This window comes from Idiomarina sp. Sol25 (assembly GCF_033052775.1).
Taxonomy (GTDB): Bacteria; Pseudomonadota; Gammaproteobacteria; order Enterobacterales; family Alteromonadaceae; genus Idiomarina.
The window spans coordinates 346,030-390,521 of record NZ_JAUPEW010000002.1; the positions used below are offsets into that span (position 1 = coordinate 346,030).

Consider the following 44,492-nt stretch of genomic DNA (forward strand, 5'->3'; position numbering starts at 1 on the left):
TTATTACTCCTGCTCTGGAACAACTTAAACAGCAGGGCATGAACTTGCACGGCCCGTACCCCGCAGATACCATTTTTCAGCCAAAGTACCTTGAAGATGCCAGTGCGGTGGTTGCTATGTATCACGATCAGGGCCTTCCGGTATTAAAATATAAAGGTTTCGGTCAGGCGGTAAACATTACACTCGGGTTACCTTATATCCGAACCTCTGTTGATCATGGTACAGCGCTTGAGTTGGCCGGATCTGGCAAGATTAACGACGGTAGTTGCCGCCTGGCAATGCAAACCGCTATAGATATGGCAAGAGCAGCGTATTATGAATAAAAACCAAGGTGGGAGTAAGCACCAAAGCGGAAGTAAAACCCACTTGGGTCACCGGGCGCGTAAACGGTTTGGCCAAAACTTCCTGAATGACGAATACATTATTGAGCAAATTGTTGATGCTATTAACCCTCAACCGGGTGAAAACCTGATTGAAATTGGCCCGGGGTTAGCGGCATTAACTGAACCGACAGTAGATCGCAGTGGACATTTAAAAGTTATCGAAATAGACCGTGACCTGGTTGAACGACTGCAGCATCACCCTTTTTTAAGTCCAAAACTGGAAGTGATTCAAGCTGACGCGTTAAGCATCGACTTTAGCCAGTTTGCCGAAGAGAGTCCGGCAAGGGTGTTCGGCAACCTGCCCTATAACATTTCCACGCCACTCATTTTTCATCTGTTAAAGTTTGCCGCCGATATAAAAGACATGCACTTTATGCTGCAAAAAGAAGTGGTTGATCGCTTGGCAGCAGAGCCCGGTTCAAAGAGTTACGGCCGAATCAGCGTTGGCGTGCAACAAGCCTGCAAGGTCACTCCCGTGGTTGCTGTTCCGCCTTCGGCGTTTACGCCGCCGCCGAAAGTAGAGTCGTCGGTAGTTCGGTTAGAACCCTACGCCGAAAGCCCTCATCCAGTTAAAGATAAAGCGCAACTGCACAGTTTATGTTTGACAGCCTTTAATCAACGCCGTAAAACAATAAGAAACAACCTTAAACAGTTGGTTCCTGCAGAGCAGCTCGAAGCCCTTGGCATTGACCCGGGCGCAAGACCGGAGACACTCTCTGTAGACGATTACTGCAGGATATCCGACTGGCTCACTGAACACTCGCTCACAAAACACGCGGAAAAGAATGACAGTCAGTAACATTACAGTAGAGGTTAAAACACAATATTTAGCGGCGCAGTCAAGCCCTGATGACGGACAATATGTGTTTTCTTACACCATCACCATAACCAATGAGTCCAGCCAGGTAGTGCAGCTACTTGCCCGCGAATGGCGCATTACCGATGCCGACAATAAGATTACCCGGGTGGCCGGTGATGGCGTTGTAGGACAACAGCCTAAGCTCGCTGCCGGTGAATCGTTCAGTTATACCAGCGGCACCGTTCTGGCTACGCCTATTGGCACTATGGAAGGCCATTACTTGATGATAGATGAACACGGCTCGCAGTTTAAAGCGCCGATTCCATCGTTCCGTCTGGCCATCCCTAATATTATTCATTAATTATGAGCAATTACGTTGTCGGTGATATTCAGGGCTGCTTCCGCGAACTTGAAGCTCTGCTTACCCAGGTTAGCTTTAACCCTGCAAACGACTCTTTATGGTGTGTCGGTGATATTGTCGCGCGTGGCCCCGACTCGCGCGATGCGTTACGCTTTTTCTACGAAAACAGTAACTCAGTACACACCGTATTAGGTAATCACGATTTAAACTTAATGGCAGTGTTGCTGGGTTACCGGCAGCCTAACCCAAAAGACAAACTCAATGCGCTATTAGAAGACAGTGACCGCTATGACTGGTTAGAGTGGCTTCGCCACCAACCCTTGATGCATCAATTAAGCGGGCTGAATACAGTAATAGCTCACGCCGGTATTTACCCATGGTGGACAATCGAGCAAGCCAGCCAATGCGCGCAGGAAGTCACAAAAACTCTTACTGGCAATGAGTTTGAAAACTTTATGCAGCAATTATTTGGCAACTCCCCGATAAAATGGGACTCAAGTCTGCAAGGTTTTGACCGATACCGTTTTATAGTGAACGCGTTTACCCGAATGCGTTACTGTAACGCGAAAGGTGAACTGGATTTGTCTCAAAAAGATAATCCATATGAACGCTCGTCGCAGGATTCGTATAAGCCATGGTTTAACTTTTGGCCAGAATCCGATAATCGAGTATTATTCGGGCATTGGGCTGCGCTAATGGGCGAGACCCGGCGCGAGGATGTGATAGCGCTGGATACTGGCTGTGTCTGGAGCCAGTACATGACGTTATATAGCGTTGAGAATAAAACCTTCTTTCACGAACCGGCTTTAACCGGAAAGTGATAACAAAAATTATGCAGTGCTGAGGAAAGTTACATGAAAATTACTGTTGCCATGCGAGTTATCGGTGGTTTTGCCATCATTACTTTGCTGTTACTCATCATTAGCTTAAGCTCGTTGTTTAATATCAACAGCATAGGTTCATCGGTTGATAAACTCAACGATGAAGCGGTACCGGCACTGAATCAAGTCTCGGCTATAAAAGTTGATATTCTCGAGCTGGGTACAGTTCAGTTAGAAACATTTTACGACGAAACTTTAGAGCAGGTTGAGGCTCACAAAAAAGAGTTCGACGAATCTAACGAGCTGCTTTTCTCCTCTCTTGAGAAACTCAAGGAGCTTATTCAGGGTAACGGTCAGAGCGGCCAGATTAACGAGCTGGAGAAAGACGCGCGCCAGTACATTAGTCTGATAGAGCGCCTCTTTAATCAGCACAGCGAATACTTGGAATTGCAAAATGTTACGGCTTCGCAGTTGGATGAAATTGCATTCAATATCGATGATGCTGCTATCATGCTGCTGGATACGATGGACGCCTCTAACAACGAAGTGATCTCCCGTGAAGCCAGTAATATCGAATCGTCACTGTCCAGTCTCATCACTTTAATGTATGACCTGAACAAAGCGAATAAATTAGACAGTGCTCAAATCATTCGCAGCGAAATCGATATTAACATTAACAGTATCCGCCCTCGCCTTAAAGCTTTAGACAACGAAGCAACAGGTGGCTCAGCAGCCATGGTCGATGATGCAATTGCAAAAGTTCGCGATGCGCTCGATAGCCTTCAGGGTTCAGGCTCCTATCCGGATAATGTCATTCGCCGCCAACAGCTTCGTGTGGACTCAAAAGACTCCCTGGATAAATCAGAAATTCAACTGAATAAACTGATGTCTGAGACTGATCGTCTGCAAGCTGCGGTTCGTGGAATAGCAGACAACACTCGTGTTTCAGTAACAGACTCTATTTCTACCAGTAGCTGGCTCAATAGCATCATCACCATTATTTCTATTGCTCTGGCTGTGCTTATTTCATGGTACACGGTACGTAGTATCAGCCGTCCATTGTCACGCGTTAACCACATGCTGAACATTATGGCGGATGGTAACTTAACCGAGCGAGTTGACTATAACGCTCAGGACGAATTTGGCGAGCTCGCCTCAAACACCAATAAATTGACCGGTAATTTACGTAAGCTGATTGAAGGTATTGCAAACCGAGCAACTCAGTTAGCTACAGCCGCTGAGCAGTCGTCCAACGTGTCCGACGAAACAACTAACTCCATTGACGAACAACGTCGTCAAATTGAGCAGGTTGCCACGGCAACCCAGGAGATGAACAGTACTGCCAGCGAAATGGCAGACGGTGCAGACCAAGCCTTAAGCGAAATTCAGCACTCAGATGATGAAGCAAAACGCGTTCGTCAAATTTCAGACAAGAACCGTGCGACTATCGAAAGCCTGGCAAAAGAAATTAAGGGCGCATCAGAAGTTATCGATCAGCTGTCAGAAAACAGTAAAAACATTGGTGGTATTCTGGATGTTATTCGCGGTATCGCCGACCAGACTAACTTGCTTGCACTAAACGCAGCCATTGAAGCGGCTCGCGCCGGTGAGCAAGGCCGAGGATTTGCGGTTGTCGCAGATGAGGTTCGTACTCTGGCCAGTCGCACTCAAGAGTCTACTGAAGAAATTCAGGACATGATTGAGAGCCTGCAGAATGACTCTCAGCGAGCAGTTACCGTAATGAATAAAGGCCGCGAGCAAGCTGAACTCAGTGTGCAGCAGTCCGATGAGGCAGCTCAGGCCCTTCAATCTATTACTGAGTCAGTGCATCAGGCATCTGACAGCAGTAATCATATTGCCAATGCGGCGAAAGAGCAAAGCAGTACAGCGCACGACATCAGTGAACGTCTCGAGTCTATTGTTTCCATTGCCGAACAAACAGCCTCTGGTTCCAAACAAACGGCTCAGGCCTCTAACGAAGTCGCGAAGCTGGCCGATGAACTTCAGGACTCAATTAAGAGCTTCAGAGTCTAAAATAAAACCTCTAAGATGTAGAGGCGAAAAAGGCGCCCTTGAAAGGCGCCTTTTATTATTTCACGGCTTTATTACCTCAACAGTTCCCGCTCTTATACCGTTAAACTAATTTTAGCAAAGCGACGTTTACCCACCTGATAAACTCCGGAATCCTTTTCTGTGCAAAGGTAACGCGAGTCACTGAATTTCTCGCCATCCACTTTAACGGCATTTTGTTTTATCATTCTTAACGCTTCCGAGGTGGATTCAACCAAGCCCGCTTCTTTTAGCACATTACTTATTGCCATTCCCTCCGTCCCAACTTGTACCGTCTTTTCCGGTATGTCGTCCGGTAAAGCGTTTTTCTGGAAGCGTCGAATAAAATCTTGTTCGGCTTTCTCTGCATCCTCTTCCGAGTGGAAACGAGAAATTATCTCTTTTGCCAGCAAAACTTTCACATCGCGCGGATTTTTTCCGTCGGTTACAGCGGCTTTTAATTCATCAATTTCGGTAATGGAACGGAAGCTGAGTAACTGGAAATAACGCCACATAAGCTCGTCTGACACCGACATGATTTTACCAAACATGTCATTCGCCGGTTCAGTAATTCCAATGTAGTTGTTTAATGACTTCGACATTTTCTGCACACCGTCCAGCCCTTCCAGCAACGGTGTCATAATGACAGTTTGTGGGCGCTGGCCTTCTTCTTTTTGCAGTTCACGGCCCATTAGCAGGTTAAAACGCTGGTCTGTTCCGCCCAGCTCAACGTCGGCTTTTAATTCAACCGAGTCCCAGCCCTGAACTAACGGGTACAAAAATTCATGAATGGCTATCGATTGATTGTTCTGATAGCGCTTTTTAAAGTCATCACGTTCTAACATACGGGCTACGGTCTGCCGTGCAGCCAGTTTAATCATGTCGGCCGCCCCCATTTTCGACATCCATTCAGAGTTAAAACGTATTTCGGTTTTTGCCGGGTCGAGAATTTTGAAAACCTGTTCTTTATAAGTTTCAGCGTTAGCAATAACCTGTTCGGTGGTCAGCGGCTTTCTGGTGACATTTTTGCCGGTAGGGTCACCTATCATGCCGGTGAAATCTCCTATCAGGAAAACCACTTTGTGGCCAAAATCCTGAAATACTCTCAGCTTATTAATTAAAACAGTGTGGCCCAAGTGTAAATCGGGTGCAGTTGGGTCAAAGCCAGCTTTCACTATCAGCGGCTTACCACTGGCTAACTTCTCAGCCAGTTCCTGCTCGAGCAAAACTTCTTCGGCACCGCGAGTAATCTCGGCAATAGCTTCCGCCACTTCGGTTTTCATCCTCATCTCCAACTGTAAAAACTTATAAACCAGCCATTTTACGCCATTATTACCACTGTTTTAAGCTCAATAATCTGGTATTCTTCTTTTTTTCGTATTATCCTCGAAACCATAAGGTTATTCCGTGGTCGTAAACAAGTGTGGTAACTCCCCTGTTTGCTGACAAATGTTGACTGGATAATCACAATAAAAAAGTGAAGTGCGCTAAAATATGACATTAAAACCTGTCACCAAAATTCAGCGGATGTTTATGGAACTTCCGCATTTTCATAAAATTCTGATCAGTGCGATCAGCGTTGCCCTCTTGCTGTTACTTATCATTCCGTCGGAACCTGCGACGGCATCTAAGAACAGTACTTCAGCAGAGCAGCTAATGCCGGGTAAACGTTATCAGCTCGATTTAGCTTTTGAGCAACCCAGCACAGATGAAAATACCGAAAACTCTGAGCTTACGTGGCAAACCTACCAGATTAAATCGGGTGACAGCTTAGCTAAAATATTTAGCAAAGTAGGCTTTAGTGCCCAGCAACTGTATCGCGTTACCGAGTCCGGCGATGAAGCCAAATACCTTCGTAAAGTTCATCCCGGCGACTTGCTTCGCTTTGCAACTGACAGCGACGGTAACCTGGTGCAGCTAGCGCACCAGATAAACGATACCGAAACGCTTATTATTACTCGCCAGAACGACAACTTTGTTGCTGAAATAGAAACTAAAAAAGTTGAAGTTCGTACTGAATTTACTCATGCTGTTATTGACTCTAGCTTCTGGAATGCCGGTATCGACTCGGGTCTGACTGACAACCAAATTATGCGCATTGCCAATATTTTTGGCTGGGATATCGACTTTGCTTTAGACCTGCGTAAAAACGACGAATTTAGCGTACTTTATGAAACGCACTATGTAGATGGCGAGTTTGTTGGCTACGGCAAAATTTTAGCGGCAGAGTTTGTAAACCGGGATGAGAACTTCCAGGCCATTCTTCATGACAATGGACAATATTATACGCCGAACGGTCGCGCCATGCGCAAAACCTTCCTGCGTTCACCGGTTAACTTTACTTACATAAGTTCAAGCTTTAATCCTCGTCGTCTGCACCCTGTTACGGGTCGGGTGCGCCCGCACAACGGTATAGATTATGCAGCGTCTACCGGCACGCCAGTAATGTCATCCGGTGACGGTAAAGTTGTTTCCGCAGGCTATAGCTCATTAAACGGCAACTTTATTTTTGTTCAGCACGGTGAGCGCTATGTGACTAAGTATTTGCACCTTAGCCGTAAACACGTGAAAAAAGGTGACCGTGTTAACCAGGGGCAAGTTATTGGCCGTGTCGGTGCTACAGGTCGGGTAACGGGGCCACACTTACACTATGAATTTCTCGTAGACGGTGTACATCGTAACCCTCGTACAGTGGAATTGCCGGAAGCTAAGTCGCTGGGCGAATCAGAGTTGCCTTCGTTCCGCCAACACGCGGATCAAGTCATGGCCATACTAAACGACAACAGACGCGTTTACCTGGCGATGCAGTAATGTTTCAGCGTTATATTGGACTGATGTCGGGCACCAGTATGGATGCGGTTGACGCGGCATTGGTCCAGATAGACGCGCAAGGCACACTTAAACTTGAAGCTCATCATTCACTGTCCTTTCCCCCGGAACTGCGCGCAGGCCTACTGGCTTTAAGCCATACTGATACCTGGCAGGCAGATGAGCTGGCCAGCTTAGATATCGCTTTTTCCGAGCTTTGCACCAAAGTGGTACGCCAACTTCTTGAACAGGCCGATATAACAGCAAAAAAAGTTACCGCTATTGCCAGTCACGGGCAAACCGTCCGACACAAACCCAATTCAATACCAGCCTACACCTGTCAAATTGGCGACCCTACACGGTTGGCTTTGGGTACGGGCATTGATGTTATTTACGATTTTCGTCGCAAAGACATTGCAGCAGGTGGCCAGGGTGCTCCATTAGTTCCTGCTTTTCATAAGCAAGTTTTTGCCCGCGAGAATCAAAGCATTGCAGTGATTAATTTAGGTGGTATTGCTAATGTCACCTGGCTTGGCCATAACGGCAACATACTGGGCTTTGATACAGGACCAGCCAACACCCTGCTCGACCAATGGGTTCAGTATAATAATTCAAATAAAAGCTTCGATGCGAACGCCCAGTTTGCGAGTGCAGGCAAGCTTCAGTCTGACCTGTTAAGGCGTTTATTGCAGCATCCGTTTTTTGCTAAGCCTGCTCCCAAAAGTACGGGTCGTGAGGAGTTCAACTTAAAATGGCTGCAACAACAATTGCCCGGGCAGGATATGTCCCCGGCTGATGTACAGCGCACTTTGACCGAACTTACCGCTATTAGCATCAAAGATGCACTGACAACCTTGCCACAACAGCCCGATACGGCTTATTTTTGTGGTGGAGGCATCAGAAATCCATTATTGATGGAGCGCTTAACTGAGCTCTTAGCGCCGATTCAATGCGAGACTACAGCAAGCTTAGGCGTTGACCCGCAATGGGTTGAGGCAATCGCTTTTGCCTGGTTAGGCTGGTGTTACGAGCATAAAAAACCGGGTAACCAGCCTGAAGTTACAGGAGCCAGTCACCCGGTGGTTTTAGGCGCTAAAGTCCTACATCAATAGCCGCGTTATTCAGCACCCAGCTCTTTGAAGGCGTCCCGGGTCAGGTTTTCGTTACCATCAGTTCCAACGACAATACTGTCTTCGATACGCACACCGCCGTATGGACGCAGCTCATCAACTTTCTCCCAGTTAATGTCTGCACTGTCTTTGTGCTCTTCCAGTAGCTGATCGACCACATATAAGCCCGGCTCAATAGTGAAGACGTGGCCAACTTCAATGTCTCGTAGTAAACGTAAAAACGGATGACGCGCACTGCGCTCGTAGCTGTTGCCTTTGTCATCTTTCAAGAAGCCGCCAACATCATGTACCTGCAAACCGATAAAGTGACCTAACCCGTGCGGCATAAAGGCACTGGTGTAACCTTTGTCGTAAATGCTTTGCGCATCACCTTTAATAAACTCAAAGTCAGTTAAAATTTGCGCGACTTTCAGATGCATAGATACATGCAGGTCGTAATAGCTCACACCGGGCTTAATCTCACTCAATAGCTCTTGCTGAGCTTTATTCATTGCTTCAACCAAGTCCGCATAGAAACCCTCTTCATAAGCGTATGAGCGGGTTATATCAGAGCAATAACCACGGTAGCGGGCGCCAGCATCAATTAAGAACGAACGAATTTGCTTAGGCGGAACGGTGTCGTATACGTCGTAATGCAAAATTGCCGAATGGCTGTTCAATGCAACAATGCTATTGTAAGGCACCTGTGACTCACGAAAATCGATAGCGCCCAGGTAAGCATGGTGTATTTCCAGCTCGCTTTTACCGGCAAAAAAAGCTTCTTTTGCTGCAACATGGGCTTTTGCCGCTAAGCGGTTGGCTTCGCGCAAATTGTCCACTTCCCATTGAGTTTTTATTGAGCGGTGGAAATGCAGATGATCAATCAATGCCTGCGGGTTACGTGCTTTTACTTTCCAGTCACTGACTGGCTGAGCGAAGTCTTCACCAATAAAAACGGACTGCTCTAAATCGCTGCCTAAGTCTTCAGTCAGCATACTTAAGTCGTCGATAATTTTTAAATCAACGTGCTGCTGCCATTCTTCTTCCGGCACGTTAACCGGGGCATGCCAGAAGTCCCGAGCCTGAAATAAGTAAACCGTAGGCCGTTGGCTGCCCTTGCGATAAAAAATGGCACTTTTAGGGCTTTCTGTGACCGGAACCCAATATTTAAATAGCGGATTAACCCGGTACGGCGGCGCGTTATCGTCGAGAAAATCAACTCGTGGCTGGCCCGAGTAAACCAGTACCGATTCAAAATTGTTGTCTTCTAACGCTTTATCAAAGCGGCTACAAACTGTCTTGATGTGTTCTGCGTACGCGCTCATAAAAAAACCTCACAAAAAATTGTGAGGTTATTCTAGCGGAAAAGCCGAAAAATTTCAGCTGTTCCCGAGGGAAGGAACTAAAGCCTAAACGGAAAAGCTGGAACCACAGCCACAGGTTGTTGTGGCATTAGGGTTGTCGACAAAAAAGCGTGAGCCCTGCAGCCCTTCCTCGTAGCTGACCACGCCACCCATTAAATATTGTAAACTCATTGGATCAACCAGCAGGGTGACGCCGTTTTTTTCTATTTCCATATCACCCGGGTTTTTCTTTTCATCAAAGGTAAAGCCATATTGGAAGCCCGAACAACCGCCTCCGGTTACGTAAACACGCAACTTCAAGTTTGGGTTTTCTTCTTCAGCAATCAGCTTACCCACTTTGCTTGCCGCTTGTTCAGTGAACTCAATCGGCATTGCCTGCTCTGCTGCACTGCTCATGATTTCTCTACCTTGGTTGAACTCTACTGCTATTTTCTCTTACCTGAGTATTTTGGTCAAGTATCGCCGTCACTTCGCACACCGGGGTTAGCATCCCCCCGACTAATTTCTTTCCAGAAAAAGGTTCGGTCAAGCGTGCCGTTGCCGCCTTTGGTAATTCTGACTTTCACCTCTACCCGTTCAGGAACCAATCCTTCCGGCATAAAGAAGTCGCCCTCGTACAAGGAAAAATAGCGCATAGAAAAACTGCGATCGTCTTGCGCTATATTAGCAAGTTTCAGTAAATCATAACGTTTTTTCTTGCCATCGATACGGCCGACCAGTTCAACTGTTACATTGCCCTGAACAAAGTTGCGACGCTGCTCAATTTGTAAAACTGCCAGAGAGAAATGGAAATGATTTTCCGAACGGTTTTGAGTAACGGTTAAGGAGTCTATAGTAACGCCGCTTTCCTGTAACTCCGGCGCCATTATCTTTTGATAAAACGCTAAGTCACGGCGCAAACCATAATTATCATTCTGTAACGCGCTCAACTCGTCCTGCAAACTTTGGTTTGCCGAACGCTCAATGTCGAGCTCAACTTGCAGCACATGGCGTTGATACTCCATCTGCTCAAGTCGCTGATAAAGCTCCTCCAACTGCTGCGACTGCTTCGAAACTTCTTCTTTTAATGCCTTTGCATGCCACACACCAGCTAAGTAGGCCAGGTAAACAACCAAAACAGCAACACAGATCAACAACACAAATACCGGGAAGGATCCCCAGCGCTGTTGCCAGTATTTCAGGTTAAAATAGGGCTTCATAACTTCCAGCTCATTTCCATCAAGCGTTTATGCTGATATGTTATTGATAAATATGCAAGCTCATCCCACGGTTTAAGGTAAGGATCTTATTTTAAATGGCCTCTAACTCGGTATTCCGACAGCAACTGCGCAAACAGCTGGCGACCCCGTCGACCACTATCGCCATTTGTTTAATGGGTCTGACCGGCGGTATTCTCGCGGCACTGATGATTGCGGGTTTCCGTTTAGCGATTGAGCAAGGGGCTTACCTTGTCGGTAATGGTAGCTATTGGCAACAGCCTTTACCAACTACTTACCGCTTTTTACTCCCCATTATTGCCGCCGCCATTGTTTATATTCTTTTTCGGCTGTCGGGTTCTAAACACGTCCGAATGGGTATTCCCTACGTTATCCATCGTATGAAACAGCATTACGGCATGCTGCCCTGGCGTAGTACTGTGAACCAGTTTTTTGGCGGAATAATTGCGCTGGTTGCCGGTTTCAGTGTTGGTCGCGAAGGCCCGGCAGTTCATTTAGGCGCGGCGGCAGCTACCTGGCTTGGTTTTCATTTCGACGCACCCAAAAACGCCATACGAACCCTTGCCGCCTGTGGTATCGCCGCGGCTATCGCTGCCTCTTTTAACACGCCGTTAGCCGCTATGGTTCTGGTAATGGAAGTGGTACTGCGGGAATACAAAGTTCACGTTTTTATACCCGTTATGCTGTCGGCGGTGGCCGGTTCGCTAATTACCGAAGAAATTTTTGGTGTCGCTTCTGAGCTGGCCGTACTCTCAGCCCAGGATATCCCGACCACACAATTGCCCTGGGTCATGCTATTGGGCGTTGTGCTGGGTTTTGTCGGAGTGCTGTTCAAAAAGCTCATGCTGGATGTCATGGAAACCGTACAAGACATGTCATTGCTCACCCGCTTGCTCTTTGCCGGACTTATAACGGCAATGCTGGCTGTCATCATTCCCAGCAGCTTAGGTCCGGGGCTTACAGCCATTGAGCAGGTATTGAATCATCAGGGTGAAATGTCGCTGCTGACCACCTTACTTATAGCTAAGCTGTTTGCCTCAGCTATTGCTTTGGGCATGGGTATACCCGGCGGTTTAATTGGTGCCGTGTTTGGTATCGGAGCCATTATCGCTGCGGTATTTGTCGGTGCAGTTAATGGGCTGGATATTCAACAGCCATTGTCTTTCGACAGCTTCATTTTATTGGGAATGGCCGGCATTTTAGCGGCGTGTATTCACGCACCAATGGCGGCTCTGCTCGCTATTGTCGAGTTGTCTCGCAGTGTGGAAATAATTATTCCCGCTATGCTAGTGATTGTGCCTGCTTACTTGATATCCAGTCAGTTACTGAAGTCAAAGTCCATTTTCATCGCCCAGCTAGATTTGCAGGGTTTGCCTTACCAGCTGGCTCCGGTACATGTCGCGTTACAAAAAACCGGTGTTGAAAACGTTATGGAAACGGACTTCAAATTGTTGCTTGAACCCACTCAGAACGAACTGGTTGACTCACTTGAATCTGCGCAGGCGAAAACCGTTATTGTCATGTCGGTCGATGAAGATAATCAGGCACTTTATCGCCTGGTGACTTATGATATCAACGCCGGTGACAGTCCCAGCCTGAGCTACACTCCTATTAAAGGCGTTCGGGTGACATCGACTCTGGCCGAAGTGTATGATGAAATTGGATCTAAGCGCCGGGGCGCCGTGTACATTTATGAGACCGATGATGGCCAGCCCTGTGGTATTGTTACATGGGAACTTGTTCGTAAAGCCCTACAGAGAGAACTCGCATGACATGGATACTTTGGGTTAAAGCCCTGCACATTGCCTTTATGGTGGCCTGGTTCGCGGGCATCTTTTACTTACCGCGTTTATTTGTTTATCACGCAATGAACGCCAAGCCAGCCGTGGATGAGCAACTCTGCATAATGGAAAGGCGTTTACTGTATTTTGTCACCCCCTTCGCCATTCTTACCCTCATTTTCGGTGTCGTGCTTATTTTTGCCTACGGTTCAGCGTGGTTTGCTGCCAGTGGCTGGATGCACACTAAACTGGTACTGGTGTTGCTACTTTTTTTGTATCACGGTTACTGTTTTAAACTATTGAAGGACTTTAAAACCGGTACCAATCGACGCAGCCATCGGTTTTACCGAGTCTTTAACGAGCTGCCGGTACTGGCACTTTTCGCTATTATCATTTTAGCGGTTGTTAAGCCTTATTAGATTCTCTTGTGCCGCATGATTTGCTATAGTGTGCGCCCAGTGACATTCTGCGGCAGAGGCGCACCCAAAGATGAATTTCACCGGCTCCAACATTCTTTCTGTAAACCAGTTCAATCGCGACAGCATTGACTACATATTCTCCGTTGCGGACAAGATGCAACCTTACGCCCGGCGTAAAACGCGCACTCGAGTTCTTGACGGCGCTATCCTTGGTAATCTTTTCTTCGAACCTTCCACTCGTACACGGGTAAGCTTCGGCACGGCATTCAACCTGTTAGGGGGTGAAGTCCGCGAGACTACCGGTATGGAAAGTTCGGCCATTGCAAAGGGCGAGTCGCTTTACGATACCGCTCGCGTATTAAGCAGCTACAGCGACGTTATTGCCATGCGACACCCTAAGTCGGGCTCAGTACGGGAGTTTTCTGAAGGTAGCCGGGTACCGGTCATTAACGGCGGCGACGGGGCAAACGAGCATCCAACTCAGGCATTGCTGGATCTTTACACTATCCAGAAAGAACTGGCATACCATCAGCAAAGCATTGATAACATGCACATTTGCATGATTGGCGACTTGAAATACGGGCGTACCGTACATTCGCTGTCCACGTTACTCTCTATGTACAAAAACATTAAATTCACTTTAATTTCGCCACGTGAACTTTCCATGCCAGATTCCGTATTAGATACGCTGGCAAATGCAGGCCATCGTGTAACGGTTACAGAAAAAGTCGACGGTATTGTCGATGCTGACATTGTTTATCAAACTCGCATACAGCAAGAACGCTTTGCAAGTCCGGAAGACGCTGATCAATATCGCGGTAAGTTTCGTTTAAACCAGGCTATTTACACTAAGCACTACAAGCCCAACACGGTCATCATGCATCCTTTGCCGCGGGATTCGCGCGCCGAAGCGAATGAACTGGATAACGACTTAAACCAAAACCCCAACCTGGCTATTTTCCGTCAGGCTGACAACGGAGTGCTAATTCGTATGGCTCTGTTTGCATTAACACTTGGAGTCGTTGACCAGGTTGATAAACACCAATGTGATGTCATCTGGTACAGCGAAAAAAGCCAACAGTAAAGAGGTAGTTACGACATGAGTCGCTCAGAAGAATTATATACTCAGGCACAAATCAGTATCCCCGGAGGCGTTAACTCGCCGGTTCGGGCGTTTAATGGAGTTGGCGGCAGCCCCATTTTCTTTGAGCGTGCTGAAGGCGCTTACATGGTGGATGCCGACGGCAAACGTTATATCGATTACGTCGGCTCATGGGGTCCCATGATTCTGGGACATAATCACCCGGCAGTGTTAGAGGCCACTCTGCAGGCAGCAAAGCGAGGCTTGAGCTTCGGTACACCAACGGAAGTTGAAATCACCATGGCGGAGACTATTCGCAAAATAGTCCCTTCTATTGAAAAGGTGCGTATGGTAAATTCCGGCACTGAAGCCACTATGACGGCCATTCGCCTGGCACGCGGCTACACCAGCCGGGATAAAATCCTGAAGTTTGAAGGTAACTACCACGGCCACGCCGACTCCTTGCTGGTTAAAGCGGGTTCAGGTGCTTTGACTCTGGGTGTTCCTAACTCGCCCGGCATTCCTGAAGATTTTGCCAAACATACCTTAACCGCCACTTACAACGATATTGAATCAGTGAAACAAATTTTCGCTGAAATGGGCGATGAAATTGCCTGCATTATTGTTGAGCCGGTAGCTGGTAACATGAACTGCATTCCACCAGCTCAAGGCTTTTTGGAAGGCTTACGCAGTCTTTGTGACGAGCATGGTTCAGTCCTGATTTTTGATGAAGTCATGACCGGTTTCCGTGTGGCCCCGGGCGGCGCTCAAGATCGCTACAAGGTTAAACCTGACCTCACAACTTTAGGTAAGGTGATTGGTGGCGGTATGCCAGTCGGCGCTTTCGGCGGCAAAAAAGAAGTTATGAACTACATTGCGCCGTTAGGTCCTGTTTATCAGGCAGGCACCTTATCGGGAAACCCGGTTGCTATGGCCGCCGGCTTAGCGGCATTACAGCAATTATCTACCCCAGGGCTTTATGACCAGCTTTACCAACGCGTTGACACGCTACTGGACGGCTTGCAGGAACGCGCTGACAAGGCTGGTGTACCAATGACAACCAACCGCGCCGGTTCTATGTTTGGTTTCTTCTTTACCGAAGAGCCCGAAGTGACCACTTACGCTCAGGCTACACAGTGTAATATGGAACACTTTAAGACGTTCTATCACGCGATGTTAGAGCAAGGCGTGTATCTTGCGCCATCGGCCTTTGAAGGCGGCTTTATGTCCGCAGCGCACAGTGAAGAAGACATTCAGAACACTCTGGATGCCGCTGAAAAAGCCTTTGCTAAGTTAGCCACCAAATAAACGCTCCCACCAGCTTTTCTCGCGGATATTGCCTTCACAGGTAATATCCTCGGGAAGCCTGATTTCCTCAGCCGGTAATTTACGACCATTACCGCAATCTTCAGGAATTCGCTGTCCCGTTGTCGGGTGAAAATTTTGCATTTGCAGAGGCTCCGGTACATCTAAAGCCATGCTCAACGGCGGTAAGTAATCATAAAAATCCGCCACAACGTTGAGAGCCCCGCTACTGCCGGTTAAGCCTACGGGTTGATTATCGTCACGGCCTAACCAAACCGTAACTACATGCTCGCCATCTACTGCCACAAACCAGCTGTCACGATAATCATTCGTTGTACCTGTCTTGCCACCAACTACCTGACCGGCTAACGCACTTTGAAGACGACTTGCTGTGCCCTCAGCCACTACTCCACGTAAACCATAACGAGTCAGATAAGACACGTTTTTATCGAAAACTTCTTCTGTCTCAGGTGCTTCGCGCCTATAAAGCACCTCACCCTGATGCGTGGTGATAGACGAAACCGCAGCCAAAGACTGATAACGACCATCATTCATCAACGCACTGTACATTCGTGTCACCGCCATAGGAGACAATGACGCAGCCCCCAAAGTCAGCGATGGATAGGCTTGTAACGGCGTTGTCACGCCTAACTCGCGTAAATAACTCACCAGTTGATCTATGCCCACTTCCATGCCCACCCGAACGGCCGGTAAGTTGCGCGATTGAACCAGGGCATCGTACAACAGCAAACTACCATCAAACTCTTTATCGTAATTTTGCGGCTTCCATTCTTTGCCCTTTTTGTCAGATAACGTAATGGGTTCATCTGCAACCGGCGTATGCAGACCAACGTTTGAATCCTGCATCGCAGCGGCATAAATAACAGGCTTCATTAATGAGCCTATCGGTCGCAATGCTAACAGCGCCCGGTTATAACCTATAGCCTGACTTAAGCGGCCACCAGCCAGTGCACTCACCGTGCCGTTACGGTAATCAGCAACGACCATTGCGCCTTCTAACTTTTTATCTTCGCCGCCAGCCATAAGCTGTTGTGCTAACGAACGCTGTACTGCACTTTGTGCGTCCACCTGCAAATGCGTAAAGATTTTCAGCCCGGTTTCCTGCCAGTCTTCCGGCAGGATAATGCGCTTCATTTCCCGACGTACTAAGTCCATATAATGGGGGTACGGGTGTTCAACCAGACGGCGGCTTTCTTTAACGTCAAGCGGCTGTTCAACCGCCGCAACGTAGTTATCTTTACCAAGCAGGTCCTGTTCAAACATGACTTTAAGCACGGTGTCTCTGCGGCTTTGGGCGCGCTCCGGGAAACGTCTTGGGTCGTAATAAGAAGGACCTTTTATCATCCCCACCATTAAAGCAATTTCGCTTGGGGTTAGCTCCTGTACTTGCTTACCAAAATAGAACTGGCTGGCAAGCCCTATACCGTGAATCGCATTGCTTCCGTCCTGCCCAAAATACACTTCGTTCAGGTAGGTCTCTAATATGGTGTTTTTATCAAAACGGTAATCGATAACCAGCGACATCATGGCTTCGTGAAACTTGCGCCACAGTGTCTGCTCTCGGCTCAGATAAATGTTTTTGACCAGTTGCTGAGTAAGAGTAGAGCCGCCCTGAACCGTTCTGCCCGCTTTTAAGTTAGCAGCTAAAGCCCGCAGAATAGACCACGGCGATACGCCCTGATGATGATAGAAGTTTCTGTCTTCAACTTTTAATAAGGTTTCAATAAGTAAGTTAGGCACGACTTCCAGCCCAACTAACAAACGGTCTTCTTTACTTAAGGTACTAATGCGGCCTATCAGCTCGGGTTCCAGACGAAAGCTTTCCAGCTCTCTGCCACTGGGCCAGCTTTTTATCGACTCAATACGGTCACCGCGAAAGTTAATTTGCACTCTTTGCGCCATTTGCGGTCCATCGGAAAAGTCGAAAGGCCGCCTGTGCACCATGACATTGTTTTTACCAACAGAGTAGTAACCCGACTGCCCGGTATTACTATTACGCTGATAACCCACCCGCTCCAGAACATCGACCAAACGTTGCAGACGCATAGGATGACTCTTTCTTAACGTTACCTCATCGGCGTAAACCAAAGCAGGTGCCTGATAGCGCTTGTTACTAAAATGACGCGACAAACTGGCATCCAGATAAATGGCATAAAGCCCGATGACGGCGATAAGTACCAGCCCTATCTTAAAGCTTGTCCAGAACAGGTATTGAAACCATCGACTTTTTATCACTACTGCTGCCTTTTGGTTTTAAACGTTGCAGTTGCATTCAGAGGGTCTTCGGGCCACGGATGCTTAGGGTAGCGACCACGCATTTCTTTGCGCACGTCGGCGTAAGCATTTTGCCAGAAACTCGCGAGATCATCGGTTCGCTGTAACAGACGCCCGGCCGGCGACAGAAGATCAACGGTCACAACTTGTCGATTATCGATAATTTTAGGCGACTCAGAGACACCAAACATTTCCTGTAATTTGACCTCAACCCGGGGGTTGTCGTCCAGATAATTTATAAACACTTTACGTTCTGTCGGTGTCAGCCACCATTCGGGGCAGGCCGTATTAAGACGTTTCAGTTCTGAGTAGTTGAGAAAATAACACAAAGCTTCGTATGGATCCCACTGCTGCAATTGCTTTAGCGACCGGATATTCGTCCAGTAGGGCGCAGCCCAGCGCTCCAGATTATTGAGTAATCCTGCATCGCTCATGTCGTAAGCGCCCAGCTCTCCGGCTTGTTGCAGCCAGTAAACCCTACGTTGTAGCTGTTTCGCGCGTTGACTCCAGTTGAGTTTATCCAGGCCTTTATCGCGCAACCACAGGCAGAAGGCGTCGGCTTTTTGTTCATTAGAAACCGATCCACTATTCGTGGTTTGACTGAGTACCACGGAGCCCAGCTGAGTGCGGGTTATTTGTCGCAGTTGTTGCTGCTCACCTACCCATTCAGCTGTTTGCACGGTCTGTAAAGGAATACCGGCTTCTTTCAGTAATGACGGGGCATCGTCCACAGGTAACAAACAGCGGCTGCGGCCTATCGTATCTTGCTCATGAAAGGTGACATCAAAAATAATTGCCCAGGTTGGCTGCTTAAGACGACTGCTGTCGCCATTCACCCGGCCACCACAGGCCAGTTGAAAGTCGCCGCGGCTGACATCGTACTTTGCGACTCGGTCGGGGTAACCCTGCAGTAAGGCAGCGGCAAGGCCTTCTTCACTGGTTGTTGCGGATTCCGCGGAGTCTGCAACTTCTTTCAACCCAAAATGGTTTAACCAATAGCGCCAGCGTTGTTGCCACAAAGGCGCCTGATTTCGTTGTTGATAATGCTGCTGAGTGCGTTCAAATAGATCGACTGTTTTTATGCTAGTTTGCTGCTCTTCCAGTGTAGCCAAAACACGAGCCATAGCGGCTTGCTGCTCGTTCACCAAAGCTTTGGCTGCGTCCGCCACCAATAAAATTCTGGGATCAAAACCGCCGGACTCGAGCTGTCGGGCTTTTGCGGTTAACTGCCCCTGTTTTATTAAGCCGGTGCTGGCTAAAAAGTCGATCGCCGCGGCGCAATGGCCGGGGTCGGGCTGAGAAAACCAGGCCAGTTGATTCACCTCACTGCCCCAGCGCAGTACATCCAGTACCAGTGCTGATAAATCCTGAGTGGCAACGTCCGGAGGCGCATAATCGGCAAAGCCATGTTCATCGGAGCGCGCCCACAAGCGAAAACACTGCCCCGCCTGTTGACGCCCCGCGCGGCCCGCACGCTGTGTTGCTGATGCTTTGGCAATACGTTGCGTTGCTAACTGGCTTAGCCCGTATTGCGGCAGGTATTGAGCCCGGCGCTCGCGACCACTGTCGACAACCACATCAATACCGTCCAGAGTTAAGCTGGTTTCAGCAATATTCGTTGCCAGAATAATGCGTTTTTCGTCCGGCGCCTTTAATACTTGCCGCTGTTGCTGCAAGGGGATACGCCCGTGCAGGGGTAAAATGATTGTGCCCGGCGGCATTCGCTGGCTCAGTTCAGTCGCAATCTTTTGTATTTCATAAATACCGGGTAGGAAAACCAGAACACCTTTTTCGGCAGCAGCAAAGGCTTCGACAACCACTTTGGGTAAGTCAGTCAGCCATTGAGTAACATGAGATGCTGGGCGATAGTGATACTCAACCGGATAACTCCGGCCTTCGCTGCGCAAAACCTGCACCTGATCACAGTAACTCTCTAACCAGAGTTTCAGGCTTTCTGCTGGCAAGGTGGCCGACATAATCAGCAGGTTTAAATCCGGACGCAATGGCAGGGCATCAATCACCAACGCCAGACTTAAGTCACTGTGCAAATTGCGTTCGTGGAATTCATCGAAGATTAGCGTGCCAATACCGCCAAGCTCAGGATCCTCCTGTAGCCATCGCACCAACACGCCTTCCGTAATAACGAGTAACTTAGTTGCCTTACTGCGCTTGCTGTCGCCGCGCACCGTGTAACCAACTTGCTCCCCCACCGACTCGCCCAACTGCTTAGCCAAATAATGAGCAATATTCAGCGCAGCAACACGCCGGGGCTGCAGCATGACAATAAGACCGTCATTAGCAATACCCTGCTGCAACAGAAATAGCGGAAGTTGTGTTGATTTACCGGCACCGGGCGGTGCCTCAATAACGACACGCGCTGCCGGAAAGGCTTTCGCCAGCTCCGGCAGCACGCTCTCAATTGGCAAGGTCATGCCAAATTAATCACCTTGTACGGTTGCGGCTATGGTGCGAACACCGGCCGCGGTAGCGCCTGTCGCCCACATAGAGGTCGCCGATTTTTGGTAAGCGCCAGCTAAATCGAAGTGCAGCCAGCCTTTGCCGCTGTTCGGCGCAAAGCGCAGTAAAAAGCCCGCGGCATTACTTGCACCACCGGCACCACCACCTTTTTGCGGGCGGCTGTTGGCCGTATCAGCAAACGCTGACGGGCAGTTCTCACTGTGCCATGGGGCTAAAGGTAAGCGCCACAATAGCTCATTTTCTTTATCCGCATTCGCCAATGCTTTAGTGGCAGCCACTTCATCCACACTAAACAGCGCGTTGTACTCATTACCAACCGCCATTTGCGCGGCGCCGGTCAGTGTCGCCGCATCAATAATCTGTTTAGCACCAAACTCACCCGCGGCCTGTAAGCCATCGGCCAGCACCAGACGACCTTCTGCATCGGTATTAACAACTTCAACCGTCAGGCCGTTTTTATAGCGAATAATGTCGCCTAACTTGTACGCGCGGCCATCAATCATGTTTTCGGCACAGCAAAGAATGAGCTTCACACGCTTATTCAAACCGCGGCGTATTGCCAGCGACAATGCGCCGGATACGGTAGCTGCACCACCCATATCGCACTTCATGGCGAGCATGCCTTCGCTTGGCTTAATGCTGTAACCACCACTGTCGTAGGTAATACCTTTACCTATCAACGCGGTTTCTACTGGCGCATTGTCATCGCCGGTTGGGTTGTAATCTAATACCAACAACCCCGGCGCGTGCTGACTGGCGCGACCTACCGTATAAATTCCCATCCAGCCGGCGTCTTTCAGCGCTTCACCTTTTATGAATTCCGCGCTGACGGTATCTGGTGCCAGAGCCTTAAAGTGCTCGGTTACGCGTTGCGCCAAACTTTCAGGATAAACCTCTTCCGCTGACAAGTTGGTCAGCTCGCGACTGAAACGAGTCGCTTCACGCATGGCATCAAGTTCTTTCGCGGCGGGTTCATCGGTTTTACTCCAGATAACCTGGTTGGTTGACAAGGTTGACGTAAACCCTTGTGACAACGCCCACTGACGCTCCAGATTCCAGTCACTGCCAGCAGCTTCAATGGTTACTGCTCCGGTATTGTCCAGAGTCCGGCCTGCTTTCTGGATACGCCGCAAGTTTTCAGCTTCATCTTCAACTAAGATGATGTGTGCTTTGTTTTCACCAAAGACTAAGTTTGATTTTGGATTCCAATAACTTGCGGGGGCTTCCTGAGTTAAATAGATTGCGAGTGCGCTGGACATTCTGTACCTCTCCCGATAATTTGCTGTCTGTTTATACTAGAGTTATGAGGTCTCTGATGCAATTTAACAAGCCCCTGCGCCAGGGAGTTTTGCAAAAAAGATACAAGCGTTTTCTCGCCGACATTGATTTTGGTGACAACGAAACGACAACAACCCACTGCCCTAATACCGGAGCCATGACCGGATGTGCAGAGCCTGGCTTTACGGCCTGGTGCAGTGTTTCTGATAACCCCAAACGTAAATACTCACTGACCTGGGAGCTCGCTCAGAATAACAACGGTGAAATGATTGTGGTCAATACACAGCACGCTAACCGCATGGCCGGAGAGTTACTGCAAACCAACCTTGTGCCTGAATTAAGCCAGTGGCAAGAGCTAAAACCAGAGCAACGCTACGGTAAAGAAAAAAGCCGCATCGACTGGTGGGCTGTCGACCAGAATAACCGTGAATGCTTTATTGAAGTGAAAAGTGTCACTTTAGCGGATGCGGGTCAGGGTTACTTTCCCGACGCAGTCAGCCAACGCGCTCATAAACACCTTAATGAACTTATGCAGGTTGTGGCCGATGGTCATCGCGCCGTGCAGCTATACATGGTAATGCACGACGGTATTGAACAAGTTTCCCCCGCCGCACATATCGATACCCAGTATGCTGAGCTGTGTAAAAAAGCAGCGTCAGTCGGAGTCGAGTTTTATGCCGTAAAGTGCCGCGCGTCGGCGAAAGAAATAAAACTGGAGAGACCAGTTCCCGTAAGCCTTTAAAACTCAATACATTCACAATTTTAGCGCAGAAATTTAATCCGAATGACATTGCCAACCGTACCCCTTTCTGGTATACGTAGCGTCCTTTTTTTAATGTACCGCTTTTTAAACACTCTTTTATAGAGAATGTAGGAGATCCATGATGCCTCAAGGCAAGGATAAGAAAACCCATGGCATCCTGGCGATGGCCGGCCTGGAGCCGTATCAGGAAAAACAGGGTGAAGAGTACATGAACGATGCGCAACGTGCGCATTTTCGTCGTATTCTGGAAGAATGGCGTCGTCAATTACGTCAGGAAGTTGATCGCACAGTGCATCATATGAAAGACGAAGCAGCGAATTTTCCTGACCCGGTAGACCGCGCTGCGCAGGAAGAAGAGTTCAGTATCGAACTGCGTACACGTGACCGTGAGCGTAAGTTGATTAAGAAGATTGAAAAAACCTTACAAAAGATAGAAGAAGATGATTTTGGCTTTTGCGAATCGTGCGGTATTGAAATTGGTATCCGCCGCTTAGAAGCTCGCCCAACAGCTGACCAGTGCGTGGACTGTAAAACGCTGGCGGAAATGAAAGAGAAGCAAATGACCGGAGCCTAAAGGCTCATGTATCGTGGCCGTTTTGCACCAACACCTTCAGGGCCTTTGCACCTGGGATCATTAGTAGCTGCCGTTGGTAGCTACTTAGATGCTAAAGCGCATAAAGGTGAATGGCTGGTTCGCATTGAAGATGTCGATAAACCGCGAGCCGTGGCCGGAGCGGCCAATACCATTTTAACTCAGTTAGAAGCTCACGGTTTAGAGTGGGATGGCCCCGTTTTATACCAAAGCCAGCGTGACTCAGTTTACCAGCATCAGCTCAACCAGCTGGAAAACGCTCAGCGTCTTTATCAATGTGACTGCAGTCGTCGGGCTATTCGTGCCCGCAGCGATCACTACGATGGCTACTGTCGTAACCACCAGCCTCGTTCAACCCCCTTCGCCCTGCGCTTTGTTAACAATAACCCGATTGATGCATTTAATGACCGCGTGCACGGCGTATTAGAAGATCACTCTGCTTCAGTCTGTGAAGACTTCGTACTGAAACGCCGCGACGGATTGTATGCTTACCAGCTGGCTGTGGTCGTTGATGATATTGAACAGGGAGTTACCGATATTGTACGTGGTAGCGACTTGATAACTCCTAGCTTCTGGCAGCTCACTTTATGGCAGTATTTCACCGGAAATCAGCCACGAATGATGCATTTACCGCTGATAATGAATGACGATGGTCGCAAGTTGAGTAAACAAAACCATGCGCCGCCGATTGAGTCCAGCCAGGCAAGTAATAACCTGTTCATGGCGCTGAATTATCTGGGTATTGAGCCGGAACCGGAGCTGCGGCAAAGCCCTGTCAGGGAAATATTGCAACAGGCGTTGCAAAGTTGGTGCAAAAAGTGGCATATAGCAGGTCGTTAACGGTACAATATACAGACAACAACTGATTCTAAATAAAAACAATGGTAAGGGAGAACCACCATTATTAAGCGAATAAAAGCACTGGCAAAGCGCGCCTTTTCCAGTAAGGCGGCAGAGCCTGAATCCAGCCGGTTACCCAAGTTACAGGTTATCCCACGGGACAAACATCCAGTATCCCGTAGCGATATCAGTAAAAATGCAATAAAGGTTCTTTACCGTCTGCACAACAGCGGTTTTGAAGCCTATCTGGTTGGCGGTTGCATCCGCGATATTCTACTGGGGCTTGAGCCAAAAGATTTTGATGTCACCACCAATGCCACACCAGAGCAGATTAAATCCCTATTTCGTAACTGTCGCCTAATTGGTCGTCGCTTCCGCCTTGCGCATGTCGTGTTTGGCAAAGAAGTCATTGAAGTTGCTACTTTCCGCGGCCACCACGGGGACAGCCCGCAGGAAGAAAACAAGAAAAACCGCACGGCAGACCAGGATGAGCATGGTCAGCTGGTTCGCGATAATGTCTACGGCAGCATAGAAGAAGACGCCGAGCGCCGCGACTTTACCACCAATGCGCTGTATTACAATATTGCCGATTTCGCGATCTACGATTTTGCCAACGGCGTTGATGACATTAACGCCGGTATTTTGCGGATGATTGGTGACCCGGAAGTACGCTACCGTGAAGATCCGGTGCGCATGCTTCGCGCCGTTCGCTTTGCCACAAAACTGAATATGCAAATGGATGACTCAGTCAGCGGTCCGTTAAAAGAACTTGCCCCGTTACTGATAAACATTCCACCGGCGCGTTTGTTTGACGAGTTCCTGAAAATGTTTATGTCGGGCAAAGCTGAAGCTAACTTCCTGATGATGAAAGATTTCGGACTGTTTCAGCAGTTATTCCCGATGCTGAAAGATTACGTCGCTGATGAACAAAGCCCGGCCTATCAAATGATGCTGAAGGCCTTTAAAGACACCGATAGACGCATTGCAGAAGAACAGCGTGTTACCCCGGCCTATTTAATTGCGGTGTTGTTGTGGTGGCCGTTGCAGGCTCGACGCGAACAACTTGAGAACGAAGGTGGCCTGCCACCAATGGACGCATTAAACGTTGCCGCAGCTGATGTTATTCACAGACAGTCGCAACGCGTTTCATTACCCAAGCGGTTCAGTCTGCCAGCCAGAGATATCTGGCAATTGCAGCGTCGCTTGAATATCACTAAAGGCGTGCGCGCTCAGAAAGTGCTTGAACATAAACGGTTTCGTGCGGCCTACGACTTTTTATTGTTACGCTCTTATGCGGAAAACGGCGATAAGAAATTAGCCGGGCTGGCAGAGCACTGGAGTAAAGCGCAGGACAACCCGGAGCAATTAAAGTCGTCTAAGCCGGAAGCGAAGTCAGGCCGGCGCAAACCGCGCCGTCGTCGTGGTCCGCGCCGGAAGCCTCAGGAAAACAAAGGTAATGACGCAACATAAAGCCTTTATTGCGCTGGGTAGTAACCTGGGCAAGCCGGTGGATAATATTCTATCGGCTTTAAATGTGCTGAATAATGATTCCCGCTGGCAATTATTAGCTTATTCCTCACTTTACGGTAGCAAGCCTATGGGCCCGCAGGACCAGCCCGACTACGTTAATGCCGTTTGTTCTGTAAGCACCAGCTTACTGGCGGCTGATGTTCTGCAAGCTTTGCACGATATAGAAGATGCTTTTGGTCGTAAACGTGTCAGACATTGGGGCGAGCGCACGCTGGACTTGGATCTGCTGCTGTTTGATGAACAACAACATCAAACTGACTCTCTCCGGGTTCCTCACCCGGGGTTATACGAACGCAGCTTTGTACTTTATCCTCTGGCCGAAATAGCCGCCGACAAACTTTTGCCTAATGGCAATACCGCAAAACAACAAACAGAGACTCTTACCGAAGAGGGTCTGGACGTGCTAATCTGTCGGTCTGATATAACCATTTAAAACTGCTGAAGGTGCGTCATGGCAACAACCAAAACCAGCATTGCAACGTTACAAAAAATGAAACAGGAAGGGACCAAGATCAGCTCCCTCACCGCCTATGACTCAAGTTTCGCTAAACTCATGACCGAGCAGGGCGTCGACTTTATTTTGGTGGGCGATTCACTGGGTAATGTTGTCCAGGGTCGCGACTCAACGGTGCCGGTAACCGTCGATGATATGATTTACCACACTCAATGTGTGCGTCGTGGCGCGAGCAATGCCTTTGTTATAGCAGACATGCCTTTTATGACTTATAGCACACCTGAGCAAGCCTATGATGTCGCCGCAGCTTTAATGCAGGCGGGCGCCAACATGGTAAAGCTGGAAGGCGGTCACTGGTTGGTTGAAACCATTGAAGGCTTAAAGACCCGGGGCATTCCGGTGTGCGCTCACCTTGGTTTACTACCACAATCGGTTAATGTTCTTGGTGGTTATAAAGTACAAGGCAAAGAGCAACAACAAGCCGAGGACACACTGAACCAGGCTTTGGCTCTCGAAGAGGCCGGCGCTCAATTGCTTGTTCTGGAATGCGTACCCGCTTCTCTGGGGAAACGTATTACCGACCAGGTATCTATTCCCACTATTGGTATTGGCGCAGGCGCAGACACCGACGGACAAATTTTGGTCATGCACGATATGCTCGGTATGAACAGCGACTACCTGCCTAAATTTGCCAAAGACTTTTTAGCTCAGGGTGGCTCGCTTGCTGATGCATTCCGTTTATATTCAGAACAGGTGCGCTCAGGCGAGTTTCCAACAGCAGAGCATAGCTACAAATGAGAATTCTAAAATCCCTTGCTGAACTTCGCAGATGGCGTCAACAGCAGTCTGAAGTCGCTTTAGTACCGACTATGGGCAACCTGCACGACGGTCACCTGCAGTTGGTCAAAACGGCGTTGGAACGATGCGACAACGTGGTTGTCAGTATTTTTGTCAACCCGATGCAATTCGGTGCAAATGAGGATCTCGACAGTTATCCGCGCACGCTCAAAGCCGACTGTCAGGCGCTGGATGCTTTAGGGGTCTCTGCGGTATTTAGCCCTCAGGTAAGTGATATGTATCCCCGCGGGCTCGACAAACAGACGCGAATTGACGTCCCTGGCATTAGTGACATTCTTTGCGGAGCCAGTCGCCCGGGGCACTTCACCGGCGTCGCTACTGTTGTCTGTAAGCTATTTAATATGGTGCAGCCACAATTGGCCGTATTTGGCGAAAAAGATTATCAACAACTTCAGCTTATTCGCTTAATGGTACAAGACCTAAGCCTGCCTGTAGAAGTTCTGGGAACAGCCACACAGCGGGAAACCAGTGGCCTGGCCATGAGCTCTCGTAATGGTTACTTATCCACAGAGCAAAAGCAGCAAGCGGCGGCGCTTTATAAAACCCTGGAAGAAACCAAAGCGAAACTGAGTGTAAATACTCATTTTGGGGAGCTGGAAGCTGCAGCAAAAGAAAAGCTGACTGAAGCCGGGTTTGTGCCGGACTATTTCAGTATTCGCAACGCCGCAGATTTACAGGAAGCGACTCCTGAAGACCCTGAGTGGGTCATTTTGGCAGCCGCTTTTATGGGGAAAACGCGTTTAATTGATAACTTACGGGTTACCAACACAGCGACTAAATAAGCATACCCAGTTCGCGCATTTCAGTGTGCAAAGCGCCACGCAAACTGGTGGCTTTTGCCGCAATTTTACGCTGTTCGCATAACACTTCCTGAAGCATGTCGTCGGTTGTTAATGGGTTTGCCAGAACCACACGAAAAACCACCGTTGGCTCATGATGATATTGAGCAGGTGTCAATTTAGTTCGTGACACAAACGACTGCCCGCTTTCCCGCTGACGTTTTTGAATATAACGCGTCAATGCGTTTAAGTGCGGAGTTAGTCGCGCCAGCTGCTCTGGTGTCGCTTTATCCAGCACCTTTTTTACTTTAGCTGGCACAAAACGATAGGTCAGAATACAAAGCTCCGGCTCAGTAATGACTTCAAAGTCATCCTGCTCAGAAATCAGCTTCGAGAAATAACGCGCTTTATCAATACTGTTATTAATCAGCAGCTCGTAACCGCGGCGGCCAATAACGTGCATGGCTGAAAACACCATCATAGCCATACCCGCGCGTGAACCTTCCATTGAGTGTGCCCCTAAATCTTTAGAGCCTTGACGGATAATATATTCGGCGTGATGTTCTATCGATTTAACCAGTGACGGGCTCTTAAACAGCACCACGCCTGCGCCCATAGGGACATACATTTGCTTATGCGCATCAATAGTGACACTGTCGGCTCTCTCAATACCAGCCAGTAGTGAACGGTGCTGTTCGGACAATAAAGTCGCTCCCCCCCACGCCGCGTCAACGTGAAAGTGTGCACCCACTTCTTCTGCTACAGTAGCCATTTCGTCGAGAGGATCGATGTGCCCAGTTTCGGTGGTACCCGCAACGCCCACAAGAGCAAGCACTTTGCCGCCCTCTTCTGTAATCCGCGCACAGGTTTTACGCAGTTCATCAATGCGAATGCGGTTGTCGCTGTCGGTTGCAACTGAGACTAAATTTCGGCGACCAATACCAAGTACGTCAGCTGCTTTGCTTAAGGAATAGTGACCACGCTCAGACACCACGACGGTTAGCTTTGAATAACCGTAATGTTGAAGGCCTGCGGCCAATCCATCTGCGGCAATTCCCGCAAAATCGCCGTCAGCCTGCAACAAGCGATTTCGAGCGACCCAAAGCGCGGTCATATTGGCTATAGTTCCACCCGAGCAAAAAGCTCCCAAAGAATGTTGCGCGCTGTGCATCCAGCGATTATAAAACGGCGCATCCTGCTGATACACCAAGTGATGCATCATGCCAATAACGTTACGCTCCAGCGGCGTGAAGGCTTTAGACGTCTCAATTTTAACCAGATTCTGATTCAGCCCCACCATGAGTTTAGCTAAAGGCAGCAGAAAATAAGGTAAGGCAGATGTCATATGCCCAATAAAGCGTGGTGACGCCGTATGCACCGAATGAGCGACCAGCTTATCCAGCAGAAATTCTGTATGGTCGGAGACAAAAGCAGGCTCTTCCGGTATCTGTGACTTATCAAAGTCACGCTCAATTTCCTGCAGCGGTTTTTCCCGGGCAACAATGTGTTCACCTAAAAAACCCATCAGGTTTTCTGAAAGATGCTTTTCGATTTTACCCAGCGTTGAGTCAGGAGCCTCAGGTATCGTAAAAATACGATACAACGACTCCTGGTTCACTTCCGCTATTTCTGGTTTAGGGCTCAATCAAGACTCCTTAGATAAATTCGCGTGCAGTTGCCATAAAGCCTGACCGCTGTTCTTATATTTGCGTTCAAAAGGGGTTATTGGCTCAGCGTCATCGGACAGCAGTGAGATATCGGCGTAATGCCCGCTCACCTTAAGTGCCTGCGCCACTTCTAACAAGTATAAGCTCCAATTAGAACGCATATGCAATTCACCACCAAGCGCAACCACATCTTTCCATACCGGGCTACCATGCCAGCGGCGTGCTAAATGAGCCGATTTAGGCCAGGGATTCGGGTAAAAAATACAATGCTGCCGGGGCTGCCATCCGGCCCGGTTCGCCAATCGCCAGAAGTCATTCAGGTCGGCTCTTACCACCCAGTACCGCTGACCATTCTCGCTGGTTTGATAGTGGCTGTGACGGTCAACCCGATGCGCCGATTTATCAACGCCGATAACCATAGCATCAGGGTGAATTTCTGCCAGTTTTGCCGTACTCTCGCCCACGCCGCAGCAGGAATCCAGAATAACAGGTCCGCCCCAACTCATTACCTGCGCATGAATTTCGTCGAACGCCTGCTGGTTGTGCTCCTGAATCGGTTTCAAAAACTCACTTTCTAAATGGCGACGAACCGCGGCTTCAGTGTCTTCATGCGGTCCATTCTGGTTAGTCGTAACCGGTCTTGCCTGCTGCATCAGGAGCGGATCCCTATGCCTTTATCGAGGATGTAATAAGCCGCCGCAAAGAACAGCACATTGAAGCCCACCAGAACTGCTATAGCTAGACCAATACCCACATCTGACTGACCTAAAAAGCCATAACGGAAGCCATTAACCATATACAACACCGGGTTTGCCATAGAGACTTTCTGCCAGAATTCCGGCAACAGACTAACCGAGTAAAACACACCGCCTAAATAGGTTAGCGGCGTCAGTACGAATGTCGGAACGATAGAAATATCGTCAAAGGTTTTACCGTAAACGGCATTAATTAACCCGCCCAGACAGAATAAGGTGGAGGTTAAAATGACCGTTAATATCACGTAACCAATATGAGCAATTTGGATGTCTTCTACAAAAAAGAAAGACACACAAGTAACAATAACCGCGACAATCAAGGCTCTGGCCATACCGCCACCGACATAACCGGCAATAATAACGGCGGTTGGAACCGGCGACACCAGCATCTCTTCGATATTGCGCTGAAACTTAGCACTAAAGAAAGATGACGCCACATTGGAATAGGAGTTGGTAATCACCGACATCATAATAAGGCCGGGAACAATGAACTCCATGTAGCCGACGCCACTCATTTCACCAATTCGTTCACCCACGATGCTACCGAAAATGACAAAGTACAGCGTCATGGTGATTGCCGGCGGCACCAGAGTTTGTATCCAAATACGAAGAAAGCGGGTGCACTCTTTGATCCAGATGGTTTTTAACGCAATAAAATTCGCTGCGGAATGGCTCATTTGGCTTCCTCCTGCTGACGCCCCTGCTCGACCATAGACACAAACAATTCCTCTAAACGGTTGGCTTTATTGCGCATTGACAGTACTTTTACCTTTTGGGCAGAAAGCTGCTCGAACACGGCGTTCAGCCCGGCATTTTTATCAACTTCCACTTCCAGTGTCTGCTCATCTGTCCAACGGTGATTAAAGTTCTCTATTTCTGCACCGTTATGGCCCGGTTCTAAATCTAAGACAAAGGTTTCACGGCTTAGCTGCGCCAGCAAGCGCTTCATTGACGTGTTTTCAATAATGCGGCCACTATCAATAATACCGATATTACGGCACAGCATTTCGGCTTCTTCCAGGTAGTGCGTGGTCAGAATAATGGTAATACCCTGCTGGTTTATCTTGGTCAGGTAGTCCCACATGGACCGGCGCAGTTCGATATCAACGCCTGCCGTTGGCTCATCCAGAATCAGTAATTTAGGTTCGTGCAGTAATGCGCGGGCAATCATCAGACGGCGTTTCATGCCTCCAGACAAAGAGCGTGCCGGCTCATTGCGCTTATCCCATAACCCCAGCTGCTGCAGATATTTTTCAGAGCGCTCTTTCGCCAGAGACCGCGGAACACCGTAGTAACCCGCCTGGTTGACTACAATTTGCTGAACGGTTTCAAACTGATTGAAGTTAAACTCCTGCGGCACCAAACCAATTTGGCGTTTTAAATCGGTGAGCTGCGTGTCTAAGTCGTAACCGAAAACCTTCACCTGACCCGAGGTTTTATTTACCAGCGATGAGATAATTCCGATGGTGGTCGATTTCCCTGCTCCATTAGGACCAAGCAGTGCATAGAAATCACCTTCCTCAACCTCTAAATCAATACCTTTTAAGGCTTCAAAACCACCGCGGTATGTTTTTCGCAAGCCTGTAATTTCTAGTGCTTTCATAGATCTCTTTATGACTCCTTTCCATAGCCCCAACGGCTGACTAAACGCTGCTCAAGGCCAAGATGATCCAGGATTCTGGCCACCATAAAATCGATTAAATCATCAATGCTTTCTGGTTGATGATAGAAGCCCGGCGCTGCCGGCATTATCGTTACGCCCTGCTGACTGAGTTGCAGCATGTTTTGTAAATGGATTGTCGAAAGCGGAGACTCTCTCGGAACTAAAATTAATTGTCCACGCTCCTTCAGTACGACATCGGCGGCGCGCTCGATCAACGTATTACTGCTGCCATGCGCAATTGACGACAAGGTGCTGGTTGAACAGGGGCAAACCACCATTTTTGCGGGCGCAGCTGAACCCGAAGCCACCGGCGAAAACCATTCTTCTTTGCCGTAAACTTTGAGTTGCTCAGCACCAACCGAAAAGTGTTCACATAGCATTGCCGCTGCTTTGTCAGGAGCGGCCGGAATTTGCATACCCTGCTCCGTTGCCAGTACGACCCGGGCAGCACTGGAAATGAGCAACAGTACCTGTTGATCCTGATCAAGCAAACATTGTAACAAACGCAGCGCGTAAGGGGCACCCGAAGCACCGGTTATCGCAACAGTAATTCTATTGTCGGTTTTCATTGAACGGTTCCTGTGTCATTCAGTTATTGCAGGGCTTTAAGAAAGCGCTGGTGCAAACCATCGAAGCTGCCATTGCTCATAATAAGTACGGCGTCTCCGGTTTTGACTGCAGCCAGCAACCCTGCCAGCAAGTCATCGGTCGACTCAAACACATGCGCCTTGGGTATTTTTTCGGTCAGTTGCCATTGTAGCCCTTCGGGCTGCAACACGAATACATCGTCTGCATCTTCTAATGACTGAACCAAAGTATCGCTGTGAACGCCCATTTTCATGGTATTTGAGCGCGGTTCAAGTACCGCAATAATGCGACTGTCAGGCTGATGCTGACGTAAACCGGATACGGTTGTTTTAATCGCGCTTGGGTGGTGAGCAAAATCATCAAAGACTTTTACGCCGCGGTGCTCACCTAATAACTCCATACGTCGCTTGGGGCTTTTAAAGCGGATTAGCGCCTGCGCACTCTGCTCAGCTTTTATGCCAACATGGGCGGCGGCGATAATGGCCATCATGGCATTATTAACGTTATGAGTACCCAATACGTTCCAACTAACCTGCGCAATGCATTTACCCTGGTAATGCACTTCGAACTCCGTACCGTCAGCTTTAAGCAATTTAGCCTGCCAGTCAGCCTGCTCACCCATACGTACCACCGGACTCCAGCAGCCTTGCTTCAGCACCTCTTCCAGAGCTTTATCGCCCGCGGGTGAGATCACCTGGCCGGTGTCGGGAACGACCCGCAGCAAATGCGCAAACTGTCGTTGAATAGCCGCTAAATCTGGGAAGATGTCTGCATGATCAAATTCCAGATTATTCAGAATTAACGTATCCGGTGCGTAATGAACAAACTTGGATCGTTTATCAAAAAACGCTGTATCGTACTCATCGGCTTCAATCACAAAGAAGTTGGAATCGGTTAAACGTGCACTGACCGGAAAGTTTCCCGGCACACCGCCAATCATAAAACCGGGATCAAAGCCGTTATCTTCTAAAATCCAGGCCAGCATACTCGCAGTCGTGGTTTTTCCGTGAGTTCCGGCAACCGCCAATACCCAATGCTGAGTTAATACGTTGTCGTGCAGCCATTGCGCGCCAGACACATACGGAATACGCTCCCGTAAAACCGCTTCAACTTCGTCGTTACCACGGCTTAACGCGTTGCCGATAATCACTATGTCGGGGCATGGCTTTAAATTGTTATGCGAGTAGCCCTGCATCAATTCAATGCCGAGATTTTCCAGTTGCGTGCTCATGGGCGGATAGACCTTAGCATCAGACCCGGTTACCCGGTGACCAAGTTGCTGTGCAATGGCGGCCACGCCTCCCATAAACGTTCCGCAAATCCCAACAATATGAATGTGCATGAGCTTTCTAAATCCGTTCGCTTTAAAAATACCGAAAGTGTACCACCGTCCTTGCTGACAAGCAGGATTTTTACCAAAAAATAAGGTATCATTTGCGCTCTCTGAACAAACATTTGTTAGCACCCAATAACCAGAGCTGCAGGAACTTTCATGAAACGTTTATTACCAACACTGAGAGCGGATCAAACCAGCGAATCGCTTATCTCTGTTATTAACACCATTCAAATTGCAGCCAAGGAAATTTCTTTCCGTCTGCATCAGGGCGCATTAGCTGGAGTCTTAGGCTCAACTCTGGACGAAAACATTCAGGGCGAAACGCAAAAGAAGCTCGATGTTGTCGCCAATCAGCTGTTAAAAACTCTGTTGCTTGAGTCACCTAACGTCCATGCGGTTGCCTCTGAAGAAGAAGACTCCATTGTCGAAAGCCCGAACTCAGGCCATTACCTGGTGGCATTTGATCCACTGGACGGCAGCTCTAACATCGACATTAACGGTGGTGTGGGTACTATTTTCTCTATTCTGCGTAAGCCTGAGGGCGAAGAGACCAGCGAGAACATGTTCCTGCAACCAGGTAAGGCTCAGGTTGCTGCCGGTTATGTCTTGTATGGCCCCGCAACTATGCTGGTTATGACGACCGGTAAAGCGGTGCGAATTTACACTCTGGATCAGACCGTTGGTGAATTCTTGTTGACCCATGAGAAAGCGGAAATCCCGAAAGATACCAAAGAGTTTGCTATTAATATGTCGAACCGCCGTCACTGGGCTGACCCTATCCGCGCATACATTAGCGACTTGCTGGAAGGCGAAGAAGGCCCGCGCGGCAAGAACTTTAATATGCGCTGGAATGCTGCGATGGTCTCTGATGTACACCGGGTTATTTCGCGTGGTGGTTTATTCACTTACCCCTGGGATGCCCGGAAACCGGAAAAACCCTTTAAGCTGCGCCTTTTATACGAAGCCGCACCCATGGCAATGCTGGTGGAAAAAGCCGGCGGGAAAGCCACCGACGGCTACAGCCGTTTATTAGAAATTGTGCCAGAACATATTCACCAGCGCGTCTCGGTGGTTATGGGCTCTGCTAATGAAGTGAGTGTGTGCATGGAGTACCATAGTCAGTATCCAAAACCGTATTAGACGGATGTCGATATTGCGTGGCTATTGCGTGAGTGGCCCGAGCCGCTATAATCGCGCAGTACCTTTTTTTATTATTTTATTACTACAGCAGGAAGTACTATGAGCTTAGGAAACGTAACGGCTGGCTCAAACATGCCAGAAGAAGTTAACGTCATCATCGAGATCCCGGCAAACGCCGATCCGATTAAATACGAAGTTGATAAAGACACCGGTACATTGTGGGTTGACCGTTTTATGGCGACCGCTATGTTTTATCCGGCCAACTACGGTTTTGTTAACCAGACGCTGTCTCTGGATGGTGACCCGGTAGACGTACTCGTCCCGACTCCGTACCCGCTGCAAGCTGGCTCTGTTATTAAATGCCGCCCGGTTGGCGTGTTGAAAATGACTGACGAGTCAGGTGAAGACGCGAAAGTTATCGCAGTTCCGGTTAGTAAGCTGACCAAAGAATACGATCACATCAATGACGTTGATGACCTGCCTGAGTTGCTGAAAGCACAAATCACTCACTTCTTCGAGCGTTACAAAGAGCTGGAAAAAGGTAAGTGGGTTAAAGTTGACGGTTGGGGTGATGCCGCCGCAGCAAAAGAAGAAATTGTGTCTTCTTTTGAACGTGCGAAAAAATCGTAATTTAAAGTGGTCAGCAGCACCGACGCAATAAATGCCGTCAATATAGAAAAACTGAGTTTTTCCTGGGCGGGACAAAAGCCAACTCTGGATATTCCTGCCTGGCAGGTAAAACAGGGCGAAACGGTGCTGTTGCGCGGCCCCAGCGGTAGTGGAAAATCAACATTACTATCGCTGTTGGCCGGCATTAATACACCTGAACAGGGTCGGTTAGACCTGTTTGATACTGCATTTTCCAGTTTGTCCGGCAGACAACGAGACCGTTATCGTGCTGATAATATTGGCTATATATTTCAGCAATTTAATCTGTTGCCCTATTTATCCGCCTTAGACAACGCCTTACTCGCCTGTCAGTTCTCGCAAAAGCGCAGACAACGTTTAGCTGAGCAGGGAACATCGGCAGAAGCGACTGCATTGGAAATGCTAAAACGCTTAGGTTTATCCTCAGAACAAATTCAGCAACAGGCTCATACCCTCAGCGTTGGTCAGCAACAACGGGTAGCAGCTGCCAGAGCCTTACTGGGTGCACCTAAACTGCTGATAGCGGATGAACCAACCTCGGCACTGGATGCTGAGCACCGGGATACCTTTATCCAATTATTACTTGAGCTGAGTAGCCAGAATAACACCACGGTTATTTTTGTGACTCATGACGCCGCTTTGTCTTCTTATTTTGAAAAACACGTCGAGCTTAACGAACTTAATCGGGCGGGGGCTAAACCATGATCCGCCTTGCCCTGAAGAGCTTACTGAACCGACGCGCGAGCGTACTTTTAACTGTTATAGCGATTGCTGTCAGTGTCACCCTATTACTGGCAGTGGAGCGTGTCCGTGAACAGGTACAAAGTCATTTTGCTAATACGGTTTCTGGTACGGACTTAATTGTTGGCGCCAGAACCGGACAGACACAGTTGTTGCTGTCTTCTGTCTTTCATATTGGCAGCATGACCAACAACATGAGCTGGGAGAGCTTTGCCGAAATTAGTAGCCGCCCTGAAGTCAGTTGGGCCGTGCCAATTTCGCTGGGTGACAGTGTTCAGGGGTTGCCGGTTGTAGCCACAACCAATGCGTATTTTGAACACTTTAAATATGCTGATAAGCAGCCTTTAGCGTTTTCACAAGGCCAGCCTTTTGCCTCAGATGAAGACGTTGTATTAGGAGCTGACGCAGCCGAGAAGCTGTCAAAAGCCATTGGTGACGATATTATTATTGCCCACGGCAGTGGCGGCATTAGCTTTAGCGAACACGATGAGCATCCATTGACGGTTACTGGCGTCCTGCAACGGACAGGAACCCCGGTTGATCAAGCGGTGTTGGTAACCTTGCACAGCCTGGAGATGATTCACGGCGGTGGAACCGGGCACGACGAAGAGCATGACCAAAGCCACGAGCATCATAGCGAGGCCCGGGCTGAAAGTATCAGTGCCGCACTACTCGGCTTAAAGGCCAAGCCTTTGGCGTTGCGCTTACAACGTCAAATCAATACCTACGACAAAGAACCCTTAACTGCCCTGCTGCCGGGTATGACACTGCAGCAACTATGGAAAACCTTAAGAGTGTTCGAGCAGGCATTAACCGCCATCTCCGCTATGGTGGTACTGATTGGTCTTCTGGGTATGCTGACCATTATGCTTGCTAGCTTAAGGGAACGCCGTCGAGAAATGGCGGTCTTAAGAGCTGTGGGCGCAGGCCCCGGAACCATATTCGGCTTGTTACTTAGTGAAGCTCTGCTACTTACCGTGGTTGGTGCGTTCTCTGGCTTACTCCTGCTATATGGCCTGCAATGGTCGTTGGCCGGCGTTATTCAGTCGCAAACCGGGTTAATCTTCACCAGCTCCTGGCCCAGCATGAGTGAGTGGTGGCGCATAGCTCTCGTGATTACTGTCGGCTTTATGTTAAGTTTAATACCCGCATGGCGTGCGTATCGCCAATCTCTTGCAGATGGACTTACGGTGAAAATATGAAGAAGTTATTCGCGGTTGCACTTTTAATGCTAACCCTTCCCGCGTTCGCGGCTGCTGAAAAAATTGGCTGGAAAGATCTTATTCCTGAAGGGTTTACTCCACCTCCGGTAAAGCCTCAGTCATACTATGACGCGAACCCCGAAGAAGACCGGCAAACCAACCTGGATGCACCGGTAGTTGAAGCCCTGGACGGTAAGAAAGTGCGTATTCCCGGTTATGTTGTGCAACTGGAAGGGGACGCCGATAACGTCACTGAATTTTTACTGGTGCCTTATTTTGGCGCGTGCATTCATGTGCCGCCACCACCGCCCAACCAAATTATTCATGTTAAATACGCTGAGGGCGTTCCCTACGAAAACACTTATGATGCCGTTTGGATAGAAGGCACCATTAAGGTAGAACGCAAAGAAGGTGACCTTGCGGTTGTAGGCTACCAGATGGAAGCCGACAACGTAGAAGTCTATAACTAAGAGTAACTCATTTGCTTTTGTAACAAGCGGATCAACTGGTCAGCGGGCATTGGTTTAGCAAAGAAAAAACCTTGCCCCTCAGTGCACTCCAACCCTAAAAAGTAATCCAGTTGAGCTTGTTCTTCGATGCCTTCGGCCAGCACTTTTAAACCTAAACGGCGAGCCATATCGACAATAGTTTCTATGATGATCTTACCGCTTTTCTCGTCTGAATTATTGACGAAAGTTTTGTCTATTTTAATTCTATCTAGCGGCAGTTTTTGTAAGTAACTGAGCGATGAAAAGCCAACACCGAAGTCATCAATTGCTACCTGAATACCTTGCTGTTTCAAACGCCTTAACATATCGGCAACTAAATCAGGGTCTTCCATCACGATACTTTCTGTAATTTCTAACTCAATTCGATTCGGATCAATTCCCCACTGCTCTATTTGCTTTTCGACTAACTCGGGGAAGTCGCGCTTCCGAAATTGTGGTACTGAAACATTAACCGCAACCTGAAGCTGCGGCAGACCAATTTCATCAAAAGCATTAATTTGGCGACAAGCTTCTTCAATAACCCAAGAGCCAATTTCCACAATGAGCCCCGAGTACTCCGCTAACGGGATAAACTCTGCAGGAGAAATAAAAGAACCGTTGCTTTGAGGCCACCGTAAAAGCGCTTCTACACCTACAACTTTCTTTGTTCTCAGCTCAACTTGTGGCTGATACCAAACCTGCAATTTTCTATTGGCAAAATCGGCACGCAGCCGGCGGACCAGATGAAGACGACGCTGAGTCTCTTGTTCCATCGACGGTTCATAATAGTTATAGCGGTCAAAAGAGTTATTTTTTGCATTTTTCAAAGCAATATAAACTTGTTTCAACAACCCTTTGCCATTAACGTTCTCGGGGTTTCCTGCTGAAGCAAAACCACAGGTTACCCGCAACGGGATATAATGCTCTCCCGCTCTAAAAGGTAGGGCAAAAAGCTCGCTAAAAGCGCTAGGAGTGACAATATTCGCAGGACCGTAAATGCCGAATACATCGGCAGCAATACGCGAAACAAAGACTTTATCGCCAAGTTGGTCCGTGAGACGCAGAGCCACAGCTCGCAACAGTAAGTTACCCACATCCTGCCCTAATCCATCGTTAACATCAGAAAAGTGGTCGATGTCGATGACAGCGATCATTTTATCCTTATCCGACTTTTCAGACAGAGCTTGAAGACACCGTGTAAACTCGGCTCGATTAGGAATGCCGGTTAAAGGGTCAAGGTACGCTGCAGTCCGCAGTTCTTCGAATAAATTTGCATTCTCGAAGCCAACCGCAATATTGGCTAAAAAGACTTCCAGCAACTCCTGATCATACCCAGCTACAGCATTTTGGGTTTCTATGTAGGCAGCCGCCTGATGCGCCTGGCCATCAATAAAGAAGACCGTCGCGGTGTCTGTATGAATATGGCGCTGTTCACTCAGGCATTTTATGACATTTTTTTCTATTTCTTCAGAGTTAAGAGTGGATAAACTCTTATTAATACTATCGGCGAAGTGCCCGGCAGCTCCTAGTACCAGAATATCATTGTTTTTATGAGGCGCTCTGGCACCAACAATCCCTTCAGCGCGTAAGCCAAGCAAAGAAGCAATTTGTGTGACTACACCTTCAGAAAAGTTAACAATGGAATGTTTTTCCATTAAGTTGGAAGCCGAGTGAATGATTTTACGCAAACCACGACGATTTTCGTTAATGGTGCAAAGTTGCTGATACGAGCGAACAGCGGAAAATACAGTGGTTAAAAGACGGCTTCTTGTAAGTTCTGTTTTTGTCTTGTAGTCGTTAATATCATAATTTTTTACAACACTCTCTTCGGGAGCATAACCCGGTTGCCCTGTTCGCAGCACAATCCGAATCTCGTCATTGCCTAACTGCTCCCTAATGGCCTGAGCCACTTTTAAACCGGCGTCATCGGTTTCCATTACAACATCAAGCAATACCATGGCGATGTCGTCATGTTCTGTCAGGCGATCAAGCGCTTCACTACCACTATAAGCATGGAAGAACTCTAGCTGGCGGCCACTTATAATAACATCAGCAAGCGCCATTTTAGTGACCGCATGAATTTCCTGATCATCATCAACAATCAGAATTTTCCAGAAACCTTTACTGTACTCTGCCGGAGTAACTTCATCGTCGTCGTGAAGAAACAGCGGTTCATCTTGACTACTGACCATGCGTTGAGGCCATCCATCTATAAGAAATTACAAACATATAACAATTTAGCTTATATGCTGAACGACCTGCAAGCTTTGAATAGTCTAATTAATCGATTAAAAGTGAACTTCGACTCCAACAAATGGACCTTTAAAGGTCACATCTGAATAAATATTATCGACATCATCCAGCTCTATCACCGAGTGGCGATAACCTGCATTAAGGCTCACATCGACAGCTAAATTATCAACTAAACGATATTCGATACCAATTTGCGCATCCTGAACTTTACTGTCTTTCACGCTAAGTGCACTGGCATCAGCAAAGAAGGTCCAGTCGCTAGCGGGTATTCCCACTCGCGCTGCTGCATAGGCTGTAGGTACAACAACAGAAAATTCCTGGCGTCCAATAGTATCGCTACTGAGTACCCACAAACTGTCGTCGAAATCCATAGCATTGACGCCAATATCAAATGAGACTAAATCATTATCGAAAATTTCGTAGTAAAAAATGTAATCTCTATGACTAAAATCATTTTTCCCAGAGGTGCCGGTAACTTCTAAACTATTTTCCCGGACTTTAATATTTGGGATAAATGGAACCGGATGTTCCAGTGCAATGTAGTAACTGCTTTGGTTTTCATTCTCGAAATTTGGCTCTATTAAGTTAGAACCCAAAGCATACTCGCCTTCAGTATCGGCATTCCAGAATTGTCCGCCGGCATAAACACCAAAAACGGTATCAGCCAAAGCGCTGGCAGGAGCAACCGCTAACGCTACGGCTAACACTAATGTTTTTTTATACATAACTCTTCCTATTAGATGTCGGATTCTTTATTTCTTCACTAGAAATTGAATGGTTTGTTTGGCGCCTGATTCAAAATGTAAGGTCAGAGAAAAGTTCTCTTCAGCTTCAAGCGGAGATTTTAAGCCAAATAACATAAAGTGATATCCTCCTGGCTGAAACTTAATTGTTTCCCCAGGAGCAATAGACAGCGCTTTAACCTTTTCCATTCTCATTACATCGCCAGACATTGTGTGTCGATGTACTTCGGCTACTTTACTGACGTCTGAGCTAATGCGGGTAATTTCGACCGGGGCATCTTTCAGGTTTTCGAGTGTGGCGTAAGCCGCGCCATTTTCGGTTCCCGGGATAGTCGCACGAGCCCATGCGTCATCAACTTTTAATGTCTCGGCGGAGACTATAAGCGGTAACAAACTTAATACAGCAACTAGTGTTTTAAACATTGCCTAAGCCTTATTAGATTTAACTTAGGCTGTATATTACACGTGATTAGCCTGTTCTAGAAACCTTTGGTTTGCGAAATATAAAGTAAAGAACCAGGACGCAGAGAATCAGCGGCCAGAAAAAGCCGATTCCACTTAATATTAGGGCAATAAATGCTGCCCCAGCGCCTAAAAGCACGCTACCGAATATCGTGACTACCACGAAAAATACTAAACCAACAAAAAATAAGCTGATCAACAAAGTAACCGAGAACTCAATCACCGAGCCGAAAACCATTCCAAAAACTGAAAATATCTCTTCAGCGAAAAACGCTAAACCAATAACAGATAAAACTAATAACCAGCCAAAGCTACGATTCGACATGACAATAACTCCAATAGTGGGCAATTTTAACTATACTTACTTTTCTAATCCCGAATACAACTACTGTGCCAACTATTTATATTATATTTTTCAATAAGTTAGAAAATAACATTTCATCCTAAAATAAAAAAACCGCCAATTATTGGCGGTTTTTACTAATATCACTTCTGGAAAATGATTAAAACTTATATTCAACTTCCGAATAGAAGTAGCCACCGTTGAACCCGATAGGAGAGTTAGTATTTGGATACTTGAATATCGTATCAAATGCACTTTGTACTGGTTGTTCTTCCGGGTATTCGCTAAAGATGTTTTGGCCACCAATAACAAGACTCAACTGGTCAGAGAATGCGTATCTAACCGAAATATCCGTTATCCAATTCGGACCATACGACTCGTTAGCTTCTTCTGCGGTTTCGCCAGAATCGTAATCTCCAATAATATAAGTTCCAAAATAATTGAACCGTAAATCGGTTCTCCAATTACCTAAGGAATGAGTAAAGCCAATAGATCCGCTGTGATCAGGCGTAGAATCCGTCATACGTATTTTTTCATCATAATCAAACAATACCGACTCAATACCGTCAAATAATGGAGGCAGATTGATGGACTCTATTTCAGTATTGTTGAAGCCATACGCTAATTGTGCTTTTAACTCACCAAAATCATTTAAGTTAAATGTTTTGCTGGCAACAATATCCAAACCTTCCGTTTTTGTATCAACAGCATTAATAAAGAATTTGGCATTTTCGGCTGAAACAGTGCTCAGGGCGTTCGCTACTGCTGGTGAATCACTCGGGAATACTTGGTTCGATAAGATAATACGATCGTCAATATTAATCCGGAAATAGTCTAAAGTAATTGCCAAACCGTCATAACCATTCCAAACGATGCCGGCACTGACACTTTCAGATTCTTCCGGCTCAAGATCAGGGATATTCAAAGCCTCCGTAACCGGACTCAGAGAATTAAACGTTCCAGACTGTTGCAGAACCGTTTCACCATCAACATCTACGGCAAATGTTGATATATTAGTAAAATAAAGTTGCTGCACACTCGGAGCTCTGAAGCCGGTATTTAATGCCCCACGTACGGCGATTCGGTCAGTAATGTCATAACGACCGGAGACTTTCCAGCTGGTATTATTGCCAAAATCCGAATAGTCTTCGTGACGTACGGCAGCTCCCCACATAAAGTCTGTCGTCAACTGGTTTTCAATCTCCAGGTAAACTCCGACATTATCACGACTCTGGTTGACTTCCGCATCGGGTTTAAAGCCTGTATAGCCCTGACTTCCGCCCGGACGACCTTCGTAACCTCCGTCCATATAAGACGCTTCGTCACCTGCTTTTATTTCGTAAGTGTTATCTCTGTAACTAACGCCAAATGCTATTGATAAATCAGAGTTATTAACAAACGGAACGAAGCGTTGGGCATCGAATGTGAGACTAGCTTCCTCGTTTTTTAGTGTGCCCGCCTCAAAGGAGGTTGGCGTCAGTTCTGGACCTAGAGATGCGTTTAGAGAGTTCTTAACGTTGTATTGAAATTTACTACGCCCATAGCCACCGCTAAAATCTAGAGTCCACTCTCCGATATACCATTCATAACCAGCGTATGCAGAGTAATCCTTAACGTCAGGAGCTAAAATAGGCAAAAAACCATCTGGATAAATTTCAGTAAGCGTATTATTTTGAATTGCCCTTCTATAAAACGCACCAGATTCTGATTTACGGTCGCTCATACCGCCAAAAGCATACAGACGTCCTTCACCTAAAGTCATATCGAAATTAGCAAATAAAGAGGCATTCTTATATTCAGCTTGGCCAATATGAAAGCTCTGTCTATCAAAAGTTTCTTCTCTCGGATCATCGCTACCGTCTGGAAGTGATGGATATTGTTGACGAGTATCAGGTCCCGCTCTATTGGTACGGTTTTTATGATGAAGCTCGCCAGAAATGGTCAAAGCTCCGTCTTCACCAACGGCAAAACCAGTACTGGCGGATGCACGCCACTGTTCACCATCGCCTTTGTGTGTTTGTCCAAGCTGTAAACTGGCACTACCACCCTGTGCGTTATCTTTTAGAACGATATTAATAACCCCAGCTATGGCATCTGAACCGTATAAAGCGGCGGCACCGTCCCGTAAAACTTCAATACGCTTGATTGCCACCATAGGTATTGCGTTCAAATCGACATTTGAGCTACCACGACCCGTTGTTCCATTAAGGTGAACCAGAGCAGAACTATGACGTCGCTTGCCATTTATAAGAACCAGCGTATGGTCCGGCGATAAACCTCTTAAAGAGGCAGGTTTAACCGCGTCACTACCGTCGGTAATCGACGATGAAGGAAAGTTAAAGCTCGGCACTGCATACTGTAAAGCTTTTGCTGTATCTGTCATGCCTGTAGCTGCTAAGTCGTCAGCGCTGATTATATCTACCGGTGCAGCACCGTCTGTTGCGGTTCGCATTGATAAGCGGGACCCTACAACCTGAATCACTTCTTCGACATTGTTAGCTTCCGAGTCTTGTTGCGCTGAAGCAACTGGCGTTATGAAAAATGAACTTGCTAAGGCAAGTGTAATTGCATTAAAACGTTTCATACTGCTCTCCCTAATAATTATTACAGGGAATATAGCAGTAAATTGGGAGTTTGGTTCAGTCTGGAAAGCAATTAGGTATAAGCAAAAGTTATAGCAGCCTGATACTCTGGGCTCGGCAGAGCTGGCCGAGGAACAGACATAAAAAAACCCCAGCCGGTTGGGCTGGGGTTCTCTATTTGTAGTCTGGCGGTGACCTACTCTCGCATGGGGAGACCCCACACTACCATCGGCGCTGGTGTGTTTCACTTCTGAGTTCGGAATGGATTCAGGTGGTGCCACACCGCTATGGCCGCCAGACATAAACTGTCACAACATGTAAAAACTGACTGCTTTTTAAGTAAAAGCCACTCTGTTGAATTCACTATCTCACCTGATGTGAACATCAGGCTATTTATTCGGTAAAGTCGCTCGCTTGTGCGTAACGCTCCAAACACCTTGGGTGTTGTATGGTTAAGTCTCACGGGCAATTAGTACGGGTTAGCTCAACGCATTACTACGCTTCCACACCCCGCCTA

41 protein-coding genes and 1 rRNA gene (1 of these 42 running past the window's edge) are annotated in these 44,492 nt (G+C 47.8%); 23 read left to right on the forward strand and 19 right to left on the reverse strand.

Going from position 1 to position 44,492, the window contains the following annotated elements; all coding sequences use genetic code 11:
* The 5 genes in view from pdxA to Q5L94_RS05745 are tightly spaced (at most 33 nt apart) and all read left to right on the forward strand, a layout consistent with a single transcriptional unit that may run on beyond the window.
* Positions 1-323 carry the end of a 4-hydroxythreonine-4-phosphate dehydrogenase PdxA gene (pdxA, locus tag Q5L94_RS05725; protein ID WP_317497478.1) on the forward strand. 670 nt of this gene lie to the left of the window's left edge, so 323 of the gene's 993 nt are visible here — the last part of the coding sequence; its start codon lies off the left edge, out of view; it ends in the stop codon at positions 321-323.
* Positions 316-1,182, forward strand: coding sequence for a 16S rRNA (adenine(1518)-N(6)/adenine(1519)-N(6))-dimethyltransferase RsmA (rsmA, locus tag Q5L94_RS05730; protein ID WP_317497479.1), 867 nt, complete (start codon positions 316-318; stop codon positions 1,180-1,182). The genes pdxA and rsmA overlap by 8 nt, the downstream gene beginning before the upstream one ends.
* Complete coding sequence (gene apaG / locus Q5L94_RS05735) at positions 1,169-1,543, forward strand: Co2+/Mg2+ efflux protein ApaG (protein ID WP_317497480.1); 375 nt, start codon at positions 1,169-1,171, stop codon at positions 1,541-1,543. The genes rsmA and apaG overlap by 14 nt, the downstream gene beginning before the upstream one ends.
* 2 nt (positions 1,544-1,545) lie before the next feature.
* Positions 1,546-2,364 carry a symmetrical bis(5'-nucleosyl)-tetraphosphatase gene (locus Q5L94_RS05740; protein WP_317497481.1) on the forward strand — a complete coding sequence of 273 codons (819 nt, stop codon included), beginning with the start codon at positions 1,546-1,548 and terminating at the stop codon, positions 2,362-2,364.
* 33 nt (positions 2,365-2,397) lie between these two features.
* A complete protein-coding gene (locus tag Q5L94_RS05745; protein WP_317497483.1) occupies positions 2,398-4,398 on the forward strand; it encodes a methyl-accepting chemotaxis protein in 2,001 nt (666 codons plus the stop codon).
* 92 nt (positions 4,399-4,490) lie between these two features.
* On the opposite strand, the gene tyrS is transcribed toward Q5L94_RS05745, so the two are convergent.
* A complete protein-coding gene (gene tyrS / locus Q5L94_RS05750) occupies positions 4,491-5,696 on the reverse strand; it encodes a tyrosine--tRNA ligase (RefSeq protein ID WP_317497484.1) in 1,206 nt (401 codons plus the stop codon).
* Between the two features lie 235 nt (positions 5,697-5,931).
* Here tyrS and Q5L94_RS05755 point away from each other — a divergent pair, with 235 nt between their 5' ends.
* Complete coding sequence (locus Q5L94_RS05755) at positions 5,932-7,224, forward strand: OapA family protein (protein ID WP_411161932.1); 1,293 nt, start codon at positions 5,932-5,934, stop codon at positions 7,222-7,224.
* Positions 7,224-8,333 (forward strand): anhydro-N-acetylmuramic acid kinase, encoded by a 1,110-nt coding sequence (locus Q5L94_RS05760; protein WP_317497487.1) that lies wholly within the window; start codon positions 7,224-7,226, stop codon positions 8,331-8,333. Before Q5L94_RS05755 ends, Q5L94_RS05760 begins: the two co-directional genes overlap by 1 nt.
* A gap of 5 nt (positions 8,334-8,338) precedes the next feature.
* Here Q5L94_RS05760 and pepQ read toward each other — a convergent pair whose 3' ends face one another.
* From pepQ to Q5L94_RS05775, 3 genes are all read right to left on the reverse strand, one after another.
* On the reverse strand, positions 8,339-9,655 hold the full coding sequence (gene pepQ / locus Q5L94_RS05765) for a Xaa-Pro dipeptidase (protein WP_317497488.1): 1,317 nt from the start codon (positions 9,653-9,655) through the stop codon (positions 8,339-8,341).
* 84 nt (positions 9,656-9,739) lie between these two features.
* Positions 9,740-10,090, reverse strand: coding sequence for an iron-sulfur cluster insertion protein ErpA (erpA, locus tag Q5L94_RS05770; RefSeq protein ID WP_011235467.1), 351 nt, complete (start codon positions 10,088-10,090; stop codon positions 9,740-9,742).
* Positions 10,091-10,146: 56 nt separating this feature from the next.
* Positions 10,147-10,893, reverse strand: a complete 747-nt coding sequence (locus Q5L94_RS05775; RefSeq protein ID WP_317497489.1) for a DUF6776 family protein — start codon at positions 10,891-10,893, stop codon at positions 10,147-10,149.
* Between the two features lie 95 nt (positions 10,894-10,988).
* On the opposite strand from Q5L94_RS05775, the gene Q5L94_RS05780 reads away from it, so the two are divergent.
* The 4 genes from Q5L94_RS05780 to hemL all read left to right on the forward strand — a co-directional run bounded on the left by Q5L94_RS05780 (position 10,989) and on the right by hemL (position 15,500).
* Entirely contained in the window at positions 10,989-12,683 is a 1,695-nt protein-coding gene (locus Q5L94_RS05780) for a chloride channel protein (RefSeq protein WP_317497490.1), read from the forward strand.
* Positions 12,680-13,111: a protoporphyrinogen oxidase HemJ gene (gene hemJ / locus Q5L94_RS05785; RefSeq protein WP_317497491.1), complete on the forward strand. Its 432-nt coding sequence runs from the start codon at positions 12,680-12,682 to the stop codon at positions 13,109-13,111. The genes Q5L94_RS05780 and hemJ overlap by 4 nt, the downstream gene beginning before the upstream one ends.
* Positions 13,112-13,181: 70 nt before the next feature.
* Complete coding sequence (locus Q5L94_RS05790; RefSeq protein ID WP_317497492.1) at positions 13,182-14,195, forward strand: aspartate carbamoyltransferase; 1,014 nt, start codon at positions 13,182-13,184, stop codon at positions 14,193-14,195.
* 15 nt (positions 14,196-14,210) lie between these two features.
* On the forward strand, positions 14,211-15,500 hold the full coding sequence (hemL, locus tag Q5L94_RS05795) for a glutamate-1-semialdehyde 2,1-aminomutase (protein WP_317497493.1): 1,290 nt from the start codon (positions 14,211-14,213) through the stop codon (positions 15,498-15,500).
* On the opposite strand, the gene mrcB is transcribed toward hemL, so the two are convergent.
* Genes mrcB through pepB form a run of 3 tightly spaced genes read right to left on the reverse strand, consistent with a single transcriptional unit; the run spans position 15,486 to position 21,529 of the window.
* The gene (gene mrcB / locus Q5L94_RS05800) at positions 15,486-17,753 is read right to left on the reverse strand and encodes a penicillin-binding protein 1B (RefSeq protein ID WP_317497494.1); all 2,268 of its coding nucleotides are present in this window, start codon (positions 17,751-17,753) and stop codon (positions 15,486-15,488) included. The two genes, hemL and mrcB, sit on opposite strands and share 15 nt — an antisense overlap.
* A complete protein-coding gene (hrpB, locus tag Q5L94_RS05805) occupies positions 17,753-20,224 on the reverse strand; it encodes an ATP-dependent helicase HrpB (protein WP_317497495.1) in 2,472 nt (823 codons plus the stop codon). The genes mrcB and hrpB overlap by 1 nt, the downstream gene beginning before the upstream one ends.
* A gap of 6 nt (positions 20,225-20,230) precedes the next feature.
* Complete coding sequence (gene pepB, locus Q5L94_RS05810) at positions 20,231-21,529, reverse strand: aminopeptidase PepB (RefSeq protein ID WP_317497496.1); 1,299 nt, start codon at positions 21,527-21,529, stop codon at positions 20,231-20,233.
* 56 nt (positions 21,530-21,585) lie between these two features.
* On the opposite strand from pepB, the gene sfsA reads away from it, so the two are divergent.
* The 7 genes from sfsA (at position 21,586) to panC (ending at position 27,367) form a co-directional block, all read left to right on the forward strand.
* Positions 21,586-22,290 (forward strand): DNA/RNA nuclease SfsA, encoded by a 705-nt coding sequence (gene sfsA, locus Q5L94_RS05815; RefSeq protein ID WP_317497497.1) that lies wholly within the window; start codon positions 21,586-21,588, stop codon positions 22,288-22,290.
* Between the two features lie 142 nt (positions 22,291-22,432).
* Complete coding sequence (dksA, locus tag Q5L94_RS05820; protein ID WP_317497530.1) at positions 22,433-22,885, forward strand: RNA polymerase-binding protein DksA; 453 nt, start codon at positions 22,433-22,435, stop codon at positions 22,883-22,885.
* A gap of 6 nt (positions 22,886-22,891) precedes the next feature.
* A complete protein-coding gene (gene gluQRS, locus Q5L94_RS05825; RefSeq protein WP_317497498.1) occupies positions 22,892-23,743 on the forward strand; it encodes a tRNA glutamyl-Q(34) synthetase GluQRS in 852 nt (283 codons plus the stop codon).
* Positions 23,744-23,893: 150 nt separating this feature from the next.
* Entirely contained in the window at positions 23,894-25,213 is a 1,320-nt protein-coding gene (pcnB, locus tag Q5L94_RS05830) for a polynucleotide adenylyltransferase PcnB (protein WP_317497531.1), read from the forward strand.
* Entirely contained in the window at positions 25,200-25,706 is a 507-nt protein-coding gene (folK, locus tag Q5L94_RS05835) for a 2-amino-4-hydroxy-6-hydroxymethyldihydropteridine diphosphokinase (RefSeq protein WP_317497499.1), read from the forward strand. Before pcnB ends, folK begins: the two co-directional genes overlap by 14 nt.
* 18 nt (positions 25,707-25,724) lie before the next feature.
* On the forward strand, positions 25,725-26,525 hold the full coding sequence (gene panB / locus Q5L94_RS05840) for a 3-methyl-2-oxobutanoate hydroxymethyltransferase (RefSeq protein WP_317497500.1): 801 nt from the start codon (positions 25,725-25,727) through the stop codon (positions 26,523-26,525).
* Positions 26,522-27,367 carry a pantoate--beta-alanine ligase gene (gene panC / locus Q5L94_RS05845; protein WP_317497501.1) on the forward strand — a complete coding sequence of 282 codons (846 nt, stop codon included), beginning with the start codon at positions 26,522-26,524 and terminating at the stop codon, positions 27,365-27,367. Before panB ends, panC begins: the two co-directional genes overlap by 4 nt.
* Here the strand turns inward: panC and panP are convergent.
* From panP to mpl, 6 genes are read right to left on the reverse strand one after another with little or no spacing between them, the layout of a single operon-like run.
* A complete protein-coding gene (gene panP / locus Q5L94_RS05850) occupies positions 27,360-29,009 on the reverse strand; it encodes a pyridoxal-dependent aspartate 1-decarboxylase PanP (RefSeq protein WP_317497502.1) in 1,650 nt (549 codons plus the stop codon). The genes panC and panP overlap by 8 nt on opposite strands.
* Positions 29,010-29,684 carry an SAM-dependent methyltransferase gene (trmB, locus tag Q5L94_RS05855; RefSeq protein WP_317497503.1) on the reverse strand — a complete coding sequence of 225 codons (675 nt, stop codon included), beginning with the start codon at positions 29,682-29,684 and terminating at the stop codon, positions 29,010-29,012.
* Positions 29,684-30,463, reverse strand: coding sequence for an ABC transporter permease (locus Q5L94_RS05860; RefSeq protein ID WP_034822007.1), 780 nt, complete (start codon positions 30,461-30,463; stop codon positions 29,684-29,686). Before Q5L94_RS05860 ends, trmB begins: the two co-directional genes overlap by 1 nt.
* Positions 30,460-31,389: an ABC transporter ATP-binding protein gene (locus Q5L94_RS05865; protein WP_317497504.1), complete on the reverse strand. Its 930-nt coding sequence runs from the start codon at positions 31,387-31,389 to the stop codon at positions 30,460-30,462. The genes Q5L94_RS05860 and Q5L94_RS05865 overlap by 4 nt, the downstream gene beginning before the upstream one ends.
* An 8-nt stretch (positions 31,390-31,397) precedes the next feature.
* Positions 31,398-32,018 carry a flavin prenyltransferase UbiX gene (locus tag Q5L94_RS05870; RefSeq protein WP_317497505.1) on the reverse strand — a complete coding sequence of 207 codons (621 nt, stop codon included), beginning with the start codon at positions 32,016-32,018 and terminating at the stop codon, positions 31,398-31,400.
* Positions 32,019-32,041: 23 nt separating this feature from the next.
* Complete coding sequence (gene mpl, locus Q5L94_RS05875; protein WP_317497506.1) at positions 32,042-33,379, reverse strand: UDP-N-acetylmuramate:L-alanyl-gamma-D-glutamyl-meso-diaminopimelate ligase; 1,338 nt, start codon at positions 33,377-33,379, stop codon at positions 32,042-32,044.
* 150 nt (positions 33,380-33,529) lie between these two features.
* Between mpl and Q5L94_RS05880 the strand changes: the two genes are divergently transcribed.
* The 5 genes from Q5L94_RS05880 (at position 33,530) to Q5L94_RS05900 (ending at position 37,574) form a co-directional block, all read left to right on the forward strand.
* The gene (locus Q5L94_RS05880; RefSeq protein WP_317497507.1) at positions 33,530-34,513 is read left to right on the forward strand and encodes a class 1 fructose-bisphosphatase; all 984 of its coding nucleotides are present in this window, start codon (positions 33,530-33,532) and stop codon (positions 34,511-34,513) included.
* 99 nt (positions 34,514-34,612) lie between these two features.
* Positions 34,613-35,143: an inorganic diphosphatase gene (ppa, locus tag Q5L94_RS05885; protein ID WP_317497508.1), complete on the forward strand. Its 531-nt coding sequence runs from the start codon at positions 34,613-34,615 to the stop codon at positions 35,141-35,143.
* 27 nt (positions 35,144-35,170) lie between these two features.
* Entirely contained in the window at positions 35,171-35,866 is a 696-nt protein-coding gene (locus tag Q5L94_RS05890) for an ABC transporter ATP-binding protein (RefSeq protein ID WP_317497532.1), read from the forward strand.
* Complete coding sequence (locus Q5L94_RS05895; protein WP_317497509.1) at positions 35,863-37,104, forward strand: ABC transporter permease; 1,242 nt, start codon at positions 35,863-35,865, stop codon at positions 37,102-37,104. The genes Q5L94_RS05890 and Q5L94_RS05895 overlap by 4 nt, the downstream gene beginning before the upstream one ends.
* Complete coding sequence (locus Q5L94_RS05900; RefSeq protein ID WP_317497510.1) at positions 37,101-37,574, forward strand: DUF3299 domain-containing protein; 474 nt, start codon at positions 37,101-37,103, stop codon at positions 37,572-37,574. Before Q5L94_RS05895 ends, Q5L94_RS05900 begins: the two co-directional genes overlap by 4 nt.
* On the opposite strand, the gene Q5L94_RS05905 is transcribed toward Q5L94_RS05900, so the two are convergent.
* The 6 genes from Q5L94_RS05905 to rrf all read right to left on the reverse strand — a co-directional run bounded on the left by Q5L94_RS05905 (position 37,571) and on the right by rrf (position 44,274).
* On the reverse strand, positions 37,571-39,784 hold the full coding sequence (locus Q5L94_RS05905; protein WP_317497511.1) for an EAL domain-containing protein: 2,214 nt from the start codon (positions 39,782-39,784) through the stop codon (positions 37,571-37,573). The genes Q5L94_RS05900 and Q5L94_RS05905 overlap by 4 nt on opposite strands.
* A 96-nt stretch (positions 39,785-39,880) precedes the next feature.
* Positions 39,881-40,570, reverse strand: a complete 690-nt coding sequence (locus tag Q5L94_RS05910; RefSeq protein WP_317497513.1) for a TIGR04219 family outer membrane beta-barrel protein — start codon at positions 40,568-40,570, stop codon at positions 39,881-39,883.
* A gap of 27 nt (positions 40,571-40,597) precedes the next feature.
* Positions 40,598-41,011 (reverse strand): copper chaperone PCu(A)C, encoded by a 414-nt coding sequence (locus Q5L94_RS05915; RefSeq protein ID WP_317497514.1) that lies wholly within the window; start codon positions 41,009-41,011, stop codon positions 40,598-40,600.
* Between the two features lie 46 nt (positions 41,012-41,057).
* Positions 41,058-41,375, reverse strand: coding sequence for a hypothetical protein (locus Q5L94_RS05920; RefSeq protein ID WP_317497515.1), 318 nt, complete (start codon positions 41,373-41,375; stop codon positions 41,058-41,060).
* 178 nt (positions 41,376-41,553) lie between these two features.
* On the reverse strand, positions 41,554-43,977 hold the full coding sequence (locus Q5L94_RS05925) for a TonB-dependent receptor (RefSeq protein ID WP_317497516.1): 2,424 nt from the start codon (positions 43,975-43,977) through the stop codon (positions 41,554-41,556).
* 181 nt (positions 43,978-44,158) lie between these two features.
* A 5S ribosomal RNA gene (gene rrf / locus Q5L94_RS05930) occupies positions 44,159-44,274 on the reverse strand.
* Between the last annotated feature and the right edge of the window lie 218 nt (positions 44,275-44,492).

What these genes read in the sequence shown, in the direction of transcription:
- Q5L94_RS05740 (WP_317497481.1), top strand. Translation starts at nt 1,546, where the DNA reads ATGAGCAATTACGTTGTCGGTGATATTCAGGGCTGCTTCCGCGAACTT.
- hemL (WP_317497493.1), top strand. Translation starts at nt 14,211, where the DNA reads ATGAGTCGCTCAGAAGAATTATATACTCAGGCACAAATCAGTATCCCC.
- apaG (WP_317497480.1), top strand. Translation starts at nt 1,169, where the DNA reads ATGACAGTCAGTAACATTACAGTAGAGGTTAAAACACAATATTTAGCG.
- Q5L94_RS05925 (WP_317497516.1), bottom strand. Translation starts at nt 43,977, where the DNA reads ATGAAACGTTTTAATGCAATTACACTTGCCTTAGCAAGTTCATTTTTC.
- Q5L94_RS05895 (WP_317497509.1), top strand. Translation starts at nt 35,863, where the DNA reads ATGATCCGCCTTGCCCTGAAGAGCTTACTGAACCGACGCGCGAGCGTA.
- trmB (WP_317497503.1), bottom strand. Translation starts at nt 29,684, where the DNA reads ATGCAGCAGGCAAGACCGGTTACGACTAACCAGAATGGACCGCATGAA.
- Q5L94_RS05780 (WP_317497490.1), top strand. Translation starts at nt 10,989, where the DNA reads ATGGCCTCTAACTCGGTATTCCGACAGCAACTGCGCAAACAGCTGGCG.
- hrpB (WP_317497495.1), bottom strand. Translation starts at nt 20,224, where the DNA reads ATGACCTTGCCAATTGAGAGCGTGCTGCCGGAGCTGGCGAAAGCCTTT.
- hemJ (WP_317497491.1), top strand. Translation starts at nt 12,680, where the DNA reads ATGACATGGATACTTTGGGTTAAAGCCCTGCACATTGCCTTTATGGTG.
- rsmA (WP_317497479.1), top strand. Translation starts at nt 316, where the DNA reads ATGAATAAAAACCAAGGTGGGAGTAAGCACCAAAGCGGAAGTAAAACC.
- Q5L94_RS05915 (WP_317497514.1), bottom strand. Translation starts at nt 41,011, where the DNA reads ATGTTTAAAACACTAGTTGCTGTATTAAGTTTGTTACCGCTTATAGTC.
- Q5L94_RS05880 (WP_317497507.1), top strand. Translation starts at nt 33,530, where the DNA reads ATGAAACGTTTATTACCAACACTGAGAGCGGATCAAACCAGCGAATCG.
- Q5L94_RS05865 (WP_317497504.1), bottom strand. Translation starts at nt 31,389, where the DNA reads ATGAAAGCACTAGAAATTACAGGCTTGCGAAAAACATACCGCGGTGGT.
- pepQ (WP_317497488.1), bottom strand. Translation starts at nt 9,655, where the DNA reads ATGAGCGCGTACGCAGAACACATCAAGACAGTTTGTAGCCGCTTTGAT.
- Q5L94_RS05905 (WP_317497511.1), bottom strand. Translation starts at nt 39,784, where the DNA reads ATGGTCAGTAGTCAAGATGAACCGCTGTTTCTTCACGACGACGATGAA.
- Q5L94_RS05860 (WP_034822007.1), bottom strand. Translation starts at nt 30,463, where the DNA reads ATGAGCCATTCCGCAGCGAATTTTATTGCGTTAAAAACCATCTGGATC.
- tyrS (WP_317497484.1), bottom strand. Translation starts at nt 5,696, where the DNA reads ATGAAAACCGAAGTGGCGGAAGCTATTGCCGAGATTACTCGCGGTGCC.
- sfsA (WP_317497497.1), top strand. Translation starts at nt 21,586, where the DNA reads ATGCAATTTAACAAGCCCCTGCGCCAGGGAGTTTTGCAAAAAAGATAC.
- Q5L94_RS05760 (WP_317497487.1), top strand. Translation starts at nt 7,224, where the DNA reads ATGTTTCAGCGTTATATTGGACTGATGTCGGGCACCAGTATGGATGCG.
- Q5L94_RS05920 (WP_317497515.1), bottom strand. Translation starts at nt 41,375, where the DNA reads ATGTCGAATCGTAGCTTTGGCTGGTTATTAGTTTTATCTGTTATTGGT.
- folK (WP_317497499.1), top strand. Translation starts at nt 25,200, where the DNA reads ATGACGCAACATAAAGCCTTTATTGCGCTGGGTAGTAACCTGGGCAAG.
- ppa (WP_317497508.1), top strand. Translation starts at nt 34,613, where the DNA reads ATGAGCTTAGGAAACGTAACGGCTGGCTCAAACATGCCAGAAGAAGTT.
- erpA (WP_011235467.1), bottom strand. Translation starts at nt 10,090, where the DNA reads ATGAGCAGTGCAGCAGAGCAGGCAATGCCGATTGAGTTCACTGAACAA.
- panC (WP_317497501.1), top strand. Translation starts at nt 26,522, where the DNA reads ATGAGAATTCTAAAATCCCTTGCTGAACTTCGCAGATGGCGTCAACAG.
- Q5L94_RS05745 (WP_317497483.1), top strand. Translation starts at nt 2,398, where the DNA reads ATGAAAATTACTGTTGCCATGCGAGTTATCGGTGGTTTTGCCATCATT.
- Q5L94_RS05790 (WP_317497492.1), top strand. Translation starts at nt 13,182, where the DNA reads ATGAATTTCACCGGCTCCAACATTCTTTCTGTAAACCAGTTCAATCGC.
- gluQRS (WP_317497498.1), top strand. Translation starts at nt 22,892, where the DNA reads ATGTATCGTGGCCGTTTTGCACCAACACCTTCAGGGCCTTTGCACCTG.
- mpl (WP_317497506.1), bottom strand. Translation starts at nt 33,379, where the DNA reads ATGCACATTCATATTGTTGGGATTTGCGGAACGTTTATGGGAGGCGTG.
- Q5L94_RS05900 (WP_317497510.1), top strand. Translation starts at nt 37,101, where the DNA reads ATGAAGAAGTTATTCGCGGTTGCACTTTTAATGCTAACCCTTCCCGCG.
- Q5L94_RS05775 (WP_317497489.1), bottom strand. Translation starts at nt 10,893, where the DNA reads ATGAAGCCCTATTTTAACCTGAAATACTGGCAACAGCGCTGGGGATCC.
- pepB (WP_317497496.1), bottom strand. Translation starts at nt 21,529, where the DNA reads ATGTCCAGCGCACTCGCAATCTATTTAACTCAGGAAGCCCCCGCAAGT.
- panB (WP_317497500.1), top strand. Translation starts at nt 25,725, where the DNA reads ATGGCAACAACCAAAACCAGCATTGCAACGTTACAAAAAATGAAACAG.
- Q5L94_RS05870 (WP_317497505.1), bottom strand. Translation starts at nt 32,018, where the DNA reads ATGAAAACCGACAATAGAATTACTGTTGCGATAACCGGTGCTTCGGGT.
- dksA (WP_317497530.1), top strand. Translation starts at nt 22,433, where the DNA reads ATGCCTCAAGGCAAGGATAAGAAAACCCATGGCATCCTGGCGATGGCC.
- Q5L94_RS05910 (WP_317497513.1), bottom strand. Translation starts at nt 40,570, where the DNA reads ATGTATAAAAAAACATTAGTGTTAGCCGTAGCGTTAGCGGTTGCTCCT.